The following is a 56,602-nucleotide window of genomic DNA, read 5'->3' as shown; positions in this document are numbered from 1 at the left end:
ATCCCGCGCGTCTTTGCGGCGCTGCTGATGATCTCGCTCTCGGGCATCGCCATCTTCCTGGCGACCAGCCTGATCTCGCATCTCCTGCTGCGGCGCTGGCATGAGAGCGCGCTGAGGCGCGAGAACTGAGGCGGGACGAATTCAGCCGAAGAAATGCAGTCGGTCCTCGACCGGCAGCGAGGCGATCGCCCGCAGGTCGGCCTCGGAATAGCTGAGCTCGAGCCGCGCCGAACTGGCCGTGTCCGGCAGCAGGATCGATTCTGGCGGTGCACCGACATCGGCGAAGGCGATATCGTCCTCGGCCACCTGGGTGCTGCTGCGCCGGCGATAGGGCTGCGTCTGCTGGTGCAGCCCGGTCTCGTTCAACGGCACGCGCTGCTTCGTTCCGGCATCGACCACATCGATGTCGCCGAGATCCGTCATCGGCTCGATGATGGCCGGTTGCGCGGGCGCGGGGGGCACGGCCGGCTGCGATTCCTCGGCCGCGACCTCGGCTGCGGTCCGCAAGCTCGCATCGAGCATGGCGACGGTGTCGGAGACCTTCTCGATCTGGTTGGCGCCGGCCTCGATCACGGTGGTCGCGCCATAGATCTCGCTCGCGCGCCGGTCGAGCCGATCGCATAGCTCGGGCTCCACGCCGCTCTCGCGCAGGGTCCAGGCTATCTCCTGGATGGATTCGGCCGCCTCGATGATGCCGGCGGTGGTCTCCTGGATGCGGGCCGACAGGCGGGCCGAGGCGCCGCCCGGGTCGAGATCGTCGCGCAGTTCGGCGATGGTGCGGGCGGTTTCCGAGAATTCCGGCCCCAGCTCCGGCAGCGCAACCGGCACCGTGCAGAGCCGTTCGAGGCGCGCGATCGCCGACAGCACCATCTCGGTGTCGGTCTGCCGGTTGCGCCTGGCATATTCAGACAGGAACCAGCGGCCGCGCGCCGTTTCCATCACGGCGGCGGCAATCGCGTCATAGTCGGCCGCGCTCAGCGGAGATAGCGAACGCGCGTCGCTCATGGCCAGGCTGCACTCCATGGGCTGGTCGAATCGTGTTTCGCCGACCGAAGATGCCCATCGGCAAAATTGCTGCTGATTCTTTAAGAAATCGCTGCCAAAGGCATGTCACCGCCGCTCCGGACCGGATTCTCGCGCGTGTTGGCTCTGCGCCTCTCGCTCATGCACGCGCTGAACTTCCTCGGCGTGGGCTTCTATCTGCCATTCTTTCCCGTCTGGCTCGCCTCCACGGGACTGGGCGATGTCGACATCGGCTATGTGCTGGCGATTCCGATCCTGGTGCGCGTCTTCGTGGCATCGTCGGTGACGGGGCTCGGTGACCGCCTGCGCCCGAATATCCTGCTGGCGCTGCTCAATGCGTTGGCAGCACTTGCTTATTTCGCCCTGGCGCAGCAGGCGGACCTCCTGCCGATCGCCGTCCTGACGGCGCTCAGCGCCATCGCCCTGTCGGGTGTGGTGCCGCTTGCCGACGTCCTGACCACCGCGCAGGTCAAGGCCGGGGCACTGAAGGATTATGGCCGGGTCAGACTCTGGGGCTCGGTGACCTTCGTGCTCTCCAATCTCGCCGGCGGCTACCTGATCGCGCAGCACGGCGCCTGGCTGATCCCCTTCGTCCTCGCCGGGAGCAGTGCGCTCGCTGCGCTTGCCGCGCTGCAGGCTCCGTCGCCGCCAGCGGGGATTTCGCCGGCCGCTCCGCGAGGAGCGTCTGCGGCTGGCTTCGGGGTGTCGTTCTGGCTCGCTGTCGGGGCGGCTGCTTGCGTCAACGCCACACATGCCGCGGTCTATGCCTTCAGCTCCCTGCACTGGCGCAGCATCGGCTTCAGCGGCGAGGCGGTCGGCTGGCTCTGGGCAGTTGCAGTCCTTGCCGAGATCGCCGTCTTCCTCGTCGGGGGCAGCATTGCCGCCAGCGGTCTCATCGGCCTGCGCTGGATCGCGATCGCGGCGGTCGCCGCCGTCCTGCGCTTCGCGGCGATGAGCGTCGATCCCGGCCTTGCCATCACCGCTGTCTTGCAGCTGCTGCACGGCATAACCTTCGGCTGCATGCATCTGGGCACGCTCGCGGCGCTGTCGGCGCTGTCCCCAGAGGCGCGCCGCGCGGCAGCGCAGGGGCGCCTCGTCGCGGTGAGTGCGCTGGTGATGGGGCTTGCTACCGTGCTGTCCGGCTATCTCTATCGCCTGTTCGGGCCGGGCGTGTTCCTCGCCATGGTGCCGGTCGCGCTGCTCGGGCTGGTCTTGGCGGCCCTTGCCTTCCTCAACTCCCGCAGCAATACAGGTCTCGGGGGCCGAATCTAAGCGCGGGAGCAGGCGAGCCGGCATGGCTGTCGTCGACGACGTTGAGCCGCAGGCGGTCTATCGCGACGATGGCGGCGTCCTCGTTGTGTCTCTGGCCGGTCGCTGGAGCGTTGGGCGGGCGCCGCGCCTGGAAGCCCTGACCAGCGAATTGTCCGAGCGCGTCGGCGGCGTCCGCCAGGCGCGCCTCGACCTATCGGAGATCGAGCGCCTCGACACGCTCGGCGCCTATCTGCTCGACCAGGTGAAGCAGGCAGGCGAGGCGAAGGGCGTAGCCATCGAGTTGGTGAGCCGCCGTCCGGAGCATGCGGTGCTCCTGCGCGAGGTCGAGCGCAATGTCACCGACTACGAGCCGCCGATCCGACCGATCGGGCTCGTCACGATCCTCGTCGACATCGGCCAGGCCGTCATCCGCTTCGGCCGTGACCTTGCCGGTGGCGCCGTCTTCCTCGGCGAGGTGATGGCGGGCTGCGTCAGCGCCCTGTTCGGGCCGCGGCGCTTCCGCGGGCCTTCGCTGATCAACCAGATCGAGCTGATCGCCTTCAACGGCGCGCCGATCATCATCCTGATCTCGTTTCTCGTCGGCTGCATCGTCGCGCAGCAGGGCATCTTCCAGCTCCAGCGCTTCGGCGCCACAGCCTTCGTCGTCAACTTGACCGGCATCCTCGTCTTGCGCGAGCTCTCGGTACTGCTGACCTCGATCATGGTCGCCGGCCGCTCCGGCTCCGCCTTCACGGCCGAGATCGGCTCGATGAAGATGCGCGAGGAGATCGACGCGCTGAGGGTGATGGGGCTCGACCCGATCGAAGTGCTGGTGGTGCCGCGCATCCTGGCGCTCATCATCTCGCTGCCGATCCTGACCTTCATCTCGGCGATGTCCGGGCTTATCGGCGCTGGCCTGGTGAGCTGGCTCTATGGCGGCATCGGCCTCGACACCTATCTCGAACGCCTGAAATCCGTGATCACCTGGCAGCATTTCGCTGTCGGCCTCATCAAAGCCCCGTTCATGGCATTCGTGATCGGATTGATCGCCTCGATCGAGGGATTGGCGGTCAAGGGCTCGGCCGAATCGCTCGGCCATCAGGTGACGGCCTCGGTGGTGAAGGCGATCTTCATGGTGATCGTGGTCGACGGGCTGTTCGCGATGTTCTTCGCCTCGATCAGGATGTGAGGGGAGCTGAACGTGCTCGACAGACCCTCTCAGGCCGGCCCGCGCGAACCACAAGCGTCGGGCGGTGAGGAACCCGAGGCGGTGATTCGCGTTCGTGATCTGAAGGTCGCCTTCGGCGATAAGGTGATCATGGACGGGCTCGATCTCGATGTGATGCGTGGTGAAATTCTCGGCTTCGTCGGGGGATCCGGCCAGGGCAAGTCGGTGCTGACCCGCACCATCCTCGGTCTCGTGCGCAAGCAGCGTGGCTCGATCGAGGTCTTCGGCGAGAACGTCGACAAGCTCGATCCGCGCGGCAGGCGGCGGCTCGAGCGTCGCTTCGGCGTGATGTTCCAGCAGGGCGCGCTGTTCTCGGCGCTGACCGTCAAGCAGAACATCCAGGTACCGATGCGCGAATATCTCCAGCTCTCGCCGGGCCTGCTGGAAGAGCTCGCCATGCTCAAGATCGAGATGGTCGGCTTGAAGCCCGATGCGGCCGACAAGACGCCCTCCGAACTGTCCGGTGGTATGATCAAGCGTGCGGCCCTCGCCCGGGCGCTGGCGCTCGATCCCGAGATCGTTTTCCTGGACGAGCCGACCTCCGGCCTCGATCCGATCGGTGCCGCCGAGTTCGATGAGCTGATTATGACGCTCAAGCAGACTTTGGGCCTGACAGTGTTCATGGTAACCCATGATCTCGATAGTCTTTACGTAGCTTGCGACAGGATAGCCGCCTTGGCGGACAAGCGTGTCATCGCGGTCGGTCCGCTCGCCACCATGCTGGCTTCCGATCATCCCTGGCTCAAGGCGTATTTCGGCGGCGAGCGGGCACGCGCCCGGTTGCCCGCGGATCAAACGAGGACCTGACCGCTCGCGATGGAATCCCGTGCCAACTACGCCCTAGTCGGCCTCTTCACGCTTGCGGTGATCGCGGCGATGTTCGGCTTCGTCTACTGGTTCGGCAGCGGTGGCGGCGGCCGCAAGCAGGACGTTCGCGTGATCTTCACCGGGACGGTCACAGGCCTGGGACGCGGCTCCAGCGTGCTCTTCAACGGCCTGCGGGTCGGCGAGGTCAAGCAGATCGGCCTGCAGCCCGACGATCCGCGCCGCATTTTCGGTGTGATCGAGGTCGACAACACCACGCCGCTGCGGGTCGACACGCGCGCCCGCATCGAGGCGCAGGGGCTTGCCGGCGTGGTCGCGCTGCAGCTGATCGGCGGCGAGCCGGATGCCCCGGTGCTGCAGGCCAAGCCCGGCGAGACGCTGCCGACTATCGTCGCGGAGCGCTCCGAGCTGCAGGACATCATCGAATCGGTCCGCAATGTTTCCAAAAAGGCCGACGAGGTGCTCGGCAATCTCGACGGGCTGATCAAGACAAACGCCGGCTCGATCACCAACACCGTCCGCAATGTCGAGAAATTCTCGCAGGCGCTCGGCGACAATTCCGGCAACATCGACAAGCTGATGTCGAGCTTCGGCCAGATCGCCGATACGATCGCACCGCTATCGCAGAAGCTGGGAACGCTGAGCGAGGAACTGACCTCGGTGGTCCGCTCGATCGATCGCGCGAAGATCACCGGTATCATCGAGAACGTCGACAAGTTCACCGCTGCGCTCGGCGGATCGAGCGCGGATGTGTCGAAGGCGGTCAGCGACGTCGCCTCGATCACCGACAAGCTGAACCGCGCCGCCGATCAGGTCGAGGGCGTACTCAAGGCCGCGCAGGCCTTCCTGAATACGCAGGACGGGCAGGGCGCGTTCGCCGAGGTCGCCAATGCCGCGAAATCGATTCGGGTGTTGGCCGACAATCTCGACAAGCGCACTGCGGAGATCACCGTCGGCATCAACCGCTTCACCGGCCCCGGCCTGCGCGATCTCGAAACGCTGGCATCCGACGGCAAGCGTACGCTCGGGGATCTCAACCGTGTCCTGCGCAATGTCGAGCGCAATCCCCAGCAGTTCATCTTCGGCGGCCGTCCGCCGCTTCCCCAATACAGCGGATCGCGCTAGCCGATATGATCATGCCGATTCTGCCCTCGCTGCTTCGTCGTCGTCTGCGCGCCCTGTCTCTGGCGGCGGCAGGCTCTTTGCTGCTGGCCGGCTGCGGCGGCGGATCGGCGCCGACGACCTATGACCTCTCGGCACCACGCGATTTCGGCCGCATCGGCGGCGGTGGCGGCGTGTTGATCGTCGCCCAGCCCACGGCGGTGCAGGCGCTCGATTCCGACCGGCTGATCGTCAAGGATTCGAGCGGCGCGCTTTCCTTCCTCGGCGGTGCACAATGGGCCGACCGGGTGCCCAATCTGGTGCAGACCCGCCTGATCCAGACCTTCGAGAACGGCAGCCGCATCGCTGCCGTTGGACGGCCGGGCGAACGCATCGTGCCCGATTTCCAGCTCAACACCGATATCCGCGCCTTCAACATCGACGCCGCTAGCGGCCAGGCCGTGGTCGAGATCACCGCCAAGCTGATCGGCGACCGCACCGGCAAGGTCCAGCGCGCCAGGCTGTTCTCGGCCCGCGTTCCCGCTGGCGCCGAGGGGGCGGGGGCGGCGCAGGCCCTCGACCAGGCACTGTCCCAGGTGCTGATCCAGATCGCCCGCTGGGCGCGCTGAAGGCCTGCGCCTACGGCATCGTGGCGCAGCGCGTCCGCAGACCTCGCCCACCCGATCCCTGCTGGACAGCAATCTTCAGGCTCAGCAACTGACGATGGCGCGATGGCGCGATGGCGCGATGGGGCGGTGCTGTCTCCTCGATGGCATCTCGCCCGGAAGCCCCCATCCAGAGGAGCCGCGTCGGCGGCGTCCCGAAGGATGGCCCATGAGGCTCCGGAACCTGCTGGAGCATCCTGCGGGACGCAATTTGCAGCGAAATAGCTCCTCAGTATGAGCGCTCACACGATCAGACATTGCCTCGCATCGGAGCGGGGGCACGCAGAAGCAAAAGAGGCCGCCTCCCGGGCGGCCTCTTCTGGTTTGCGCGCAAGGGCTGTTCTTACTCGAAGCGCCCGCTGGCATGGGCCAGCATGGTGTAGACCTTGCCGGTTTCCGAGGTCAGGTAGGTCTTCGCTACCATCGAGTCGCGGTCGTCCTTGGCCGCTTCGCCGAGCAGGCGCTCGAACTCCTCGATATAGCGGTCGACCGTCTCCTTGAACTCGGTGTCGCGGCGGTATTTGCGCCGGATCTCGTCGAAGGTCTGCTGGCCCTGCAGCGTATAGAGCCGGCGGGTGAAGACGTTGCGCTCGCCGCGCTTGTAGCGCTCCCAGAGCTCGACGGCCGCGTCATGGTCGATCATCCGGGCGATGTCGACCGAGAGCGAATCGAGCTTCTCGATGCTATGCGCCGTCGGCTTGGCCGCTTCCGGCGCCCGGTCGTCGCGTGAGGCGCGGCTGAGCAGGTCCGAGAGCCAACCCGACTTGGCGGGGGCAGGCTGCTCGACGGCGGCGCGGCGAGCCGGCTCGGCGCGCTGAACCTCAGGCCGTACCGGCTCGGGGGCAGGGGCCGGGCGCACTGGCGCCGCCTGCGTCTCGGCCCGGGCCGGCTCCGGCGTCGGATCGATCGAGGCGCGTAGCGGCTCGGTCAGCACCGGCGCGCTCTGCACCGCGATCGAGGACGCGGCGCTGACGACCGGGACCGGCTGCTGATAGCTCGTCGTCGGCCGCCGCTCGCCCTGTGGGCGCGCGACATCGCTGCTGCGGCCCGAGCGCGAGACGATCTCGGTCAGCTCGTTGAGCGCCTTGATCTGGTCGGCGACGACGCGGCGCATGGCGGCGGTCGATTCCTGCGTCTCGCGCGGCAGCTCGAGCACGCCCTTCTTGAGCTCGGTCCGGGTCGACTCGAGCTCGCGATGGATCTCCGCAGACATGGCCCGCATGTCCTCGGCGGCGCTCTGGAAGCGCTCGGTGACCTTGGCGAACTCGCCGGAGATCTCGTTGACCACCTCCTCATAGGCGGCGCGCAGGGCCAGCGCCGTCGCTTCGCGCTCGCGGCCGCTGGCGGCGCGGATCGAGTCGAATTGCTGGGCGATGGCGCTGCTGGTGGACTCGGCTGCGTCGCCGAGCACGGTGCTGAGCTGGCGGGTGCGCGTCTCGGCGTTGCTGAGCGAATCGTCGAGCGCCGAGGAGAAGGAGCGAGTGATCTGCTCGATGTCGTCGGTGCGCGTCGAGATCAGCTCGTGCAGGTGCTCCAGCGCCTCCTTGCGGTCGGCCAGGACGTTGCCGACGCGGGCCTCGACCTGCTCCAGCCGCTGCGCGACGGCGTTGAGCGCCGCGGCGTTGGCCTGCGTGGTCTCGGTCATCGACGAGCCCTGCGCGTCGATCCGGGAGATCAGTGCTGCGGTGTCGCGCAGCGTTCCTTCCGAATAGCCCTTCAGCGTCGCGATCTGGCTCGCGACCTGCTCGGAGGTCCGGTTGGTCTCCTGCACCACCGTCGAGAGCACGTTCTGCAACTCCTCGACCCGGCCCGACAGGCTGCCTTCGACCGCCGCGAGATTCTTGTTCGCGCCGGTGACGATCTGCTGCATCAGCTTGTTGGCCTCGCCGAGGCGGCCCAGCATGCTGCCGAGCTCGCTGCGCAGTTGCTCGTTGGTCTTGAGCAGCGCTTCGACGGAGTGGTTGGTGCCGCTCTCGATCGTCTCGCGCAGCGCGCCCGAAGCAAGCTCGAGCGCCTGGCTGATCTCGGCGCTGCGCTCCTGCAGGCCGGCGACCATGCTGTTGCCGCGGGTCTCGATATTGTTGACCAGGGCCTCGCCGAGGTTGGCGAACTGGTTGGCGAGCGTCACGCCCTTGCGGCCGATCGCATCGACCACACCGTTGCCGCGCTCGTCGAACAGGGCGCGGAGTTCCTCGGTGCGCGTGATGAGCGCCGAGCTCATCCCGTTCGACTGCTCCGCCAGGGTCCGGGTCAGGTTGCGGCTGTGCTGGTCGAGCGTGTTCAGCATGTCGCCGCCACGCTCGTCGAACACGGCGCGCAATTCCTCGGTGCGGCCTGAGAGGGCGGTGGCGATGCCCTCCGAGCGCTCCTGCAGGATCTGGGCAATCTGGCTGCCGCGATGGCCGAGCGCATTGAGGATACCGCCGCCGCGCTCGTCGAACACGGCGCGCAGCTCGTTCGAACGGTCGGAGAGCGCGGCCGCGATGCCGTCCGACTTCTCCTGCAGCGTCTGCGCGATCTGGTTGCCGTGCTGGTCGAGCAGGGTGACCAGGCCGGTGCCCTTGTCGTCGAACAGGGCACGAAGCTCGTCGGTGCGCGCACTGAACGATACCGCGACCGAGGCCGCGGCGCCGTCCAGGGTCTGGACGATCTTGTTGCCCTGCTGATCGAGCAGGGTGATCAGGCCGGTGCCCTTGCCCTCGAACAGGGCACGCAGCTCGTCGGTGCGGGCACTGAGCGAGCCGGTGACCGCATCCGCGGTGCCTTGCAGCGTCTGGACGATCTGGTTGCCGCGCTCGTCGAGCAGGGTGATCAGGCCGGTACCCTTGCCGTCGAACAGGGCGCGCAGTTCCTCGGTGCGGTCGCCGAGCGAGCCGGCGATCGAATCTGCGGTGCCCTGCAGGGTCTGCGCGATCTGGCTGCCGCGCGCGTCGAGCGTGCCGGAGACCGTGTCGAGCCGGTTGACGACGCGCTCCTCGAACCGCGCCACGCTCTGGTCGAGCGTATCGGCGATCTGCAAAGCGCGCCCGCCCAGCGTCGCATTGATGCTGTCGGCCTTCTCGGCGAGCGTCTGCGTGAGCGCCTCGCTCTTCGTGGTGACGATCTCGCCGATCTCGTCGGCCTTGGCGGTGAGGGCACGGGTGACCTCGCGCCCGCCCTCGGCCATGACCCGGGCGATGTCGACCGTGCGCTCGACCAACGCCTCGTTGAGCGCGCTGGCGCGCGAACCGAGATTGCCGTCGATGCGGGCGATGAGCCCGTCGAGCGAAGTCGCGATCTCGGCGCTCTTGGCGCTGGAACGCTCCTCGAAGATCTTGATCTGCGTCTCCATGGCGGCGGCCGCTTCCTGCGTGCGCGCCATCATGGTCTCGGCGGCGTGCTGCGAGCGCTCGCCGATCCGCTCCGCCAGCGCCTGGCCTTCCTCGCCGAGCAGCTTCTCGACCTGGCCGAGGCGCAGCGTCACCTGGTCGGTGAAGGAGCGGGCGTCGTGGCCGAGCTTGGCGGCCAGCGTGCCGCCGCGGGTGACGATGATTTCCTCGAAGGCGCCGAGGCGAGCGCCGATCGTCGCCTCGATCTCGCGACCCTGGACGTCGAAGAGGCGGTTCAGCGCGTCATGCTTGCTGGCGAGCGACTCGTTGAGCGCCTGCGAGCGGGCATCGACCGAACGCAGCAGCGATTCGGCATTGGCGGCGAGCGCCTGGTTGACCCGGCCACCCTGCTGGGTGAGGGCGATGACCACGTCCTTGCCGGTCGCGGCGAGCAGGCTGCTGGCACGCTCGGCCTCGGTCGTGAAGGTACCGCGCAGGGCTGTCGCCGCGTCGGTGACGCGGTCGGCGATCTCGCGCCCGTCGACATTGATCGCGTCGGCGAGGGATTTGGTCGCTTCGTCGAGACGGCTGGCCAAGCTCTGGCTCTGCTCGCCGATGAGGCTATGGACCTCGCGGCCGGTGGCGGTGAGGCCGGCGATGATCGCATCGCGCTGCGTGCCGAGCAGGGCGCCGACCTCGTCCCCGGCCTGGCCGAGGCGGGCAATGAAGCCGCTGTGCTGGTCGTCGATGACCGATTTCGCCGTCTCGCTGGCGGCGAGGATCTTGGCGGCGAGCGCTTCGCCGGTCTCGTCGAGCTGGCGATGCGCGGTCCCGCTCGCTTCGGCCAGCCGGTCGATCAGGGCGTTGCCGCGCTCCGCCAGCAGGCCATGCACCGAGCGGCCGACATCGGCGACGCGGGTGACGAGGGCCTGGCTCTGGCCGGAGAGCAGCTCCTGCATGTCCTGGCCGGTTGCGATGACGCGGCCGCTGAGCGCTTCGCCCTCGGCGATCAGAATGTTGCGCACGCTGGCGCCGGCATCGGTGAGCTGGGTCACCAGCGTCTCGCGCTGGCTGCCGATCGCGGTGTGGACCTCGGTGCCGACATCCGACAGGCGGGCGACGAGGCTGTCGCCGCGCTCGCCGATCGTGGCATGGACCTCGCGCGCGACCTCGGACAGGCGGGCGATCAGCCCGTCGCCACGCTCGCCGATCGCCGATTCGACGTCGCGGCCGGCATGGGCGACGCGGGCGACGATGCCCTCGGCGCGGTCGCCGAGCGTCCGGTGAATCTCCTCGGTGGTCTCCGACAGCTTGGCGACGAGGCCGTCGCCACGCTCGCCGATCACGCTCTCGATGCCGCGGCTGGCATCGGCGATGCGCGCGACGATGCCGTCGGCGCGGCCGCCAAGCGTCTGCTCGATCTCATAGGTGGTCTCGGACAGCCGGGAGACGAGACCGTCGCCGCGCTCGCCGATCATGGCCTCGACGCTGCGGCCGGCATCGGCCACGCGACTGACGATGCTGTCGGCACGCTCGCCGATCGCATGCTCGACTCCCTGGCCGATCTCGGCCATGCGCAGCACCAGCCCGTCACCGCGCTCGCTGATCGCTTCCTGCAGGCGCTGGCCGGTCTCGGCCAGACGGCCGACCAGATGGTCGCCCTGCTCGCCGATCGTGCTGCGGACCTCATGGCCGACGTCGGAAAGGCGGGTGACGAGGCTGCTCGCCTCTTCCGAGAACAGGCTGTGCACGGTCGCGCCGACGGCGGAGATGCGGGCGGTCAGTTCCTCGCCGCGCTCGCCGATCAGGTTGTGCAGACCCTTGCCGGCCTCGTCGAAGCGCAGGGTGATCGAATCGGTCTTCTCGCGCAGCAGGTTGTCGACGGTCTGGACGGTGCCTTCGAGCTTTTCGACCAGCGTCTCGCCCTGGCTGGCGATCAGGCCGTGGACGGTGTCGCCGGCCTCCTGGATGCGGCTGACAACAAGCTCGTTCTGCTTGCCGAGCAGCATGTGCACGCCGCGGCCGACCTCGGCCAGGCGCGTGGTGACGCTCTCGCCCTCGCTGCTGATCGACGTACGCAGGCTCTCGCCGGTCTCGGTCAGGCGCTGGGTCAGGCTGGTGCTCTGCGTGTCGAACAGGTCGACCAGCGTGCGCCCACTTTGCTCGAAGCGCTCGGCGACGGTCGCGCCGCGCTGGCTGATCTCCTCGGCGAGGGTGTCGCCGGTCGAGCGCAGCGTCTCGTTGACGGCCTCGGCGCGACTCGCCAGCGACTCGACGACCTGCGCGCCGGTCTCGCTGATGGCGCGGGTGACGTCGCGGGCGCCGGCGGTCAGGCCCTCGGTGAGGACGGCGCCGGTGCGCTCCAGCGAACCGGCGATCTCCTGGGCGCGGTTGTCGAGCACGGCGGTGACCGACTGGCTGGCGGCGGTCATGCGCTCGCTGACGTCGTGCGACGTCGACTGCAGGCGCTCGACCAGGTCGTTGCCGCGGCCGCTGATCTCGTCGACCATGCGCTCGCCGGCATGGCCCAGGGCCAGCGTGATCTGGTCGCCCTTGTCGGTCAGGCGCGAGGTGACGCGCTCGCCCGCCTCGGCAACAGCCTCGGCGATCGAGCGGCTGGCGGTTTCCAGGTCCTTGGTGATGCTCTCATGCGCGCCTGAGATCGCAAACTTCACCCGCTCGGCATTGCCGACGACGGATTCGCGCTGGGTCACCAGCTCGTCGATGAGGGAGCGCAGCCGGATCTCGTTGTCGGCATAGGCGCGTTCCAGCGTCGCGATCTCGCCGCGAACGATGGTCTCGAGCTCGCCGGCGCGGGCAACCGCGCGCTCGATGCCGTCGCCCATGGCGGCGACCTCGCGACGGATGGTCTGGCTCAGCGACAGGACGGAATCCGTCGCGACGACTTCCGGCTCGGCCAGGCGCAGCGCGACCTCGGTCATTGCGCGCGAGACCAGCCGCATTTCCTGCGTGCGGCGATAGAGCGCCGCCAGCACGAAGAAGAAGACCACCGGCGTGCCGGCGCCGAAGGCGAGCAGGGCCCACTGCCCGGGTCCCCAGGCGGCCATGCCGGCCGGCAGGCCATCGGTGAACGAGCCGTATCGGCTGACGAGCGTGAAGCCGATACCGCCGAGCCAGACGAAAGCGGCCAGGACAGCCAGCCAATAGGGCCTGCCGGAGGGGCGGACGGCGAAGGCCTGGACGAGTGAAGAGGAGTCGCGGCGGTCGTCATTGGCGACGCGGCTGGTGTCCGGCGCGATGGCCGGGCGGGAGGGCGCGGGAAGCGGTTCGGATACGGCGTCGGCACTGGCCGGAGCGCTTTCGACCCGAGGCAGCTCGATCTTGAGCTCGTTCTCCCCGGTCGAGGGCAGCCTCGGTTCGGCCGGAGACTGGCCCTCGGTCTTCGACGGATCGAGCCTCAGCGCCTCCTCGATCGCCGACATTGCCGCTTCGGTCGGATCCTGGAGCTTGTTCTGCCGGGTCATGAATGCCGCCTCGCTACGCCACTTGCGACGGGCGCCACTGTCCGCCGCAGAGCAGCAACCGGCAGCCTCCAGCCGGCTCCTACTAGCGACACGACGCCCATCGTTTACTGTCTCGAAGGGTAGTTGAGGCAAGCAGGGATTGAAACCCGTTTGACCGTCTGATTCACAAACGTCGTTAACGCCTCATTCACCATAACGGCGCTTCATGAGGGGTCAGAAGGCTGCGCGAGTTCCGCGGCTTAGACAAGAACCGAGTTCCCCATGCCCCAGACTGCCATCGATCTCGTGCATCTCGCCCGCCAGAGCGGCGGCGATGCCGAGCTGGAGCGCGAGCTGCTGACGCTGTTCGCCCAGCAATGCGCCCGCCAGCTGCGCGCCATCCATGCCGGAGACGCCAGTGTCGGCCGCGATGCCGCCCATACCTTGAAGGGAGCTGCCCGCGCCATCGGCGCCTGGCAGGTGGCCGAGGCCGCCGACCTGATCGAGCAGCAACTGACAAAGGCCGATGCCGCGCCGCGCGAGGATGCGCTGGACGCGCTGACGCTCGCCGCGGCCGAGGCGCGCGCCGTGATCTCCCGGCTCGACTGCGCGGCCTGACGCCGCAGGACGGCAGGGGCGGCACGGCGGAGATCGCCGTTTCGCGCGCTTTCGAAATCTTCTAGAGATGCGATGTCGGCGGGCTCCCCGCTCGCGGACGATGTCCCTTTCGCGAACCTGCCCGTGGCCCGCCAGGAAGCCCGGCCGGTTCCTCCCGACCGCGCCAGCCGCGCAGCCGTCGCCAGGCGGCCGGAGTTCACGATGCCGAAGATCACTTACATCGACGCCCAGGGCACCAGCCGCACGGTCGAGGGCGAGACGGGCTCGACCGTGATGGAGGTCGCAGTCCGCAACGGCGTGCCGGGCATCGAGGCCGAATGCGGCGGCGCCTGCGCCTGTGCCACCTGTCATGTCTATGTCGACGAGGCCTGGGCCGAGAAGGCCGGCCACGCCGAGCCGATGGAGGAGGACATGCTCGACTTCGCCTTCGACGTGCGCCCGACTTCGCGCCTGTCTTGCCAGATCAGGGTGCGGGACGATCTCGACGGCCTCGTGGTGCGCACACCGGCGCGTCAGGGCTGAATTTTCACGAAGCACGCCGTCTTTCCTGACCATCGCAGCGATGGACACGGAATCGCGACAGGCTCTCGCCCGGAACGGGGAGAGAGAGGGGGTCTACGCCCCATCCGGCCAGCCTGAGCGCTGCCCCTCGCAGATCCTCCCCCGTTCCCGGAGAGGGCTCGCGCGCGCTCGTCGGCCCATTTGATCGACCGCAAGGACGGCCGCGTTCGCTCCGGCCATGATCGCGCTGTCGGACGCCGGAGCCCATCGCGACGACGCGACGCTCTTCCCTTGCGGGATCGTGCTCCGACATAGTGTGCAGGCGTCGGTTCCGATCGTTCGACCATCAGGCCGGGCGGGCCACGCCGGAGGAGGATGCGATGTACAAATCGATTCTGGTCCCGGTCGATCTCGCCGAGGCCGAGCTGGCAGGACCGGCCATCGCCGCGGCCGAGGGGTTCGCCACCCAGTCCGAAGGCTCGATCAGGCTGATCTATGTCCGCTCGCTTGTGCCGATCACCTACATGGAATTCGTGCCGGCCGATTTCGACGCCGGCCAGCAATCCGAATCCGAAGCCAAGCTCGCCGAGATCGCCGCCAAGGTGAATCTGCCGGCCGAGCGCGTCTCGGCCAAGGTCCTGGTCGGCTCGGTCCATGGCGAGGTGCTGGCCGAGGCCGATGCCAGCGGTGCCGACCTGATCGTCATCGGCTCGCACGAGCCCGGCATGCTCGCCTATGTGATCGGCTCGAACGCCTCGACCATCGTGCGCCGGGCGAAGTGCTCCGTGCTGGTGGTCAGGTAGGCAGCTTCAGGCCGCAAGGCGGCCCGGGACGAGATCGTCGGGGACCTCGCCGCTCGCGAGGTCTCTCGGCTGGTTGAGCCGGATCATCGGCCAGACCTGCCAGAACGAGGCCGCCGCGAGCACGAGCCCGAGCCCCGCTGCGGCGGTCGCGCCCTGCTGCAGGGCACGCAGGCTGAAGAAGGTCAGCATCAGCATGGCGCCGCCGCCGGCGATCACCAGTGCCAGCCAGAGCAGATAGGGCTTGCCGCCGAGGAAGCGCGCTTTCGGATTCGCACGCACGATCGCGGTCGACAGCGCCGTGACGAAGGCGTGATAGCGCGCATCGTCGCGGTCGATGTCGGTGAGTGAGCGCCAGGACAGGTTGCCGAAGCTGATCGTCCGGCCATCGCTCAGACGCAACTGGGTCCGGAAGCCTTTCGACGAGACGTTGCTGGGCGCATAGATGAAGCGCACCTGCTCGACGGCCGAGAGCCTGACCTGGTCGACCTTGCGGGTCGAATCGATCTCCAGCATGTCGCCCTTGAGCCGATAGGCGATCTCGAAGCCGATCGGCTTCGGTCGCTGGCGCCAGAAGGGCAGGGTGGTGTCGTCGTCGGCGAGGCTCATGGCGGCAAGCTCTAGCCGTCATTCTCAGGCGGAGCAAAGCGCAGCCTCGAGAATCTGCTGAAAAAGATGCTCCGGTCGAGCCCGAGCATGACGAGCCATGCGTCTAGCGCGTCAGCGCCTTCATCGCCCCATCCAGGCCGTCGAGCGTCAGCGGGAACATCCGCCCGCCCATCAGCCCGGCGATCTGGCGGATCGACTGAGTGTAGCCCCAGAGGTTCTGCTGCACCGGATTGAGCCAGACCGATTTCGGGAAGCGCTCGGTCAGCCGCCGCATCCAGACCTCGCCGGCCTCCTCGTTCCAATGCTCGACCGAGCCGCCTGGCATGGCGATCTCATAGGGGCTCATCGAGGCATCGCCGACGAAGACGAGGCGATAATCGGCCGGGTAGGTGCGCAGCACGTCAAAGGTCGGGATCACCTGGTCGTGCCGGCGCCGGTTCTCCTTCCAGACCCGCTCATAGGGGCAATTGTGGAAGTAGAAATGCTCGAAATGCTTGAATTCGGCCCGCGCTGCCGAGAACAGCTCTTCGGCCAGCTCGATATGCCAGTCCATCGAGCCGCCGACATCGAGGAAGAGCAGGACCTTGACCGCATTGTGCCGCTCCGGCCGAAGCTTGACGTCGAGATAGCCGTGCTTGGCGGTTTCGGTGATGGTCTGGTCGAGGTCGAGCTCCTCGGCCGCGCCGGTGCGGGCGAATTTGCGCAGGCGGCGCAGCGCGATCCGCAAATTGCGCACGCCGAGCTCGCGCGTGTCGTCGAAATCCTTGAACTCGCGCTTGTCCCAGACCTTCACCGCCCGGAAATTGCGGTTCTTGTCCTGGCCGATGCGCACGCCTTCCGGGTTGTAGCCATAGGCGCCATAGGGCGAGGTACCGGCCGTGCCGATCCATTTCGAGCCGCCCTGATGCCGGCCCTTCTGCTCGGCGAGGCGCTGTTTCAGCGTCTCCAGCAGCTTCTCCCAGCCGAGCGCCTCGATCTGGGCCTTCTCCTCGTCGGTGAGGAACTTTTCGGCGAGCTTGCGCAGCCACTCTTCAGGAATGCCGACCTGCTCGAAGGCCTCGCCCAGGGTCTCGACGCCCTTGAAGACCTCGGCGAAGACGCGGTCGAAACGGTCGAGATGGCGCTCGTCCTTCACCAGGCAGGCACGGGCGAGATAGTAGAACTCGTCGACGCGGTATTCGGCGAGTTCTGCCTCGACGCCCTCCAGCAGCGCAAGATACTCGCGCAAGGTGACCGGGACCTTGGCGGCGCGCAGATCGGTGAAGAGGCGGAGGAACATCGCGCTACTGTGGCTAGCAGCGTCTCAAGGTCAAGCTGCGGCGGCTCGTAAGGCCGTTTAACCGATCAGCTTGCAGCGCAGGCTGATCGGTCAAGCGGCCTCCACACGCGGTGTGGGAGCCGCCGCTGTCTAGCAAGGCTCAGGCGACGGCGTCGGCCAGATCCTTGGTGACTTTGAATTTCACGACCGTCTTGGCCGGAACCTTGATGGTCGCGCCGGTCGACGGGTTGCGGGCCTCCCGGGCCTCGCGCTTGGCGGCCGCCAGCTTGCCGATGCCGCCGAGCGTGACGTCGCCGCCCGACTTCAGCGTCTTGGCGACCACGCCGGCGAGCGAGCCGAGAATGGCCGAGACATCGGCCTTGGTCTTGCCCGTCTCGTCCGCGATCGCGGCGATCAGTTCGTTCTTGGTCATGAAAACCTCCTGAGACCAATCTTGTTAAAATTGACGCTGCGCCGAATCCCAACGGGTACGGGCGCAACGCGGCGAATCGACGCGCTCTCGCGCACGAACCCGCCATTTGGCATGCTTGCCGGCGAAACACGACGGCATCGGCCGTACATACGCACAGCAATCGGCTTCGTTCCTGTCAAAAGCCGCGAAATTGGGGCGGTTTTCACCAGCTTTGTGGAGCGATTGACAAATCGCCTCGGGTTATTTGAAGCTTGAAATAATTCGGGGGATCGGAACGCGGCATGAAGGCCATCATCATCGGCGGCGGTATCGGGGGACTGTCATTGGCCCTGATGCTGCACGCGCGCGGCATCGCCGCGACAGTCTACGAGCAGGCGAGCGAGATCCGCGAGGTCGGCGTCGGAATCAACACGCTGCCGCACGCGATTCGAGAGCTGGCCGAGCTCGGCCTGCTCCCGGCCCTCGATGCCGTGGCGATCCGGACGCGCGAACTGGTCTACATGAACCGCTTCGGCCAGACCGTCTGGCGCGAGCTCCGCGGCCTGCACGCGGGCGCTCCGGTGCCGCAGTTCTCGATCCATCGCGGCCGGCTTCAGGGCGTGATCCGGGACGCCGTGGTCGAGCGTCTGGGGCCGGATGCGATCCGTACCGGCCGCCGTCTGCAGGGCTTCCTGCAGGACGAGGGCGGGGTGACCGCGCATTTCGCCGACGCCAGGCTGGGCGAGGGCGGCGAGACGGCGCGCGCCGATATCCTGATCGGCGCCGACGGCATCCATTCGACAGTGCGCGCGCATTACTTCCCGAATCAGGGCGGGCCGCGCTGGAACGGCGTGCAAATGTGGCGCGGCGCCTGCGACTGGCCGGCATTCCTGGATGGCGAGAGCATGATCATCGCCGGCGGCATGGCCGGCAAGCTGGTGCTCTACCCGATTGCCGAGGGCAAGAACCCGGGGACGCGCCTGACCAACTGGGTCGTCAACATCCGTACCGGTGATCCCGCCAAGCCGCCACCGAAGGAGGCCTGGTCGAAGGCAGGCCGGCTCGAGGACGTGCTGCCTTTCGCCCGGCGTTTCACCGTGCCCGGCGTCGATATCCTCGCCTTGATCCAGGCGAGCGGCACCTTCTGGGAATACCCGATGTGCGACCGCGATCCGCTGCCGCGCTGGAGCCATGGCCGGGTGACGCTGCTCGGCGACGCCGCCCATCCGATGTACCCGGTCGGCTCGAACGGCGCCTCGCAGGCGATCCTCGATGCGCGCTGCCTCGCCGACCTGCTGGTCAAGGCCGAGCATCCGCGCCATGCGCTCGCCGCCTATGAGGCGCTGCGCCTGCCGGCGACGGCAGAGATCGTCGCGATGAACCGCGGCGGTGGTCCCGAGCGCGTCATCGATGCGGTCGAGGCGCTCGCGCCCAACGGCTTCGACGATGTCGAGCGCGTCCTGCCCTATGGCAAGCGCGAGCAGATCGTGAAGGCCTATGCCGGCAAGACCGTGCTCCCGGTCGCGCAGCCGGCGAAGGGCTGAAGGAAACTCAGGCGCCTTCCGTCAACTCGACGATGCGTGCCTTCAGCGCCGTGTTTTCCTGCTCGAGCTGGCGCAGGCGCCGCATCAGGTCGAGCGGTACGGGCGCATCGTCCTGCTTCGCGGCAGCGGCGAAGGAGACGCCGATGCGCTCGGCGTCGCGCCAGCGGCTGCGCACCATCCGGCTTTCCCGCTTCACCGGAAAATAGAGCTCGAACAGCTCCGGCAGGGCGATGCTGTCCGGGAACACCAGGAGGGCGCCGTCTTCCGACAGGTTGCGGATCGTGCAATCCAGCGTCGACTGGCGCTGGTTGAAGATGACCTTGCCGCCGATCAGGGTCCGGTTGCGGACCGAGCGGCGGCGTTCGGAGAACGGCGTTGCAGCGGACATTGGCCATGGCCCTGGTTCAAGCTCAGGTTGAGACCATGCCCGCTAATGCTCATGGTTGCAGCAGCAAGTCTTTTTTAACCTTAACTGCGCGGCTGGTCGTTCAGGCGCCGTCGGGCGGAGGCGGCAGGAAGTCGATCTCGTAACGCGCCGACAGGGCGACGACCTCCGCCGGGTTCTGCTCCTTCATCGAATGGATCGCCCAGAACAGGTCGTAGAGGCGCCCCGTGGGTGCGACCCAGAACAGGCATTTCACCGGCGCATCGCTCTTGTTGAACAGCCCGTGCGGGACGTTGCGCGGCAGCTTGATCAGGTCGCCGGGCAGGGCATGCGATTCCTGGCCGTCGAGCACGAGGTCGAGCCTTCCCTCGAGCATATAGATGAACTCGTCCTGGGTCGGATGGATGTGCGGCGGCACGAAGGTGCCGGGCGGGAAGGTTGCGTGCCAGGAGAAGCTGTGCTCGCTCAGCATCTTCGGCACATAGGTCTGGCCGAGGATGTTCCAGGAGATCGCGTCGATCCCCTCATTGGCCCTGGTCACGCCGGCTGTGAGCGGTTTCATCGTCTGCTCTCCTTCAAAGATGCAGGAAGCGGTCCTTGACCGCACTGTCGCTGCGCAGGTCGTCGCTGCTGCCGCGCCAGGCGACGCGGCCCTTTTCCAGCACGACATGCCGGTCGGCGATCCTGGCGAGCGCGTCGACATTCTTGTCGATCACCAGGATCGACTCGCCCTCGGCCTTCAGCGCGGCGAGGCAGGACCAGATCTCCTGGCGGATGATCGGCGCCAGCCCCTCGGTCGCCTCGTCGAGGATGACGAGCTTGGGATTGGTCATCAGGGCGCGACCGATCGCCAGCATCTGCTGCTCGCCGCCGGAGAGCTGGTTGCCGCGATTGGCCTTGCGCTCTTTGAGCCGCGGCAGGAAGGCGTAGACGCGCCCCAATGTCCAGCGGGCCGGGCCGAAGCGGCTTGCGGCGGTGGCGATCAGATTTTCCTCGACCGAGAGCGTCGGGAAAATCTGGCGGCCTTCGGGGACGAGGCCGATTCCGGCCTGCGCCAGGCGGAAGGGGGCACTGCCGGTGAGGTCGACCCCGCCGAAGCTGACACGCCCCGCGCGCGGCCGGATCAGCCCCATGATGGCGCGCACCGTCGTGGTCTTGCCCATGCCGTTGCGGCCGAGCAGGGTGACGACCTCGCCGGCCCCGACCGCAAGGTCGACGCCGAACAGGATCTGCGCCTCGCCATAGCCGGCATCGAGGTTTTCGACGGTGAGCACGGACTAGCCCTCCTCGCCGAGATAGGCTTCGCGCACCGCCGGATCGGCCCTGACGGTCACAGGGTCGCCCGAGGCGATGACGCGGCCATAGACCAGGACGGTGACAGTATCGGCGAGCGCGAACACCGCCTCCATGTCGTGCTCGACCAGCAGCATGGCGTAGCGCCCTTTCAGGCTCTTGAGCAGGGCGATCATGCGCTCGCCTTCCTCCTTGCCGACGCCGGCGAGCGGCTCGTCGAGCAGGATCGCAGCCGGCTCCAGCGCCAGCGCCATGGCGATCTCCAGCGCCCGCTTCTCGCCATGCGACAGGCTGCCGGCCGGGACATGGGCGCGCTCGGAGAGGCCGACCGCATCCAGCGCGGCGCGGGCCGGGCGGTTCAGGCGCTCGTCGATTGCCGCGTTGCGGAAGAAGGAGAGCGGATGGCTCGCCTTGGCCTGCACGCCGAGCGCGACATTCTCCAGCGCCGAGAGCGAGGCGATGGTCGAGGTGATCTGGAAGGTCCGCGCCAGGCCGTGGCGAGCCCGTTTCTCGGCGTTGAACGGCGTGACGTCCTCGCCGCGGAAGCGGATCGTGCCGTCGTCCGGCGTCAGCATGCCGGAGATCTGGTGGACGAGCGTCGTCTTGCCCGCGCCGTTCGGGCCGATCAGCGCGTGCAACTCGCCGGGCGCGACGGCGAGGCTGACGCCATCGGTGACCTTCAGCGCGCCGAAGGATTTGCTCAACGCCTCGAGGACGAGGACCGGCTCAGCCATGGCGCCCACCCAGCTTGCGCAGCATGCCGACGATGCCGCCCCGGGTGAACAGCACGAACAGGATGATCATCGGTCCGAAGATGGCGCGCCAGTGCTCGGTCAGGTGCGAAAGCGCATCCTCGGCGATCAGATAGGCGATGGCGCCGATGATCGCGCCGTGCAGCGAGCCGACGCCGCCGAGCACCGCCATGAAGATCAGTTCGCCCGAACGCTGCCAGGACATGAAGGCCGGGCTGACGAACTCGGTGTGGTTGGCGAGGAAGAAGCCGGAAAGGCCAGCCAGCATGCCGCTGATCACATAGGCGACGAGGCGCACCTTGTTGACATCGAAGCCGGTGACGCTGACGCGGATCGGGTTTTCGCGCGCTGCCCGCAGCACCCTGCCGAAGCGCGATGCGACGAGGCCGCGCACCAGCAGATAGGCGCCGGCGAGCGCGATCAGCACGCTGTAGTAGAACGAGGTCCGGCTCGCGAACGGGTTGAAGCCCAGCAGGGTGCTCTTCTCGTAGAGCGTCAGCCCGTCATCGCCGCCATAGGCCGAGAGCGCCTGCGCCAGGAAATAGACCATCTGGCCGAAGGCGAGGGTGATCATGATGAAGGCGACGCCGCGTGTGCGCAGGCAGATCGCGCCGGTGATCGCGCCGAACAGGGCACAGACGCCTAGGATCACCGGCAGGATCACGAGCGCCTCGCTGCGCCCTTCCGTGATCATGATCCCGGTGACATAGGCGCCGATGCCGAGGAAGGCGGCATGGCCGAAGGAGACGAGGCCGCCGACGCCGAGGATGAGGTCGAGCGAGAGCGCCGCGATGGCGAAGATCAGCGCCCGCGTCAGCAGGGCAAGCCAGCCGGCCGGCATGCCGATGGAGACAGCGAGCGGCGCCAGCGCCAGCAGCAGGAACAATATGGCCGGCAGCAGCACCTTGGCGCGCTCGCGCGGCGGTGCGACGCTGGTGACCTCGGCCGTCGTCGTCGCCGAGCTCATGTCCGGCCTCGCGCCGGCAGCAAGCCTTCCGGCCGCACGAACAGCACCACCGCCATCAGGAGGTAGATCAGCATCGAGGACAGCGCGGCGCCGGTCGCCCGCGCCGAGGGGGCACTCATGAACAGCCGCAGCAGGTCGTTCATGAAGGAGCGGCCGAGCGTGTCGACGAGGCCGACGATCAGCGCCGCGACGAAGGCGCCGCGGATCGAGCCGATGCCGCCGATGACGATGACGACGAAGGCGAGAATCAGGACGGTGTCGCCCATGCCGGGCTCGACCGAGAGGATCGGGGCCGCCATCGCCCCGGCAAAGCCCGCCAGCATGGTGCCGAAGGCGAAGACGATCATGAACAGCTTGCGGATGTCGACGCCGAGCGCCGAGACCATCGGCGCATTCGAGGCGCCGGCGCGCAGCAACATGCCGGTGCGGGTCTTCTCGACGATGAACCAGAGCAGGGCGCCGACCGCCAGCCCTGAGCCGATCAGCGCGAAGCGGTAGGTCGGGTAGAGGATGCCGTCCATCAGCGCGACATTGCCGGTCAGGAAGGCCGGCAGCGGCACGGAGAGGGGGGCGGCGCCCCAGATCATCTTGACGCCCTGGTTCAGCAGGAGGATCAGGCCGAAGGTCGCCAGCACCTGGTCGAGATGGTCGCGCTCGTAGAGGTGGCGGAAGACCAGGAATTCGAGCGCGAGGCCGAAGACCAGCGCCGCCGCCAGCGCCAGCACGAGGCCGAGCACGAAGGAGCCGGTCAGTGCGACGAAGGTCACGGCGAGATAGGCGCCGAGCATGTACTGCACGCCATGCGCCAGGTTGATGAAGTCCATCACGCCGAAGACCAGCGTCAGCCCTGCCGCCACCAGGAACAGCAGGATGCCGAACTGCAGCCCGTTCAGGATCTGGACGATGAGGAGGCCGGTGGTCATGGCAAAGCTATCCCGTCATGCTCGGGCTTGACCCGAGCATCTCGTGGAAGGAGATCCTCGGGTCGAAGCTGTGCTTCGCCCGAGGATGACGCTTCGCGTCACTTCAGCGCGCAATCCTTCGCGTGCGGGTCGGCATAGTCCTCGAACACCTTCTGGGCGATCTCGGTCTGGAACTTGCCGTCCGCCCGCTTGGCAACCTTGACCAGATAGAAGTCCTGGATCGGGTAGCCGTTGGTGTTGAACTTGAACTTGCCGCGCAGCGAGGTGAAGTCGGCCTTCTTGATCGCGGCGCGGAGCTTGTCCTTGTCGGCGGTGCCGCCGGCGGCCTTGACCGCCGAATCGATCAATTGCGCAGCGTCATAGGACTGCTGGGCATAGGAGCCGGGCACGATCTTGTAGGCGGCTTCATAGGCCGAGACGAACTTCTTCGTCTGCGGGTTGTCCATGTTGGGCGCCCAGGTCATGCCGCCGAACATGCCGACCGCCGCATCCTGCTGCGCCGGCAGGGTCGACTCGTCGACCGTGAAGGCGGACAGGAAGGGCACCTTGCCGGTCAGGCCAGCCTGCGACCACTGCTTGACGAAGTTGACGCCGAGGCCGCCGGGCAGGAAGGCGAAGACCACGTCCGGCTTGGCCGAGGCGATCTTGGCGAGCTCGGCCGAGAAGTCGAGCGCGGTCAGCGGCACATAGACCTCGTCGAGGACCTCGCCCTTGAAGTAGCGCTTGAAACCGGCGAGCGAGTCCTTACCCGCCTGGTAGTTCGGCGCGATGATGTAGGCCTTCTTGTAATTCTGGTCCTGCGCGTATTTGCCCAGCACCTCGTGGACCTGGTCGTTCTGGTACGAGGTCACGAAGAAGTTCTGGTGGCAGGCCTTGCCGGCCATGGTCGAGGGGCCGGCATTCGGGCTGATCAGGATCGCGCCGGAATCCAGCACCGGCTTGGCGATCGCGCCAAGAATGTTCGAGAACACCGGGCCGACGACGAAGTCGACCTTGCCGCCTTCGACGAAGCTGCGGACCTTGCCGACCGCGACGTCCGGCTTGAGCTCGTCGTCGATCACGGTGATCTGTACCGGCACGCCGCCGAGCTTGCCGCCGTTCTGGTCGACGGCGAGCTGGAAGCCGTCGCGGACCTGCTGGCCGAGCGCGGCCGCAGGGCCGGTCAGCACGCTGACCACGCCGATCTTCAAGGGCTCCTGCGCCTGGGCGGTAGCGAGCCCGAGTGCGAGCACGCCGGCGCTAAGCGATAGAGTCAATTTGAGCGTCATGTCCGATGTCCTCCCGGGACGTGGCAGATGCGACCGCCGGCGGGGTTCCCCATCCCTGTCCGGTGGTGTCGGCAGCCATATTGTTTCAAGCTTAAAATATCTGCAAGGGGATCCTGCGGGTAATTTTGTTGGCGGCTGGAGAGCGTCATTCTCGGGCGAAGCGAAGCGCAGACCCGAGAATCTCAGGACGAGGAGGCGCTGAGAGGAGCCTCCTCCTGCAAGAGATGCTCGGGTCAAGCCCGAGCATGACGCGTCCTTCGCTTACGCCTGCACGCCGTCGACGTACCAGTCCATCTTCGAGAGGATCTCGTCGCTGGCGGTCTCGCCGGCCTTGAGCCGCAGCGTGCCCTTCTGGTCCTTGAGCTCGCCGGTGAAGGGATGGAGCGTGCCGGCGACGATGCCCTTCTGGACCTCGTCCGCAGCGGCGCGCGCCGCCGGCGTGACGGCGTCGTTATAGGGCGCGAGCTTGACCATGCCGTCCTTGATGCCGCCCCAGACGTCGCCGCTCTTCCAGGTCCCGTCCATCGCCTCCTTGACGCGCTTGACGTAGTAGCCCGACCAGTCGTCGACGATCGCCGAGAGATGGGCCTTGGGAGCGAAGGCCTTCATGTCCGAGGCCTGGCCGAAGGCGAAGACGCCGCGTTGCTCGGCCGCCTGCAGCGCCGCCGCAGAATCGGTGTGCTGGGTGATCACGTCGCAGCCCTGGTCGATCAGCGCCTTGGCGGCATCGGCTTCCTTGGCCGGGTCGTACCAGGTCGAGGCCCAGATCACCTTGGTCTTGAAGTTGGGGTTCACCTTCTTGGCGGCGAGATGGAAGGCGTTGATGCCCATCACCACCTCGGGGATCGGGAAGGAGGCGATGTAGCCGGCCTGTCCGGACTTCGACATGTGCCCGGCGATGGTGCCGATCACGGCCCGGCCCTCGTAGAAGCGGGCATTGTAGGTCGCGACATTCTCGGCGCGCTGATAGCCGGTCGCGTGCTCGAACTTGATTTTCGGGAACTGCTTGGCGACCTGGATAGTCGGGTTCATGAAGCCGAAGGAGGTCGTGAAGATCAGCTGGTCGCCGGCCTGGGCGAGCTGGCGGATGGCGCGCGCCGCATCCGGGCCTTCGGCGACGTTCTCGATGAAGCTGGTCTTGACCTTGTTGCCATAGGCGGCCTCGACCGCCTTGCGGCCCTGGTCATGGGTCCAGGTCCAGCCATGATCGCCGACCGGGCCGACATAGACGAAGCCGACGCCGAACGGCGCCTGGGCACGCGCGCCGGCCAGCGGCAGGGCCGCGCTGGCGGCCGCGCCGGCGAGAAGGGTGCGGCGGGTGATGATGGTCGACATGATGGTGCTCCCCGTTGTCGGTTGCGGCGCAATCAGGGCGCCGGGAAAGGCTTGCCGAGGCAGGCGGGCGCGTCGCGCCCGCCGGTTCTCCGTCCTAGCGACATCATGGTCAGAACCACAATCGTCGCAAGGTAGGGGGTCATCGCCAGCACCTCGGGCGCGATGAAGCTGAGGCCGGCCGCCTTGGCCTGCAATTCGAAGGTCGCGACCGCGCCGAAAAGATAGGCGCCGATCAGCAGCCGGCCCGGCTTCCAGGCGGCGAAGACGACGAGGGCGAGCGCGATCCAGCCACGGCCGGCGGTCAGGCGGTCGGCCCACATCGGCGTCAGCGCCAGCGAGAAATAGGCGCCGCCGAGCCCGGCCAGCGCCCCCCCGAAGGCGGTCGCGGCGGTGCGGATCGCCAGCACGCGATAGCCGATCGCATGGGCGGAATCGGCATTCTCGCCGACGGCCCGCAGGATCAGCCCGGCCTTCGTCCGGCGCAGGAACAGGCTGACGGCAAGGACGAGCGCGAGCGAGAGGTAGACGACCACGTCATGGCCGAAGACGAGCCGCAGCCAGGGATGGGCAGCGTAGTCGGCCGGGAAGAGCGGGCCGAGCCGCGTGATCGTGCGGCCGACGAAGCCGGCCCCGATCAGCGAGGAGGCGCCGATGCCGAAGATCGTCAGTGCGAGGCCGGTCGCGACCTGATTGGAGCCGAGGCCGAGCGTCAGCAGCGCGAAGATCATCGCCGCGGCGACGCCCGCCAGCGTGGCGGCGATGAGGCCGAGTGCGACGCTGCCGGTGGAATAGGCCACCGCAAAGCCCGCGACCGCGCCGCACAGCATCATGCCCTCGACGCCGAGATTGAGCACGCCGGCCTTCTCGGTGACGAGCTCGCCGAGGCTCGCGAGCAGGATCGGCGTCGCAGCGGCGGCGAGCGTCATGAAGATCGAGACGAGGATGGCGGCGGTCATGGCGCGCTCCTCGCCGGGCGCGCCTTCCAGGCGAGCCGGTAGCGCACCAGCACATCGGTCGCGAGCAGGAAGAACAGCAGCAACGCCTGGAACATGCCGGTGGCGGCCGAGGGCAGGCGCACCGTGCTCTGGGCGATCTCGCCGCCGACATAGGTCACCGCCAGCACCAGCGCGCCGAAGACGATGCCGGGAGGCGAGAGCCGGCCGAGGAAGGCGACGATGATCGCGGTGAAGCCGTAGCCGACCGGGAATTGCGGCGTCAGCTGGCCGAACGGACCGGCCGCCTCGAAGATGCCGGCGAGGCCGGCAAGGCCACCGCCGGCGAGCAGCGCCGCCCAGGTGACGCGGTTGGCGTCGAAGCCGCCATGGCGAGCCGCTGCCGGGGCGCGCCCGACGACGCGCACGGCATAGCCGGCGACGGTCTTAGCCATCACGAACCAGGCGACGAGCGCCAGCAGGACGGCGAGCGGCACGCCGAAATGGACGAGCGAGCCTTCCGCGACCGCCGGCAGGGTCTGGCTGGCGCTGAACATCTTGGTCTGCGGGAAATTGAAGCCGTCCGGGTCCTTCCACGGGCCGCGCACGAGGTAATAGAGGAACTGCACCGCGACATAGGTCAGCATCAGGCTGGTCAGGATCTCGCTGACCTGGAGGCGCACCTTGAGCAAGGCGGGGAGCGCCGCATAGGCCGCGCCGCCCACGACGCCGGCGAGCGCCATCGCCGGCAGGATCCACCAGCCAGTCATGTCATGGGTCAGGAGCGCGACGCCGGTGCCGGCGATCGCACCCATGACGTACTGTCCCTCGGCGCCGATGTTCCAGACATTGGCGCGAAAGCCGATGGCGAGGCCGAGCGCGATCATGATGAGCGGCGCCGCCTTGACGCCGAGATCGGCCCAGCGCTGGGGTTCGATCAGTGGTGTCACGAAGATCGCCGTGACCGCGCGCAGGCCGTCATAGCCGATCGCGCCGAAGACCAGCATGCCGGTCAGCATGGTGAGCCCGATCGCGATCAGCGGGCTGAGATACAGCATCGCCTTGCTGGGCTCGCGCCGGCGCCGCCATTCAAGCATGCGCCGGCTCCACCTGATGGCTTTCGCCATGGACGCCGCCCATCAGCAGGCCGATCTCTTCGAGCTTCAGGCCCGCGACCGGCCGCGCCTGCGACAGTCGCCCTTCGTTGATCACACAGAGCCGGTCGGAGAGCTCGAGCAACTCGTCGAGATCCTGCGAGATCACCACGATGGCCGAGCCCTGCGCGGCGAGGTCGACCAGTGCCTGCCGGATTGCGGCGGCAGCGCCGGCATCGACGCCCCAGGTCGGCTGCGCGACCACCAGCACGTCGGGGCGCTGCCCGATTTCGCGGCCCATGATGAATTTCTGCAGGTTGCCGCCGGAGAGCGAGCCGGCGAGCGCCGCCGGGCCGGTTGTCCGGACATCGAAGCGGGCGATGACATCCTTCGCATAAGCCTCGACCGGCCCTTGCCGGATCACGCCCGATGGCGCGAGGGGCAGGCGATGGCGCGCAGTCAGCACGACGTTCTCCGCAAGCGAGAACTCGGGCACGGCGGCGTGGCCGTTGCGCTCTTCGGGCACGCAGGCGAGGCCGGCGGCGCGGCGGGCGCCGGCATCGGCCAGGCCGATCGGCTGGCCGTCGAGCCGGATCGCCTCATTGCGGGAGGCGAGATGCTCGCCCGAAAGCGCCATCAGCAATTCGGCCTGGCCATTGCCGGCGACGCCGGCGATGCCGAGGATCTCGCCGGCCTGGGCGGAGAAGGAGATGGCCTTCAGGTTTGTGCCGAAAGGCGGCTCGCCCGGCATGTCGAGCTTCTCGACCGAAAGCCGGGCCGCACCGGCCTTACCGTCACCAGCCGGCCGCTCGATGCTCTTCAGCTCCGCGCCGATCATCAGTTCGGCCATGCGTCGCGTCGTTTCGACACGCGGATCGCAGGTCGCGACGACCTTGCCGCCGCGCAGGATGGTGGCGGCCTCGCACAGCGCTTTGATCTCGTGCAGCTTGTGGCTGATGTAGAGGATCGAGCAGCCCTCGCTGGCGATCTGGCGCAGCGTCTCGAACAGGCGCTCGACCTCCTGCGGCGTCAGCACCGATGTCGGCTCGTCCATGATCAGCAGCTTCGGCTTCTGCAGCAGGCAGCGCACGATCTCGATGCGCTGGCGCTCGCCGACCGAGAGCGTATGCACCTCGCGGTCCGGGTCGAGCGGCAAAGAATAGCTGTCGAGGATCGCCTTGATCCGCGCCTTCAGCTCCTCGGCCGGGACGGTCTCGTCGAGGCCGAGCGCGATGTTCTCCAGCACGGTCATGCCATCGAACAGCGAGAAATGCTGGAAGACCATGCCGATACCGAGCTTGCGCGCCGCCTTGGGCGAGGCGATCTCGACCGGGCGGCCGTCGAAGCTGATCTGCCCCTCGTCGGCGCGCTGCACGCCATAGATGATCTTGACCAGGGTCGATTTGCCGGCGCCGTTCTCGCCGAGCAAGGCATGGATCTCGCCGGGGCGGACCGAAAGGCTGATGTCCTGATTGGCCTTCACGCCCGGAAAGCTCTTCGAGACATGGGCGAGCGCCAGGCGCGAAGGTGCCGTCTGGTCAGGCGGCTGCGTCATGGCGGTTCCGTGGCCTCGCTCGTTTCATGGCTGTGTCGCCAAGCAAGCAACGCACCAGCTCGGCACTCGTCAAGGCGGCGATCACCTCCGGACGCTTGTCATGCACATCCGATCCGCCGATCGGGCAGGTGAGCCTACCCAGTGCCTTGCTGCCGGGATGGCGGCGGCGGAAGCTTGCCTCGAAGCGGGCGCGCTTCGTGCCCGAGCCGATCATCCCGACATAAGCCGCGTCGCCGCGCAGCAGCGCCGCCTCGGCCAAGCGATAATCGAGCGCATGGCTATGGGTCAGGACGACGAAGGCGGAGCCCGGCCGCGCAGCGGCCAGCGCGGTCTCGGGATCGTCGAGCTGCAGGCAGGCGACGGTCGCGGGCACCTCGTCGAACTGGCCGGGCCGATCGTCGATCAGGCTCGCTGCGACCGGCAGCAAGGCAAGGCTGCGCGCCAGCGCCTTGCCGGTGTGGCCGGCGCCGAAGATCAGCACCTGCGGTCGCTCGGCCGCTGCTTTCGCCTCGGCCTGCCTCAGCGCTTCCAGATGGGCGGCGGCCGCCGGCTCCATCGCCACCCGCACGCGTCCGCCGCAGCACTGGCCCATTTGCGGGCCGAGTGGGATATCGATCAACTGCTGCGGGCCGCCGCTGTCGAGCATGATCCGGGCGAGGTCGATGCAGTGGAACTCGAGCTGGCCGCCGCCGATGGTGCCGGCGCTTGCACGGGCGCTGACGATCATCGTCGCGCCGGCCTCGCGCGGGGTCGAGCCCTGGGCCTCCGTGATGCGGACGATGACGGCGCCGTCGGTGAGGCTAGCGGCGAGGAAGTTGGCGGGGGTCATCGTACCGCCTCCGCCTGCGCTCTTACCCTGTCGACCGCGTCGAGCACGCGCTCCGGCGTGGCTGGCGCGTCGAGCTGCGGGCAGACCCGATGGTCGCCGAGGCTCGCCACCGCATCGGAGAGCGCGTGCAGCACGCTGATCGCCAGCATCAGCGGTGGCTCGCCGACCGCCTTGGAACGATGGACGGTATGCTCGCGATTGGGCGCCTTCTCCAAGAGCGCGACGTTGAAGATGCGCGGTCGGTCGGAGGCGACCGGGATCTTGTAGGTCGAAGGCGCGTGGGTTCGCAGCCGCCCCTTTTCGTCCCAGACCAGCTCCTCGGTGGTCAGCCAGCCCATGCCCTGCACGAAGCCGCCCTCGATCTGGCCCTTGTCGATCGCCGGGTTCAGCGAATTGCCGCAGTCGTGCAGGATGTCGACGCGTTCGACCTTGTACTCGCCCGTCAGGGTGTCGATCGCGACTTCGGCCGCGGCGGCACCATAGGCGAAATAGTAGAAGGGGCGGCCGCGTCCGGCCTTGCGATCCCAATGGATCTTCGGCGTCGCATAGAAACCCGTAGCCGAGAGCTGGACGCGGGCCATGTAGGCCGCTTTGACCAGCTCGACGAACGCGATCTCGCGTGCACCGACCTGCACTCTGCCGGGCAGGAAGGCGATCGCCTCCGGCTTTTCCTGCCAGTGCTCACAGGCGAAGGCGATGAGCCGCTGCTTGATCGTCTCGCAGGCGTCGAGCGCCGCCATGCCGTTGAGATCGGAGCCAGAGGAGGCGGCCGTTGCCGAGGTGTTCGGAACCTTGCCGGTGGTCGTCGCGGTGATCTTGATCTGCTCCAGCCCGATGCCAAAGGCCTGCGCCACCACTTGCGCCACCTTCTGGTAGAGCCCCTGGCCCATTTCGGTGCCGCCATGGTTCAGCGCCACCGTGCCGTCGGTATAGACGTGGACCAGCGCACCGGCCTGATTGTACCAGGTCGCGGTGAAGGAGATCCCGAACTTGACCGGGGTCAGCGCGATGCCGCGCTTGATCACCGGGCTCGTCCGGTTGAAGGCGCGGATCGCGTCCTGGCGGGCGCGGTAGTCGCAGGAATCTTCGAGGTCTTCGATCACCTCGGCGGCGATCATGTCCTCGACCTGCTGGTGATAGGGCGTGATCTCGCGGCCTTCGCCGCCATAGAGGTTGCGTTTTCTGACCTCCAGCGGATCGAGCCCGGTGGCGAAGGCGACTTCCTCGATGAAGCGCTCGGCCCCGACCATGCCCTGCGGCCCGCCGAAGCCGCGGAAGGCGGTGTTCGAAACCGTGTTCGTGCGCAGGGGCTCGGAAAGGGCCCGCACCGCCGGATAGAAATAGCAGTTGTCCATGTGGAACAGCGCGCGGTCCGTGACCGGGCCGGAGAGATCGGCGTTCCAGCCGCAGCGCGCGGCATAGACCGCATCGACCGCATGGATGCGGCCGTCATCGTCGAAGCCGACCTCGTAATCGACGACGAAGTCGTGGCGCTTGCCGGTGATGACCATGTCGTCGTCGCGGTCTGGCCTGAGCTTCACCGGCCGCTTCAGCTTGCGGGCGGCGAGCGCCGCGACGCAGGCGAAGAGATTGGCCTGCGTCTCCTTGCCGCCGAAGCCGCCGCCCATGCGCCTGACCTCGATGGTGACCGCATGCGCGCCCACGCCAAGGACGTTGGCGACCATGTGCTGGACTTCGCTCGGATGCTGGGTCGAGCACAGTACCAGCATGTCCTCGTCCTCGCCGGGGATGGCGAGGGAGATCTGGCTTTCCAGGTAGAAATGGTCCTGCCCGCCGATCGCCATCGAGCCCTTCAGCCGGCGCGGGCTGGCGGCGAGGGCGGAGGCGACATCGCCGCGTTCGAGCTTGAGCGGCTCGGTGACGAGTTCGCCACGGGCGGCGCGGGCGGCGGCGACGTCGAGCAGGGGAGGCGCCTCGTCATAGGTCGCCTTGGCCAGCAGCGCGGCATGGCGGGCCTGCTCGCGCGTCTCGGCAATCACCGCGAAGAGCGGCTGACCGTGATGCAGGATGTCGCTCGTCGCGAAGACAGGTTCGTCATGCCTGTGAGTCGAGGAGATGTCGTTCGCGCCGGGGATGTCGTTGGCGGTCAGGACCGCGAGCACGCCGGGAGCAGCCTCAACGGCCGACAGGTCGAGCGTAAGCAGCTTGCCATGGGCAATGGTCGAGAGGCCGAGGCAGGCATGGGCGAGGCCGGCGGGCTCGGCGATGTCGTCTATATAGAGGGCCTCGCCGGCGACATGCTTCTCGGCGGAATCATGCTTCAGCGGCGAGCCGACGATCGGCCGTGTCGCCATGGCGTCGAGCCGCTTGCGCGCGTCAGCCATGGGCAGCCTCCGCCAGCAGGCCGGCGACGCGGGTCGATGTCTCGGGCGCCGTCGTCTCGATCAGGAAGCGTCGCAGCAGGTTGCCTGCGACCTTGAGCCGGTAGGCGGCCGAGGCGCGCATGTCAGTCAGCGGTGTGAAATCCTCAGCCAGCGCGGCGATTGCGGCGGTGACTGCGGTCTCGTCCCAGGAACGGCCGAGCAGCGCGGCCTCAGCGATTTTCGCTCGCTTCGGGATGCCGGCCATGCCGCCATAGGCGAGCCGCGCCGTGCTGGTGCGGCCGGTGTCATCGAGCTCGAGATAGAAGGCGCCGCAAACGGCTGAGATATCCTCGTCGAAGCGCTTCGAGATCTTGGAGATGTGAAAAAACGCGCCCGCCGGCAATTTCGGCACCAGCACGGCCTCGACGAACTCCCCTTGCTGCCGGTCCTGCTTGCGGTAGTCGAGGAAGAAGGCTTCGAGCGGAAGCTGGCGCCGCTCAATCCTAACAGGGCCCTCATCCTGAGGAGCGATCGCAGATCGCGTCTCGAAGGATGCTCCAGCGCGCTCTGGATCATCCTTCGAGACGCCGCTGCGCGGCTCCTCAGGATGAGGGCTGAGAATGGGGAGGCGGCGCGCGAGCACCAAGGTCGCTCCGAGCGCGATCAGGGCGGGCGGCAGGTCGCCGATCGGCGAGCCGTTGGCGATGTTGCCGCCGATCGTGCCGGCATTGCGCACCTGCTCGCCGCCGAAACGGCGCATCATCTCGTCGAGCTGCGGCGAGATGGCCGCCAGGGCCTCGCGCACCGCGATCTGGTTGGCCATCGCGCCGAAGCGAAGATGATCGCCTTCGTCCGAGATCGCGCGCAACTCGTCGATGCGGCCAAGGTAGATCACCGGATCGAGCCGGCGCATGCCCTTGGTGACCCATAGGCCGACATCGGTCGCTCCGGCGACGAGTGTCGCCTGCGGATGGGCGCTGACGAGTTCGGCCAGCGCCGCGACATTGGCGGGGGCGTAGAAATGGCGCTCACCATCGCCGATCGAGATCGTTTCGTCATCCGCGAGCGCTTCCAGCCGAGCGATGATGGAGGGCATCGCTGCGACGAAGCTGTCCTGCTCGCGCTCGGCACTATCCATGCGCTGCGCGGCAGCGATGATCGGCTCGTAGCCGGTGCAGCGGCAGAGATTGCCGGCGAGCGCATCCTCGATCCGCTGCACCGACGGTGACCGCTCGTTCAGCCAGAGCGCCAGCAGCGACATCACGAAGCCCGGCGTGCAGAAGCCGCATTGCGAGCCATGGCAGTCGACCATCGCCTGCTGCACCGGGTGAAGTGCCCCGTCCGAACCTTTGAGGTGCTCGACGGTCAGGACATGGCATCCGTCGAGGGTCGGCAGGAAGCGGATGCAAGCGTTGATCGCCTCGTAGCGCAGACGGTTGCCATCGAGCCGGCCGACCACGATGGTGCAGGCGCCGCAATCGCCCTCGGCACAGCCTTCCTTGGTGCCGGTGCGGCGGCGGTCAAGTCTCAGCCAGTCGAGCACGGTGCGGGTCGGATCGCAGGATGCGATCTCGACCGGCTCGTCGCCGAGCAGGAAACGCACGGTCTCACGCATGGCGGTTCGGTGCATGGCGGTCCGGCCGCTGGCAAATCGGATTCATGCCCCAAGATTAGGCACGTTCGCGGCTTGGCCGGAAGCTTTGATTTGGTGCAGATATGATCGCGATTTGAGCCGGAGCGGCGAGCCTTGAGCAAAGACGGTGCGATCTCGGCCCTGCGCGGCCGGCTTCTCTGGTTCGTCGACGATCCGCACGCGATCGGCGAATCCGCGCATCGCTATGTCGAGGACGGCCTGCTCGTCATCGAAGGCGGCCTGATCAAGGCTGCTGGCGAGGCGAGCGAGCTGCTGCCGACGCTGCCGGCCGGCGCTCCCATCACCGATCATCGCCCGCATCTGATCATGCCGGGCTTCATCGACGCCCATATCCACATGCCGCAGACTCAAGTTGTCGCCTCCTATGGCGCGCAACTGATGGAGTGGCTGAACAAGTACACCTTCGTCGAGGAGCAGAAGCTCGCCCAGCAGGGCCATGCCGAAAAGCTCTCGGCCTTCCTGCTCGACGAATTGCTGGCGAGCGGCACCACCACGGCGGCGGTCTACTGCTCGGTGCACAAGCAGTCGGCCGACGCCTTCTTCGCCGAATCGCATCGGCGCAACACGCGCATGATCGCCGGCAAGGTGATGATGGATCGTAACGCCCCGCCGGCGCTGACCGACACGGCCGAGAGCGGCTATGCCGACAGCAAGGAGCTGATCGGCCGCTGGCACGGCAAGGGCCGCCAGCTCTATGCGATCACGCCGCGCTTCGCCGTGACCTCGACGCCGGAGCAGATGGCGGCCTCTCAGAAGCTGGTCACGGAGCATCCGGACTGCTTCGTCCAGACCCATATCAACGAGAACCGGGCCGAGATCGCCTTCGCCAGGGAGCTCTATCCCGATGCCGCCGACTATGCCGGCATCTACGAGGATTACGGCCTCTTGGGGAAGAAGAGCCTGCTCGGCCACTGCATCCACATGACCAAGCGCGAATGGCGGGCTTTTGCGCAGCATGGCGCGATCGCAGTGTTCTGCCCGACCTCGAATCTCTTTCTCGGCTCCGGTCTGTTCGATTGGCAGAGAGCGCGGCATGAGAGCGTCAAGGTCGCGGTCGCCACCGATATCGGCGGCGGCACCTCCTATTCGATGCTTCGGACCATGGCCGAGGCCTACAAGATCCTTCAGCTGCAGGGCCAATCGCTCTCGGCCTTCGAGGCGCTGCACGCCATCACGCTCGGCAATGCCGCGGCACTCGGGCTGGATCATCTGATCGGCTCGTTCGAGCCGGGTCGCGAGGCGGATGTCGTCGTGCTCGATCCCGCCGCGACGCGGGTGATGGCCCATCGGCTGGAGACGGTGCGCGATCTAGGCGAGGAGCTCTTCGTGCTGGTCACGCTCGGCGACGAGCGGAATGTAGTGTCGACCTATGTCGCGGGGGAGCGGTTGTCCCATTGTTCAACGAATTGAAATTTCGTTGAACACGAGGTATTGTTCAACGAAAAGCTATTTCGTTGAACACGGATGACGCCCGTAGGCTATCACTCTCCGCTGGTCCATGCGGCATATCACGATCTGCTGCGCTCGCTGCTCGACGAGGCGGTGTCGGCAATTCGTGGGACGCCGACGCGCGTGGAGCGGAACGGAAGGGTCTACTGGTACGACAGTTATCGCATCGGCTCCGAGGTGAAGAAATCCTATATCGGTGAAGACAGTGAGGGGCTTCGGCTGCGCCTCGCGCAGGTTCCAGCGCTTCGCGAGCAGATTGCTGCTGCGCAGGCCAATCGGACCCGGCTGATCAGGATTCTGCGCGCCGAGGGGTTTCTTGGTGTCGATGCCGGGACAGGCAGCCTGCTTGCGGCAATGGCGAAGACCGGTGTCTTCCGCCTGGGTGGCACGTTGGTCGGGACGGTTGCCTTTCGGCTCTATGAAGGCGAACTCGGCGTCCGTTTCGGCCTCGAACAGGCGGCGCAGACCAATGACATCGACATAGCCAGCTTCGAGCGCCTGTCGCTGGCGCTCGATGACGCGGTCGAGGAGGCGCTTCCGCGCCTGCTGGTGGGGTTCTCGTTCGCACCTGCGCCGGTGCTCGACGAGCGTCGTGCCTGGCGCTGGAGGCAGAGCCGTAGCGAAACGCTGGTCGAGTTTCTCACGCCCGCTTTCACCGAGCGGGAGGAGCCGCGGCAACTGCCGGCTCTCGGCGTCCACGCACAGTCCCTGCACTACCTCAATTATCTGATCGCCGAGCCGATCAAGGCCGCCGTCACCTATCGTGGCGGCGTTCTGGTCCAGATTCCGCGCCCCGAGCGCTTCGCCATTCACAAGCTGATCGTCTCGGACCGCCGGCAGGGCGGCCCGGACAGCCTCAAGGCGGTGAAGGATCGCCGCCAGGCCGCCATGCTGATCGACATTCTCGCCCGCGATCGGCCTGACGAGTTGCGGGAGGCTTACACCGATGCGTTGGCGCGCGGACCACGCTGGCGCGAGCGCCTCGCTTCTGCCATTGCGCGCATCGACGGTCTGGAGCAGCAACTGGCGACGCTGTGAGCGCCGCCATTACGGCCTTTCAGCCCAGCACGCCGCCCTTGCGCGCGTGGTCGAGATAGATCTCGCGCAGGCGGATCGTTGCGGGCCCCGGCGCGCCGTTGTGGATGCTGTGGCCGTCGATCGTCGTCACCGGCATGACCAGGCTGGTCGCCGAGGTGATGAAGGCCTCCTCGGCGTCGAGCGCTTCCTCCAGCGTGAATTCGCGCTCCTCGAAGGTGAAGCCGCTTTCGGCCAGGAAGGCGAGCACGGCCGTGCGGGTGATGCCCGGCAGCACCTTGTGCGAGAGCGGGCGCGAGATCAGCGTCTTGCCCTTGACGATCCAGGCGGTCGACGAGGCGCCTTCGGTGACGACGCCGTCCTCGACCATCCAGGCCTCCTGCGCGCCGTTTTCGGCCGCGAACTGCTTGGCCAGCACCGGCGCAAGCAAATTGACGCTCTTGATGTCGCGGCGAGCCCACCGCAGGTCCGGCGTGCTGACGACCTTGATGCCGGTCTTGGCCAGCGGCGTATTGGCAAACTGACGCGCCTGCGTGAACAGGACCAAGGACGCCTTGACGCCCTTGGGGAAGGGAAAGTCGCGATCGGCGGCGCCGCGCGAGACCTGCAGATAGATGCTGCCTTCGTCCAGGCTGTTGCGGGCGATGAGCTCCCGATGGATGGCAATGAGCTCGGCTCGCGAGCAGGGCAGGTCGAGCCCGATCTCGCCGGCCGAGCGTTCGAGCCGCGCCAGATGCGCCTCGCAATCGACCAGCTTGGCGCCGAGCACGGCCGAGACCTCGTAGATGCCGTCGCCGAAGATGAAGCCGCGGTCGAAGATCGAGATCGTCGCCTCTTCCTCGGGAAGATAGGCGCCATTGACGTAGACGGTGCGGCTCATGGGGATGGTCTCATGCGGGAAGGACGGACCTTCCTAGCCGAGCCGGAGGCGCGAGGCGAGATGGCATGCCGGCTTGCCGATGGGCGTCGGATGCAGGGCGACGCTAGCTGACCGTCTTCGCTTCGAAATGGCGCTGGCGGAAGGCGCGGACCTTGGCGCGGTTGCCGCAGACCGACATTTCGCACCAGCGCCGTAGCCGGTTCTTCGTGGTGTCGAAGAACAGCCAGCCGCAATGGTCGCCCTCGCATTGCTTGATGCGGGCGAGGTTCTGCTGGGTCAGCACGGTCAGAGCCGACAGTGCGATCGGCCCGCGGATCGCCTCGCTCAGGGTCTGGCTGGCGTCCCAGCGCCAGACGAAGCCGTCGCCGAACGGAGACAGCCTGGCGCTGGCGAGGCAATGCGCGTGGATGGCTGCGAGTTGCATACGGTCTTCCTCCGCCGGCGGCTGGCGGCGGCTGATCGCGGCGCCGATCCGATAGATCGTGTCGCGCAGATCCAGTGCCTCGGCGAGCAGGCGTGCCGCCAGATCGGCGTCCGCCTCGACCGCGGCCAGTGACGCATCGCGGTCGCTGTCGCTGATCACCTTGGCGTGCCGCGCCCAGAGCACGACGTCGCGCCCCTCGCGCAGATGCTCGAGCTGGCTGGGCCCGCCGCGATCCGAGGTGGTGTTGGTGAAGTCGAAGGCGAGCTCGCTTGCGACGAGCGGCAAGGAGCTGGCGCGGCTGGGGCCGCCGGTGCGATCAGTCGTCATGTAACCAGCTATCTCAGATTTACAGGTTAATGCAAGCGACGTAGCGTCCGGCCACGGCTCGGACCGTGGAGGAGAACGGATATGAGGACCAATCTGATCGCGATGCTCGCCGCAGGCGCATTCGCGATGTCGCATGGCGCAGCGCTGGCGCAGATCAAGCTCGGCGTCGCCGGTCCGATGACCGGCGCCAGCGCCGCCTTCGGTGCGCAATTGAAGAACGGGGCCGAGCAGGCCGTGGCCGACATCAATGCGGCCGGCGGCATCCTTGGCCAGCAGATCGTGATTTCGAGCGGGGATGACGTCGGCGATCCCAAGCAGGGCGTCTCGGTGGCCAACAAGTTCGTCGGCGACGGCGTCAAATGGGTTGTCGGCCACTTCAACTCCGGCGTGACGATGCCGGCATCCGAGGTCTACGCCGAGAACGGCATGCTGATGATCAGCCCGTCGGCCACCAATCCGAAGATCACCGAGCGCGGCCTGTGGAACGTGTTCCGCACCTGCGGCCGCGACGACCAGCAGGGCGTCGTCGCCTCCGGCCATATCGCCAAGACCTTCAAGGGCAAGGTCATCGTCGTCGTCCATGACAAGACGACCTATGGTCAGGGACTCGCCGAAGAGACCCGCAAGGGTCTGCACGCCGCCGGCATCAAGGAAGTGCTCTATGAAGGCGTCAACACCGGCGAGAAGGACTTCTCGGCGCTGGTCTCGAAGATCAAATCGGCCAAGGCCGACCTGCTCTATTGGGGCGGACTACACACCGAGCTCGGCCTGATCGTCCGCCAGATGCGCGACCAGGGCCTGACGACGGTGGCGATGGGCGCCGACGGCATCACGTCCGACGAATACGCCGTGATCGGTGGCCCGGGCACCGAAGGCACGCTGATGACCTTCCCGCCCGATCCGCGCAAACGGCCCGTGGCGGCCGAGGTCGTCAAGCGCTTCGAGGCCAAGGGCATCAACCCGGAGGCCTACACGCTCTACTCCTACGCCGCGGTCCAGATCATGAAGCAGGCGGCCGAGCAGGCGAAATCGCTCGATCCGAAGAAGATCGCCGCCGCGATGCATTCGGGCATGACGTTCAAGACGGTGCTCGGCGATATGTCCTATGACAAGAAGGGCGACCGCACCAATCTCGACTACACCGTCTACACCTGGAAGAAGGGCGCGGACGGCAAGATCAGCTATGTCGAGAATTGATAGCCAGAGCATTTTCGAGCGAAGCGGGTACCGGTTCGCGTGACGAAAATGCGATGAGGATACTCCTCTAGCCGGTGTCGGTGGCCTCCCCTGGCCGGACACCGATAGGGCGCCGCTTCGCTCCAGCGAGGCGGCGTTTTTCGTGTCAGTGCTTCAGCGCTGCCGCGATGAGGCGTCGGGTATAGTCCTGCTGCGGCGCCTCGAAGATCGCCTCCGTCGGCCCGCGCTCGACCACCCTGCCATCCTTCATGACCATGATCTCGTCGGCCATGGCACGGACGACCGCGAGGTCGTGGCTGATGAAGAGATAGGACAGATCGTGCGCCGCTTGGAGCTCCTTGAGGAGGGCGACGATGCTCTGCTGCACCGTGCGGTCGAGCGCCGAGGTCGGCTCGTCCAGCACCACCAGCGCCGGGTGCAGGATCATGGCGCGGGCGATCGCGATGCGCTGGCGCTGGCCGCCGGAGAATTCGTGCGGATAGCGATTGCGCAGGGCAGGGTCGAGACAGACCTCTGTGAGCGCCGCCGCGGCCCGCCGCTCGCGCTCGGCGCGCGACAGAGCGGGCTCGTGCACCAGCAAACCTTCGGTGATGATCTCGCCGACGGTGAGGCGCGGCGACAGCGAGCCGAACGGATCCTGGAAGACGACCTGCAGGCCGCGACGCAGCGGCCGCATCGCGGCGCGGTCGAGCGGGGTCAGCGCCCGATCCTCGAAGCGGACGATCCCGGAGGAGGGCAGCAGCTTGAGCAAGGCGCGGCCGAGCGTCGACTTGCCCGAGCCGGATTCGCCGACGATACCGATCGTCTGGCCGCGCCGCAGCGTCAGGTCGACGCCGTCGACGGCATGCAGCATTGCCTTCTCGCGCCTGAGGAAACCGCGCGACAGGTCGAAAGAGACGCGCACGTCGCGGGCTTCGAGCAGGATCGGCGCATCCTGCGGCGGAGGTGCCTTGCGCCCATGCGGTTCGGCCGCGAGCAGCGCCTTGGTGTAGGGGTGCCGCGGTCGTTCGAAGATCGCCTGCACCGGGCCGCTCTCGACGACTTCGCCGGCCTTCATCACATAGACGCGCTCGGCATAGTTCCGGACGAGGCCGAGATCGTGGCTGATCAGGATCACCGCCATACGCAGCCGCTGCCTGAGCTCGGCGATCAGCGCGAGGATCTCGGCCTCGATGGTGACGTCGAGCGCTGTCGTCGGCTCGTCGGCGATCAGGATGTCGGGATCGTTGGCGAGCGCCATCGCGATCATCACGCGCTGGCGTTGCCCGCCCGAGAGTTCGTGCGGATAGGAATCGAGTCGGCGCTCCGGGTGCGGGATGCGCACCAGCTTCAGCAGTTCGAGGGCCCGCGCCCGCGCCGCCTTGCGCGACAGGCCCTGATGCTTGCGCAGAGGCGCCGTCATCTGCGCTCCGATCCGGAACAGCGGATCGAGCGAGGTCATCGGCTCCTGAAAGATCATCGCGAGCTTGCGGCCGCGATAGCTGTTCAGGACCGACGGCGGTAGCGTGAGAAGATCGACCTCGCGATAGCGGATCGCGCCGGAGACCTCGCCGTTGCTGGCGAGGAGGCCCATCGCCGCCATCACGCTCTGGCTCTTGCCGGAGCCGGATTCGCCGACGACCGCGACGAACTCGCCGGGGCCGATATCGAGGTCGATGCCGCGCACGGCCTCGCAAGGGCCGTCATTGGTGCGGAAGCGGACCTTGAGGTCGCGGATGGCCAGGATCGGTTCGTCCGCCATCTCAGCGATCCCGCGGGTCGAGCGCGTCGCGCAGGCCGTCGCCGAGGAAGTTGAGCGCAAACAGGGTCGTCACCAGGAAGGAGGCAGGGAAGATCAGCATCCATGGCGTCGCCTGGATGGCGCGCGCGCCGTCCGAGATCAGCACGCCCCAACTCGTCATCGGCTCCTGCACGCCAAGGCCGAGGAAGGAGAGGAAGCTCTCCAGCAGGATGACCTTCGGCACCAGCAGCGTAACGTAGACGACGACCGGACCGAGCGTGTTGGGGATGACATGGCGCCTGAGGATGCCGCCGGTCGAGACGCCGAGCGCCTCGGCCGCCAGCACATAGTCCTGCCGCCGGATCGAGAGCGCCTGGCCCCGGACGATGCGCGCCATGTCGAGCCATTCGATCGCGCCGACGGCGAGGAACATCAGGATGAAGTTCCGGCCGAAGAAGACAACGAGGAGGATGACGAAGAAGATGAACGGCAGCGAATAGAGCACGTCGACGATGCGCATCATCACCATGTCGATGCGCCCGCCGAGATAGCCTGCGGTCGCGCCATAGGCGACGCCGATGATCAATGCGACGCCGGTGGCGAGCAGGCCGATCGCGAGCGAGACCCGGCCGGCGATCAGCGTGCGGGTCAGCAGGTCGCGGCCATTGGAGTCGGTACCGAACAGGAAATATTGCCGCTCGATCGGGACTTCGAGGCTGAGCCGGCGGCCTTCCTGCTCATTGGCGGTGATGACCGGCGTGCCGAACTGGTCGGAGCGGTCGAAATAGACCAGCAGGCGCTGGTCGATCGGCCGCTGCGCGGTCAGTACCAGCCTGACGCGATCAGCCTGCGCGACGATCTCGCTCGGCGTCGCCCTGATCCGCGTGGCGATGCGCTGGACAGCGCCGGGCAAGGCCTCCGCCTTGGGATAGGCGGAGAGGCTGCCGGGGACGCGGACATAGTCCTGGTAGACCCGGTCGTAAGAGTGGCCGGTCAGCAGCGGTCCGACGAGGCAGGCCAGCATCATCAGCGCCAGTGCGACGAGGCTCGCCACCGCAGCGCGATTGCGCAACAGGCGGATGCGGGCGTCCTGCCAGAGCGAGCGGCCGATGGGCGGCGGGGCACAGGTGGTCGTGTCGCTCATCGCTCACTCCAGCCTGACGCGCGGGTCGAGCAGCGCATAGAGCACGTCGACGACGAGGTTGAAGAGCAGCACGAAGATCGCGACGACGACCACGGTGCCCATAACCAGCGTGTAGTCGCGATTGAGCGCGCCTTCGACGAAATAGCGCCCGATGCCGGGAATGCCGAAGATGGTCTCGACCACGACCGAGCCGGTGAGCAGGCTTGCCGCCGCCGGGCCGAGATAGGAGACGACCGGCAGCGCCGCGCCGCGCGCCGCATGCAGCGCGATGGTCGTGGTCGAGAGGCCCTGGGCCCGAAGCGTACGGATATGGTTGGCGCGCAAAGTCTCGATCATCGCCGCGCGCGTCATCCGGGCGATGACGGCGATCTGGGGGAGGGCGAGCGTCACGATCGGCAGCACGGTGTTGCGGAAGGCGCCGCCGTTCCAGCCGCCGACCGGCAGCCAGGCGAGGCTCAGGCCGAAGACGATCTGCAGGATGGGCGCGACGACGAAGTTCGGGATGGTAATGCCGGCGGTGGCGAAGCCGATCACCGCATGGTCAGCCGCGCCATTCTGGCGAAAGGCCGCGAGCGCGCCCAGCGGGCCGCCGATCGCCAGCGCGAGCAGCAGCGCACAGGCTCCGAGCCGCATCGAGACCGGCAGACCCTGGGCGAAGAGTTCGGCGATCGAGAAGTCGCGGAAATAGAAGGACGGGCCAAAATCGCCGCGCAGCAGGGCGGCGAGATAGGTCAGGTATTGCTGGAACAGCGGCTGGTCGAGCTTGTAGATGCGCCGCAGGTTCTCCATCACCTTGGCTTCGAGCGGCTGCTCGAGATCGAACGGCCCGCCCGGCGCGACGCGCATCAGGAAGAACGACAGCGTCACGATCACGAACAGGGTCGGGATCGCGGCGGCAAGGCGGCGCAGGATGTAGGTGAGCACAGGGCTGGTCCCTACGTCATGCTCGGGCTCGACCCGAACATCTCATTATCGCTGGCGGTCACCCGCTTCGGCCTGAGATGGCCGGGGCAAGCCCGGCCATGACGCGTCTGGAATCACGGCTTCAGGCTCATGAACCGCGTCGGCAGCGCGCCGCGCAGATTCTGCTGGAAGCCCTGCACCTTCGGCGAGACCAGGTTCTTCGAGGAATAGTAGAGCACCGGAATCCACGGCACGTCGGCCGCGAGGATCGCGTCCGCCTCGCGCAGGATCGCGGCGCGCTTGGCGATGTCGACCTCTTCGGCGCCCTGCTTCATCAGCGCGTCGAATGTCGGGTTGTTGTACTTCCCGGAGTTGAAGCCGGTATTGTCGCTCTGGAACAGGAACAGGAAGTTCTGCGGATCGGAATAATCGCCGATCCAGCCATAGCGGGCGATGTCGAAGTCGCCGCCGTCGCGAAGCAGGGCGAAGTGGGTCTTGCCGTCGGTGTTGATGAAGCTGGTCTCGACGCCGATCGCTTTCCACTGCTCGGCGATGGCGATGACGGTGCGGCGGTTGTTGTCGGTGGTGTTGTAGCGCAGCTGGACCTTGAGCGGCACGCCGGGCCCGAAGCCGGCAGCGGCAAGCAGCTTCTTCGCCTCGTCCTCTCGGTCGAGCGGGGAGGCGCCCTTGAAGTCGGCTTCGGCGCGCTCGCCGTAGTTGCCGATATTCGGCGGGATCACACCATAGGCCGGCAGCATGGTGCCGCCCCAGATCTCCTCGGCGATGAATTCGCGATCGATCACCAGCGACAGCGCGCGCCGAACCCGGATGTCGTCGAACGGCTTCTTGGCGGTGTTGATGATCAGGAAATAGGTGCCGAGATAGGGCGAAATCCGGACCTGCTCCTTGCCGAGCTTCTCGCGAAGCTGCTGGACCTGATCGGCCGGAATGTCGGATGTCATCTGCAATTCGCCGGCCTGGAAGCGGCGGGCGGCGGCGGAGAAGTCGGGCGTCGGATAGTAGATCACCGTGTCGATCTTCACGTTCGCCGCGTCGTGGAAGGCCTTGTTCTTCTCCAGCCGGATATGCGAGTTCGGCACGAATTCCTTCAGCGTGTAGGCGCCGTTCGAGACCCAGTTCTCCGACTTGACGAAGTCCTTGCCGAATTTCTGGACGGACGGCACATGGACCGGCAGGCCGGTCTGGTGCGTCAGCAATTCCAGGAAATAGGGGGTGGGCCGCTCCAGCGAAATCTCGAGCGTGCGCTCGTCGACCGCCTTGACGCCGAGATCCTCGAGCTTGGCGCCTTCGCTTGCCTTGTTGATCTTCTCGGCGTTGAGGATGGGGTAGAGGATATTGGCGTATTTCGCACCGGTCTCCGGATTGACCATGCGCCGGAACGAGAAGACGAAATCGTTCGCCGTGACCGGGTCGCCATTCGACCATTTGGCGTTCGCGCGCAGCTTGAAGCTGTAGCTCTTGCCGTCCGGCGCCATCGTCCAGCTCTCGGCGACGCCGGGAACGACCTCGCCGTTGATGTGGTGGATCACCAGGCCTTCGGAGAGATCGCGCAGGAGATGGGCTTCGCTGACCGTCGAGGTCTTGTGCGAATCGAGCGTCTCGGGATCGCCGTCATTGCCGCGATGGAACACGACCTGCGCCATGGCGGCGCCGGCAAAGCCTGCGAGCGCAAGAAAAAGGCCGCTCGCCAGCGCGAGCGGCCGGATGGCGCGCCTGAAACCGGACTGACGGTGGATCTCACACATGAGCGCTCTCCGAACGATTCGGACGGGCCCCTTTCCCGCTCCTGGAGCGAAGTATGAGCCTATCGCGCGCCGCCCGCCAAGAGCGAAAAGCCGGTATCAACCGTTCGGCTTAAGTCTCTGAGCCGCTTTCGAAAGCTGGCTCAGAAACAGCTTCAACGGGAACTGGCGCAAGGTTAGCCTGCGGCGGCCCGTCCTTGCGCCTCGGCGACGGCGACGGCGGTCATGTTGACGACGCCGCGTGCCGTGACCGAGCCGGTGAGGATGTGCACCGGCTTGGCGGCGCCGATCAGGATCGGGCCGACGGGCAGCGCGTCCGCCAGCACCTTGGCGAACTGGTAGGCGATGTTGGCCGCGTCGAGATTGGGGAAGATCAGGACGTTGGCAACGCCCTTCAGCTTCGAGGACGGCAGCACCCGGTCGCGGATCGTGGCGAGGAGGGCCGTGTCGGCCTCCATCTCGCCATCGCATTCCAGCTCCGGCGCGCGCTCCTGGATCAGCTTCACCGCCTTGCGCATCTTGATCGAGGACGGCGTGTCGGCCGCCCCGAAATCCGAATGCGAGAGCAGGGCGATCTTCGGGGCGATGCCGAAGCGCTCGACATGGCCGGCCGCAAGAATCGTCATGTCGGCGATCTCTTCGGCCGTGGGATCGTGCTTCACATGGGTGTCGGCGAGGAAGAACGCGCCCTTGCTGGTGATGATCAGCGTCATCGCCGCGATGTCGCAGACGCCTGGCTCGAGCCCGATGATGTCGCGGATATGGCGCAGCCGCGAGAGGAAGCGCCCCTCCAGCCCGGTGATCATCGCATCGGCCTCGCCCCGCGCCACGGCGAGCGCCGCGATCACGGTGTTGTTGGTACGCACCAGCGCGCGGGCCGCCTCTGGTGTGATGCCGCGCCGGCCGGCGATGTCGAGATAGGTCTGGACGTAGTCGCGATAGCGCGGGTCGTCCTCGGGGTTGACCAGCTCGCAATCGATGCCCGGCCGGATCGTCAGGCCGAAGCGCTTGACGCGGGTCTCGATCACCGAGGGGCGGCCGATCAGGATCGGGATCGCCATGCCTTCCTCGATCGCGATCTGGGCGGCGCGCAGCACGCGCTCGTCCTCGCCCTCGGCATAGATCACGCGCTTGGGGTCGGCCTTCGCCTTGGCGAAGAGCGGCTTCATCAGGAAGCCGGAACGGAAGACGAAGCGCGACAGGTCCTCGCGATAGGCTTCGAGGTCGATCAGCGGCTTCTTGGCGACGCCGGTCGCCATCGCCGCCTCGGCCACCGCAGGCGCGATGCGCAGGATCAGGCGCGGATCGAACGGGTTGGGGATCAGCGAGTTCGCGCCGAAGGTCGAGGCCTCGCCGCCATAAGCGCGTGCCGCCACGTCCGAGGTCGCCTCGCGGGCGAGTGCAGCGATGGCACGCACCGCCGCGAGCTTCATCGGCTCGTTGATCGTCGTCGCCTGCACGTCGAGTGCGCCGCGGAAGATGTAGGGGAAGCACAGGACGTTGTTGACTTGGTTCGGATAATCCGAGCGGCCGGTACAGATCATCGCGTCCGGCCGGACGGCCAGCGCCTCCTCCGGCATGATCTCCGGATAGGGGTTGGCGAGCGCCAGGATCAGCGGCTTTTGTGCCATCTCCTTGGCCATCTCCGGCTTCAGCACGCCGGCGGCGGACAGACCGAGGAAGATGTCGGCACCGGGGATGACTTCGGCGAGCGTGCGCGCCTGCGTCTCCTGCGCGTAGACCTCCTTCCAGCGGTCCATCAGGGTATTGCGGCCCTTATAGACCACGCCGTCGAGGTCGGTGACCCAGATGTTCTGGGTGCGGGCGCCGAGCGAGACGAGCAGGTTGAGGCAGGCCAGCGCGGCCGCGCCGGCGCCGGACACGACGATCTTGACGTCGCCGATCTTCTTGCCGGCTAGGTCGAGCCCGTTCAGGACGGCGGCGCTGACGATGATCGCGGTGCCATGCTGGTCGTCATGGAAGACCGGAATGTTCATCCGGGCCTTGAGCTGCTCCTCGATCTCGAAGCATTCGGGGCCCTTGATGTCCTCGAGATTGATACCGCCGAAGGTCGGCTCAAGCGCGGCGACGACCTCGACGAATTTCTCGATGTTCTTCTGCTCGACCTCGATGTCGAAGCAGTCGATCCCGGCGAATTTCTTGAAGAGGACGGCCTTGCCCTCCATCACGGGCTTCGAGGCGAGCGGCCCGATGTCGCCGAGGCCGAGCACGGCAGTGCCGTTGGTGATGACGGCGACGAGGTTCTGGCGCGAGGTGAGTTCGGCAGCCTCAGCCGGATCCTCGACGATCGCCTCGCAGGCGGCGGCGACGCCGGGCGAATAGGCCAGCGCCAGGTCGCGCTGGTTGCCCAGCGGCTTGGTCGCCTGGATCTCCAGCTTACCCGGCTTGGGAAGGCGGTGGTAGACGAGCGCGCCCGAACGAAGGTCCGCCGACAAGGTGCTCTTAGCCATCCCACGCTTCCTCTGCGCTACCGTTGCGAGTTGAGGAGGTCGCGCGGAAACGGGTGGGCGTCAAGCCGGAGCGGGTGGCGAAAGACTTGTGCCGTCGGGAAAACAGGGCCGCGCCTCGCCGGCAAGTGCGGCAGGAGCGCCAGAATCACGGAAGCTTGTGGTCCGTGAAACAGCCGTGAAACAAAACTAAACATTACAAAGAAATAATGATTTCAACGGCCTCGGCTGTTGCAGACTACCTCTCGCCGGACCCGTGGATCCGATCCTTACGGGGCGCTTTTGGGAGGGGTTGATGGAAGCGACGCGTTCCGCCTTCGAGGAAGTCGTCTCGCTGCGACAGGCCAAGCAGCTGATCCAGTGCATGGCGCATGAGCAGAGCTTCCTGCTGCTCTCGCCGCCCGGACTCGGCAAGTCCGAGCTGGTCTATGAAGCGGCGCGCGAGGCGGGTCTGCCCTGTCGCTCGCTGCTCGGCACCCAGATCGCCCCGGAGGACGTCAGCGGCATCCCGCGCATCGTCGGCGAGCGCTCGGTGTTCTGCCCGCCGCGCGTGCTCTTGCCGGAGAAGCCCGAGCCGTTCTGCCTGTTCCTCGACGAATTGCCGGCCTGCTCGCCCGATGTCCAGAAGGCGTTTTATTCGCTGCTGCTGGAGCGGCGGCTCGGCGAGCATGCCCTGCCGAAAGGCACCTGGGTCGTCGCCGCCGGCAACCGGCTGCAGGACCGCGCATTGGTGCGGGCGATGAGCTCGGCGCTGGTCAACCGTGTCACCATTCTGCAATTGCGCGTCGATACCGCCGATTGGCTGGCCTGGGCCCAGCGTGCCGGCGTGCGCGCCGAGATCCGCAGCTTCATCGCGACGATCCCCGACGCGCTGATGCGGCCAGTGCCGGCCGAGCCCGTGCCGTTCTCGACACCGCGCGCCTGGACGCTGCTGTCTCGGGCGCTCGACATGGCGCAGAATGCCGGCTTCCTCAGCAATGAGTTGCGGCGCGCGCTCGCCTTCGGCCGGCTCTCGCCGGAGGACGCGGTGGTGTTCTGCGCGCTCGCCGAGGATTCGATCGGGGCCGTGCGTCCGCTCGAAGACTATCTGCGCAAGCCCGAGCTGCTGCCCAAGGGGGATTCCGCCCGCTGGTTCATCCTCGACTGCATCCGCCAGTTCGTCCGGGACGGGCGCGCGGAAGGCATGAAGCCGGCGGTGATCAACCGCTTCCTGCGGAGCCTGTCGCACGAGCACCAGCTCCTCATCCTCAACGACATGGTGGAGGTCTGGGGGGCGCTCGGCGCGGACCGGGCGATGTACGACCTCCTGCGCAAGGTTGCGGCATGAGCACGGCGCCCGATCTTTCGGTTGCCGACCGCGCCATCCATGGCCGGATCATGCGGGGCCTGCGGCTGGTGACGGTGCCGTTCCCCCATCTGGCCGGGCTTGTCGCCGCCGTGCGCGTCGAGATCGACGAGCGCGTGCCGACCATGGGGGTCTTCGCCTCCGGCCGGCTGCTGGCGAACCCGTCCTTCACCGCCAGGCTCTCCGGCGACGATCTCGTCTTCGTGCTCGCCCACGAACTCCTGCACCTGGCGCTGCGGACCCATGACAGGGCCCGCGGTAGCGCCACGCTCGAGTTCAATTATGCCCACGACTACATCATCAACGACATGCTGCGGCATGCGCTCGGCACCACCAAGATCCCGGCTGGCGGTCTCGATATGCAGGGCGCACGTGAGCGCTCGGCCGAGGACATCGTGCTGGAGATGCGCCGTACCGGCAGCTACATGTCCTCGCGGACTCAAGTTTGGGAGGGGCAGGCCGTCACCGTCGAGCAGGTGCTCGGCGCGGCGCGGCAGGCTCCTGCCGGCGCGATGGGCGATGCGCTCGACGCCCAGCGCGAGCGCGAGCTTTTCCCCGAGGACAGCGCCGACCAGGCTGAGCGGGCGCGGGCGATCCGCGACCTCGCCGGCCGCGGCATGGTGCTGGCGAAGGCCATGGGCGCCTTGCGCGGCAGGGGCGACAGCCCGGGCGGCCAGCAGCAAAGCGTGCTGGCGCAGCGCGGTTTCTTCCACACGCCCTGGCATATCGCGCTGCAGGCCTGGCTCGAAGGCGCGGCGCCCGGCGAGCGCACCTTCAATCGTGCGTCCCGCCGCGGCAACGACTACGGCGACGTCGTGATGCCCGGCCGTAAACGCCATTCCTGGATGCTGAACGTCATCCTCGACACTAGCGCCTCGATGAGCGACGACATTCCGAAGGCACTGGGCGCCATCGCCGATTTCTGCGATGCGGCCGGGGTCGACGAGATCCGCGTCGTTCAGTGCGACACCGTCGTCACCTCCGACGAAGTGCTCTCGCCGGCGGCGCTCGCCGACTATCAGATCAGCGGCTATGGCGGCAGCGACCTGACACCGGCGCTCGCCGCATTGGCGGATGATCCGCGGGTGAGCTCGGCGATCATCATCACCGATGGCGACATCACCTATCCCAACGAGCCCGTGCCCTACGCGGTGCTCTGGGCGTTGCCGAAAGCGTCAGCCTCGTTCCAGCCGTCCTATGGACGCGTGATTGTCATGCAAGAGCATGTTCCGCAAAAGTGGGGACCACTTTTGTGACGAGAACATGCTCAACTTTTCGATTTTGCGCGAATTCTTTTCGTTCGACCGATCCCGGTCGAACGGAACGCGCGCTAGGGAGGTGGATCGTGAAAGTCGTGCAGGATCTCGTCGCCTATTTCGACAAGCGCGGGAAACTCTCGCGCCGGCAGCTCAAGACGCTGCTCGAGCAGAACTCAATCGCCTCGGATGCGCCGACCAACATGCACGGGCTCTGCGAGAAGGTCGGCGCCGTCTACTATTTCCGCGTTACGGGCGTTCTGGAAGGCCAGCTCTGGGGCACGGATGTCTACAGCGGCGATTCGACGATCGGCGCGGCCGCCGTCCATATGGGCCTGCTGAAGCCGGGCAAGACAGGCGTCTTCAGGGTGACGGTGGTGACGCCGCCGGAGGAGTTCCCCGGCACGCAGCGCAACGGCGTCACCAGCACCCAATACGGGCGCTATCAGTATGCCTGGCAGCTCTCACCACTCTAAAGGGAGCCCTCAGGCCGCCAGCGCGCCGACGCCGCCATCGTGCAGATGGCAGGCGGCGACATGGCCCGTCGCGATCTCCTTCAGTGCCGGACGCTCGGCCCTGCAGCGCGGCCCCGCCTGCGGGCAGCGCGGATGGAAATGGCAGCCGGAGGGCGGATGCAGCGGCGAGGGAATCTCGCCCTTCAGCGGAGCGAAGCGCTTCTTGCGGGCGCTGATCGTCGGGACGTTGGCGAGGAGCGCCTGCGCGTAAGGGTGCTGCGGGCCCTTGAACAATTCGCTCGCCGGCGCCGCCTCGACGACGCGGCCGAGATACATGATCACGACGCGGTCGGAGAGGTGGCGGACCACCGAGAGGTCATGGCTAATGAAAAGATAAGTCAGGTTAAGTTCGTCGCGCAGCTTCATGAAAAGATTCAGGACCTGGGCCTGAATCGATACATCAAGTGCGGCGACGCTCTCGTCGCAGACGAGGAACTGCGGCTTGACCGCCAGTGCCCTGGCAATGCCGATGCGGGCGCGCTGGCCGCCGGAGAACTGGTGCGGATAGCGGCGGCGATAGGTCGAGTCGAGGCCGACCCGGTCGAGCATCTCGGCGACATAGGCGTCCTGCTGCGCCTTCGGCACCAGCCCGTGCACGACCGGCGCCTCGCCGACGATGTCGGTGACGCGCAGGCGCGGGTTGAGCGAGGACATCGGGTCCTGGAAGATCATCTGGATCGCGAGCGTCGCCGCCTTGCGCTCCTCCGACGACATCTCGTCGGTATAGCGGCCGCGCCAGGAGACGCGGCCGGAGCTGGCATGATGAACGCCGGCGACGACGCGCCCGAGGGTCGACTTGCCGCAACCGGACTCGCCGACGAGCCCGACGACCTCGCCCTGGCGGATCGAGAGGTCGACGCTGTCGACGGCGTGGACGGTCTGCTCGCTGTAGTTGGCGCCGAGCAGGTTGGCGAATTTCGAGGCGGCGTCGAGTGGCTTGGTGAAGCGCTTCGAGACGCCTTCGAGGGTGAGGATCGGCGTGCTCATGCCGCGACTCCGGCGAGGTTCAGCGGATGGTGGCAGCGCACCCCGCGCTCGCCCGCGAACGGGGTGACGTCGGGCGCGCTGGCGAGGCAATCGGCCTGCGCGTAATCACAGCGGGCTGCGAAGGCACAGCCTTGCGGCAGGCGCGCCAGCGACGGCGTCGAGCCTCTGATCTGGCGCAAGGGCGCGCCGGGCTCGCCCTCGGCCGGCAGCGAACCGAGCAAACCGTTGGTATAGGGGTGGAGGGGTGTGTCGAGCACCGGATCGACAGCGCCGGTCTCGACGATGCGGCCGGCATACATCACCGCGATCCGGTCGGCGAGGCCGGCGACGACGCCGAGGTCATGGGTGATCCAGACCAAAGCCGTGCCGGTATCGGCGCAGAGGCCCTGCATCTCCGCCAGGATCTGGCTCTGGATGGTGACGTCGAGCGCCGTCGTCGGCTCGTCGCAGATGATCAGGGGCGGGCGGTGCAGCAGGGCGATCGCAATCGCGACACGCTGGCGCATGCCGCCGGAGAATTGGTGCGGATAGGCGTTGAGCCGCTCCTCGGGCGAGGGGATGCCGACCTTGGCGAGCGCGTCGCGGGCGCGCTCGCGCGCCGCCTTGTGCGAAACCTTGTCATGGGCGGTGACGGCCTCGATCATCTGCGTATCGACGCGCAGGACCGGGTTCAGCGTCATCATCGGGTCCTGGAAGATCATCGCGACCTCGCGGCCGCGGACCTTGCGGAAGCCCTCCTCGTCGAGCCCGACCAGCTCCTTGCCGTTGAGCTTGATCGAGCCCTCGACGATCTTGCCGGGGGGGTCGATCAGGCCCATCACCGAAAAGCCGGTGACCGATTTGCCCGAGCCGGATTCGCCGACGAGACCGAGCACCTCGCCGCGATCGACATGGAAGGAGACGCCATCGACCGATTTCACCGTGCCGGCACGGGTGAAGAAATGGGTCTTGAGGTTGGTGACTTCGAGAACTGGCGCCATGCTCACTTCTCCAGCCGCGGGTTGAGCACGTCGCGCAGGCGGTCGCCGACCAGGTTGATCGAGACGATCGTCATCAGCAGCGCAAAGCCGGGGAAGACCGAGATCCAGTAGCTGCCCGAGAGCATGTACTGGAAGCCGTTGGCGATCAGCACGCCGAGCGAGGGCTCGGTCTGCGGCAGGCCGACGCCGAGGAAGGACAGCGTCGCCTCCAGCGAGATGGCATGGGCCGTCTGCACGGTGACGATGACGATCACGGGCGCTAGGCAGTTCGGCAGGATGTGCCGGAAGACGGTACGGGCATGCGACAAGCCCAGCGACTGCGCAGCCTCGACATACTCCTTGCGCCGCTCGACCAGGGCCGAGCCGCGCACGGTGCGGGCGTAATAGGCCCACTGCACCATCACCAGCGCGATGATGATCTTGTCGACGCCCTTGCCGAGGCCCGCGACCAGGATCAGTGCGACCAGCACCGAGGGCAGGGAAAGCTGAAGGTCGACCAGGCGCATGATCGCGTTCTCGGTGCGCCCGCCGGCATAGGCGGCGATCAGGCCGATCGCCGCGCCGAGGCTCGCCGCCAGGATGCCGGAGAAGGCGCCGACCATCAGCGAGATGCGCAGGCCGTAGAGGATGCCGGAGAGCAGGTCGCGACCGACGCCGTCCGAGCCGAGCCACATGGTGAAGCCCTCGCCCGAGAGCGAGCCCGGCGGCTGGCGCGAATCCATCACGTCGACGCTGGCGAGATCATAGGGGTTCTGCGGCGCGATCAGCGGGGCGGCGAGGGCGAGCAGCACGATCAGGATGAAGAGGGCGAGCCCGAACAGCGCAAGCCGGTCCTCGATGAAGGAGCGGACGAAGCGCCGGAACGGTGTCTCCTCCTTGGCCTCGACGGGCGGTGCGGCAGCGGGCAAAGCGGCGTCGCTCATGATGTCGCCTCCGTCAGGCGTACGCGTGGGTCGAGCGCCGAATAGACCAGGTCGACCAGGAGGTTGATGGTGACGAACAGCACGACCACGACCATGACATAGGCGACTATCACCGGCCGATCGAGCCGGGTGATCGCCTCCAGCAGCAGGCGGCCCATGCCCGGCCAGGCGAAGATCGTCTCGGTCACCACCGAGAAGGCGACGAGCGAGCCGAACTCCAGACCGAGCACGGTGACGATCGGGATCATGATGTTCTTGAGGATGTGGACGCCGATGATCCGGCTCTGCGACAGGCCCTTGGCCCGGGCGAACTTGACGTAGTCCATCAACGCCGCCTCGCGTGCGCCGGCCCGCGCCAGGCGGATCACCAGCGAGATCTTGAGCAGCGCCAGATTGAACGCCGGCAGGGCGACATGCTTCCAGCCCTGGAGCGACAGCAGCGAGGTCTCGAAGCCGAGGATCGAGACCGTCGGCCCGCGCCCGGTCGCCGGAAGCCAGCCGAGGCCGACCGCGAAAGTCAGGATCAGCATCAGGCCGACCCAGAAGGTCGGCAGCGAGAAGCCGAGGATCGAGACCGCCATGATGAAGCGCGACAGCCGGCTCTCCGGCTTCAGGCCGGCATAGAGGCCGAGCGGCAGGCCGATCACGACCGCCATCACCAGCGCGACGAAGGCGAGCTCCAGCGTCGCCGGCATGCGGCTGAGGATCAGCTTGATCGCGGATTCGCCATGGACGAAGGAGCGGCCGAGATCGCCCTGGACGGCGTTCTTCAGGAAGACCAGGAACTGTTCCCAGATCGGCCGGTCGAGCCCGAGCGCGCGCGCCGTCTCGGCGATCTGCTGCTGGTCCATCTCGGGCGAGATCAGCATGTAGATGGGATCGCCGACGACATTCACGCCGAAGAAGACGATCACGAGCATCGCCGCGATGACGAAGAGAGCTTGCGCCAGGCGGCGCAGGACGAATGCCAGCATGGTCCGGTGCCTTCCGGAGCGGAGTGCGGAACATCACCCCATTCGGCGGGGCCGATGGGGTGACGTCTTCGCATTTCAACAAGAAAAGAGTGTCGCGCGGTCCGGATCGGGCTTCAAGCCGGTCCGGACCGGATCAACGGGCCCGGTCAGTCCTTACGAATGCCGGTCGCGAGCGTGTACTCGTCGGTGCGGGCCTGCACCTTGACGCCCTTGCGCGAGGCCCAGGTGTTCAGCTGGTAATGCGTCGGGATCAGGCCGACATCGTTCATGCTGATCTCCATCGCCTCCGCCAGAGCGGCGTCGCGCTTGGCGTCGTCGACGGTGCGCAGGGCCTCGTCCAGCTTGGCGTCGAAGGCCGGGTTGGAGTAGCGACCGCGATTGGTCGCGCCCATGCCCTTCTTCGGATCGAAGGTGGCGAGCAGCGCCTTCAGCGAATCCGAGGATTCACCGGTGCCGGCGCCCCAGCCGACCAGGATGAAGGAGAACTCGGGCACATTGCCCTGGCCGCCCTGCGAGGCGCGGGTGAAGAAGTTCGCCGACGGCAGCGTCTCGACCTCGGTCTCGATGCCGAGGCGCGAGAACATCTGCGCGACGGCTTCGATGATCTTGGTGTCGTTGAGATAGCGGTTGGTCGGCCCGTGCAGCTTCATCTTGAAGCCGTTCGGGTAACCGGCCTCCGCGAGCAGCTTCTTGGCGCCGTTGAGGTCGAAGGCGACCGGCTTCAGCTTCTTGGAGGTGCCGAAGAAGCCGTCGGGCAGGAGCTGGCCGGCGGGAATCGCCTCCTTCTCCATGATGCGCTCGACGATGCCCGGGCGGTTGATCGCCATCGACAGCGCCTGGCGGACCTTGAGGTTGCGCAGCGGGTTCTTGATCTCCGAGCCGTCCTTGCCCTTGATGAAGGGCGAGACCTCGCGGAAGTGATCCATGTGGAAATAGATCACCCGGTTCGAGACCGTGCTCGAGACGTTGAGCTTGGCGTCGCCCTTGAGGCGGGCGACGTCCGAGGTCGGCACGTTCTCGATCACGTCGAGATCGCCGGCGAGCAGCGCCGCGACGCGGGTCGGCGCCGAGGTGATCATCCGGAAGGTGACCTTCGACCACGGCTCCTTGCCGCCCCAGTAGGTCTCGTTAGGGGTCAGCATGACGCGGTCGCCCGCGACATACTCGGCCTGCTTATACGGGCCGGTGCCGCCGGCGGCGCATTTGCCGAGGTTGAAGTCCTCTGTGGTCGTGTCCTTGCACTTGGCCGAGATGACGCCGAAGGTCGAGAGGTCGGTCGGGACCAGCGGAGCCGGCTCCGTGGTCTTGATCCGGATGGTGTGGTCGTCGACCTTGGTGAATTCCTTGCCGCGGACATAGGCGTTGAAGCTCGACGGGCTCTTCGGCACGTTCGGCGCACGCTGCATGGTGGCGATCACGTCGTCCGCCGTGAACGGCGAGCCGTCATGGAACGTGACGTTCTTGCGGAGCTTGAATTCCCAGGTCGTGTCGTCGATCGCCTTCCAGCTCTCGGCGAGCCCCGGCTTCAGCTGCTGCTTCTCGTCCTGCCCGACCAGCGGCTCGTAGATGTGCCGCGCCAGCATGTTGTTGGGGGTGAGGTTATGGTAGTGCGGGTCGAGCGAGCTGAGCTCGGCCGACAGGCCGATCTTGAGCTCCTGAGCCGATGCGATGCCGGCGATGCCGATGACCGGAGCTGCCACAATGGCGAGCTTGAGAGCTTTCAGCCCCTTGGCGCTGAACGTTTTCATTCCGAACCTCCCGATGGCTGTGGGGCGCCATCTTTAACAACTGAGCCGCGGGTGGCGAGTCGCCGGATTGGCCGGTCTGCCCCTCTTCTCGCCCGGCCGGGTTTGTAGAACGATTTCTTATACCTGTAAATTATACGGCTTGTGGAAATATATAATCTGACTGCATAGATGGATGCGAGGCGCGGATAGGGTGGGCAGGACCATGGCGAGCACGGCAAGATCCGCCCGCCCGCCGGCATCGACCAGCGGGCGCCGTCCTCCGAGCCTGCGCGAACTCGAAGTGCTGCAGGCGATGATCGCCACCCGCAAGACGGTGGCGGCAGCGCAGATGCTCGGGATTTCGCAGCCTGCCGTGTCGCGGGCGCTCGCCGCGCTGGAAGCCCATGTCGGCCGCCCGCTGTTCGCGCGCGAAGGCGGCAGGCTTGTGCCCACTGCAGATGCCTTTGCGCTCGACGCAGAGGCGCAGCCGATCTTCGCGGCGCTCGAAAGGCTGAACAGCTGGCCCGGGCAAGCCGTCCAGGCCAGCGTGTTGCGCATCGCGACCCCGCCGACCCTGGCTCAGTTCGTCCTGCCGCCGGTTCTGGCGGAATTCCGCCGGCAGGAGCCCGATGTCGTGGCGAATGTCGAGATCGACACCAGCTCGACA

Annotated in this window: 48 protein-coding genes (2 of these 48 only partly in view); 17 read left to right on the top strand and 31 right to left on the bottom strand. The window is 67.1% G+C overall.

The window, feature by feature from the left end:
• A protein-coding gene (locus BMZ21_RS06775; protein WP_091831172.1) for an ABC transporter permease crosses the window boundary here: on the top strand, positions 1-129 show its 3' portion. The gene continues 753 nt to the left of window position 1, outside the view; the window shows 129 of its 882 coding nt (coding positions 754-882); the start codon falls outside the window, past its left edge; the stop codon is at positions 127-129.
• A 12-nt stretch (positions 130-141) separates the two neighbouring features.
• Here the strand turns inward: BMZ21_RS06775 and BMZ21_RS06770 are convergent, their stop codons facing one another.
• Entirely contained in the window at positions 142-1,005 is an 864-nt protein-coding gene (locus BMZ21_RS06770; protein ID WP_143079662.1) for a hypothetical protein, read from the bottom strand.
• Positions 1,006-1,140: 135 nt separating this feature from the next.
• Here BMZ21_RS06770 and BMZ21_RS06765 point away from each other — a divergent pair, with 135 nt between their 5' ends.
• From BMZ21_RS06765 to BMZ21_RS06745, 5 genes are all read left to right on the top strand, one after another.
• On the top strand, positions 1,141-2,295 hold the full coding sequence (locus tag BMZ21_RS06765; protein WP_167561561.1) for an MFS transporter: 1,155 nt from the start codon (positions 1,141-1,143) through the stop codon (positions 2,293-2,295).
• Positions 2,296-2,317: 22 nt separating this feature from the next.
• Entirely contained in the window at positions 2,318-3,463 is a 1,146-nt protein-coding gene (locus tag BMZ21_RS06760; protein WP_091831165.1) for an MlaE family lipid ABC transporter permease subunit, read from the top strand.
• Between the two features lie 129 nt (positions 3,464-3,592).
• The gene (locus BMZ21_RS06755) at positions 3,593-4,309 is read left to right on the top strand and encodes an ABC transporter ATP-binding protein (RefSeq protein ID WP_091832346.1); all 717 of its coding nucleotides are present in this window, start codon (positions 3,593-3,595) and stop codon (positions 4,307-4,309) included.
• A 9-nt stretch (positions 4,310-4,318) separates the two neighbouring features.
• Positions 4,319-5,452 carry an MlaD family protein gene (locus BMZ21_RS06750; RefSeq protein ID WP_091831163.1) on the top strand — a complete coding sequence of 378 codons (1,134 nt, stop codon included), beginning with the start codon at positions 4,319-4,321 and terminating at the stop codon, positions 5,450-5,452.
• Positions 5,453-5,463: 11 nt separating this feature from the next.
• The gene (locus tag BMZ21_RS06745; RefSeq protein WP_091832343.1) at positions 5,464-6,057 is read left to right on the top strand and encodes an ABC-type transport auxiliary lipoprotein family protein; all 594 of its coding nucleotides are present in this window, start codon (positions 5,464-5,466) and stop codon (positions 6,055-6,057) included.
• 379 nt (positions 6,058-6,436) lie between these two features.
• Here the strand turns inward: BMZ21_RS06745 and BMZ21_RS06740 are convergent, their stop codons facing one another.
• Positions 6,437-12,886, bottom strand: coding sequence for an apolipoprotein A-IV repeat region-like domain-containing protein (locus tag BMZ21_RS06740; RefSeq protein WP_091831161.1), 6,450 nt, complete (start codon positions 12,884-12,886; stop codon positions 6,437-6,439).
• 261 nt (positions 12,887-13,147) lie between these two features.
• On the opposite strand from BMZ21_RS06740, the gene BMZ21_RS06735 reads away from it, so the two are divergent.
• From BMZ21_RS06735 to BMZ21_RS06725, 3 genes are all read left to right on the top strand, one after another.
• Positions 13,148-13,483: an Hpt domain-containing protein gene (locus BMZ21_RS06735; protein ID WP_091831159.1), complete on the top strand. Its 336-nt coding sequence runs from the start codon at positions 13,148-13,150 to the stop codon at positions 13,481-13,483.
• A 201-nt stretch (positions 13,484-13,684) separates the two neighbouring features.
• Entirely contained in the window at positions 13,685-14,005 is a 321-nt protein-coding gene (locus BMZ21_RS06730; protein WP_091832340.1) for a 2Fe-2S iron-sulfur cluster-binding protein, read from the top strand.
• A 359-nt stretch (positions 14,006-14,364) separates the two neighbouring features.
• Positions 14,365-14,787, top strand: coding sequence for a universal stress protein (locus tag BMZ21_RS06725; protein WP_091831157.1), 423 nt, complete (start codon positions 14,365-14,367; stop codon positions 14,785-14,787).
• Between the two features lie 6 nt (positions 14,788-14,793).
• Here the strand turns inward: BMZ21_RS06725 and BMZ21_RS06720 are convergent, their stop codons facing one another.
• The 3 genes from BMZ21_RS06720 to BMZ21_RS06710 all read right to left on the bottom strand — a co-directional run bounded on the left by BMZ21_RS06720 (position 14,794) and on the right by BMZ21_RS06710 (position 17,084).
• On the bottom strand, positions 14,794-15,393 hold the full coding sequence (locus BMZ21_RS06720) for a hypothetical protein (RefSeq protein WP_091831155.1): 600 nt from the start codon (positions 15,391-15,393) through the stop codon (positions 14,794-14,796).
• Positions 15,394-15,496: 103 nt separating this feature from the next.
• Complete coding sequence (locus tag BMZ21_RS06715; RefSeq protein WP_091831153.1) at positions 15,497-16,672, bottom strand: vWA domain-containing protein; 1,176 nt, start codon at positions 16,670-16,672, stop codon at positions 15,497-15,499.
• Between the two features lie 139 nt (positions 16,673-16,811).
• Positions 16,812-17,084, bottom strand: a complete 273-nt coding sequence (locus BMZ21_RS06710) for an HU family DNA-binding protein (protein ID WP_066468590.1) — start codon at positions 17,082-17,084, stop codon at positions 16,812-16,814.
• Positions 17,085-17,365: 281 nt separating this feature from the next.
• Here BMZ21_RS06710 and BMZ21_RS06705 point away from each other — a divergent pair, with 281 nt between their 5' ends.
• Positions 17,366-18,607: a flavin-dependent oxidoreductase gene (locus tag BMZ21_RS06705; RefSeq protein WP_091831151.1), complete on the top strand. Its 1,242-nt coding sequence runs from the start codon at positions 17,366-17,368 to the stop codon at positions 18,605-18,607.
• A 7-nt stretch (positions 18,608-18,614) separates the two neighbouring features.
• On the opposite strand, the gene BMZ21_RS06700 is transcribed toward BMZ21_RS06705, so the two are convergent.
• The 14 genes from BMZ21_RS06700 to BMZ21_RS06635 form a co-directional block, all read right to left on the bottom strand.
• A complete protein-coding gene (locus tag BMZ21_RS06700) occupies positions 18,615-18,995 on the bottom strand; it encodes a PilZ domain-containing protein (protein WP_091831149.1) in 381 nt (126 codons plus the stop codon).
• Between the two features lie 100 nt (positions 18,996-19,095).
• Positions 19,096-19,554 (bottom strand): cupin domain-containing protein, encoded by a 459-nt coding sequence (locus tag BMZ21_RS06695; RefSeq protein WP_091831147.1) that lies wholly within the window; start codon positions 19,552-19,554, stop codon positions 19,096-19,098.
• Positions 19,555-19,567: 13 nt separating this feature from the next.
• Entirely contained in the window at positions 19,568-20,266 is a 699-nt protein-coding gene (locus BMZ21_RS06690; RefSeq protein ID WP_091831145.1) for an ABC transporter ATP-binding protein, read from the bottom strand.
• A gap of 3 nt (positions 20,267-20,269) precedes the next feature.
• Positions 20,270-21,019 (bottom strand): ABC transporter ATP-binding protein, encoded by a 750-nt coding sequence (locus BMZ21_RS06685; protein ID WP_091832336.1) that lies wholly within the window; start codon positions 21,017-21,019, stop codon positions 20,270-20,272.
• Positions 21,012-22,004, bottom strand: a complete 993-nt coding sequence (locus tag BMZ21_RS06680; RefSeq protein WP_091831144.1) for a branched-chain amino acid ABC transporter permease — start codon at positions 22,002-22,004, stop codon at positions 21,012-21,014. Before BMZ21_RS06680 ends, BMZ21_RS06685 begins: the two co-directional genes overlap by 8 nt.
• On the bottom strand, positions 22,001-22,927 hold the full coding sequence (locus BMZ21_RS06675) for a branched-chain amino acid ABC transporter permease (RefSeq protein ID WP_091831142.1): 927 nt from the start codon (positions 22,925-22,927) through the stop codon (positions 22,001-22,003). The genes BMZ21_RS06680 and BMZ21_RS06675 overlap by 4 nt, the downstream gene beginning before the upstream one ends.
• Before the next feature lie 98 nt (positions 22,928-23,025).
• Positions 23,026-24,195, bottom strand: a complete 1,170-nt coding sequence (locus tag BMZ21_RS06670) for an ABC transporter substrate-binding protein (RefSeq protein WP_091831140.1) — start codon at positions 24,193-24,195, stop codon at positions 23,026-23,028.
• 261 nt (positions 24,196-24,456) lie between these two features.
• Positions 24,457-25,530, bottom strand: coding sequence for a BMP family ABC transporter substrate-binding protein (locus BMZ21_RS06665; protein WP_091831138.1), 1,074 nt, complete (start codon positions 25,528-25,530; stop codon positions 24,457-24,459).
• Between the two features lie 32 nt (positions 25,531-25,562).
• Entirely contained in the window at positions 25,563-26,486 is a 924-nt protein-coding gene (locus BMZ21_RS06660; protein WP_091831136.1) for an ABC transporter permease, read from the bottom strand.
• A complete protein-coding gene (locus tag BMZ21_RS06655; protein ID WP_091831134.1) occupies positions 26,483-27,559 on the bottom strand; it encodes an ABC transporter permease in 1,077 nt (358 codons plus the stop codon). Before BMZ21_RS06655 ends, BMZ21_RS06660 begins: the two co-directional genes overlap by 4 nt.
• Positions 27,552-29,111: an ABC transporter ATP-binding protein gene (locus BMZ21_RS06650; protein ID WP_091831131.1), complete on the bottom strand. Its 1,560-nt coding sequence runs from the start codon at positions 29,109-29,111 to the stop codon at positions 27,552-27,554. The genes BMZ21_RS06655 and BMZ21_RS06650 overlap by 8 nt, the downstream gene beginning before the upstream one ends.
• Complete coding sequence (xdhC, locus tag BMZ21_RS06645; protein ID WP_091831129.1) at positions 29,095-29,940, bottom strand: xanthine dehydrogenase accessory protein XdhC; 846 nt, start codon at positions 29,938-29,940, stop codon at positions 29,095-29,097. The genes BMZ21_RS06650 and xdhC overlap by 17 nt, the downstream gene beginning before the upstream one ends.
• Positions 29,937-32,285 carry a xanthine dehydrogenase molybdopterin binding subunit gene (gene xdhB, locus BMZ21_RS06640; RefSeq protein ID WP_091831127.1) on the bottom strand — a complete coding sequence of 783 codons (2,349 nt, stop codon included), beginning with the start codon at positions 32,283-32,285 and terminating at the stop codon, positions 29,937-29,939. Before xdhB ends, xdhC begins: the two co-directional genes overlap by 4 nt.
• Entirely contained in the window at positions 32,278-33,879 is a 1,602-nt protein-coding gene (locus BMZ21_RS06635; protein WP_091831125.1) for a xanthine dehydrogenase small subunit, read from the bottom strand. Before BMZ21_RS06635 ends, xdhB begins: the two co-directional genes overlap by 8 nt.
• Before the next feature lie 132 nt (positions 33,880-34,011).
• On the opposite strand from BMZ21_RS06635, the gene guaD reads away from it, so the two are divergent.
• Positions 34,012-35,328 carry a guanine deaminase gene (gene guaD, locus BMZ21_RS06630; protein ID WP_244543730.1) on the top strand — a complete coding sequence of 439 codons (1,317 nt, stop codon included), beginning with the start codon at positions 34,012-34,014 and terminating at the stop codon, positions 35,326-35,328.
• A gap of 54 nt (positions 35,329-35,382) precedes the next feature.
• On the top strand, positions 35,383-36,405 hold the full coding sequence (locus tag BMZ21_RS06625; protein ID WP_091831123.1) for a nucleotidyltransferase family protein: 1,023 nt from the start codon (positions 35,383-35,385) through the stop codon (positions 36,403-36,405).
• A gap of 19 nt (positions 36,406-36,424) precedes the next feature.
• On the opposite strand, the gene BMZ21_RS06620 is transcribed toward BMZ21_RS06625, so the two are convergent.
• On the bottom strand, positions 36,425-37,282 hold the full coding sequence (locus BMZ21_RS06620) for a D-amino-acid transaminase (RefSeq protein WP_091831120.1): 858 nt from the start codon (positions 37,280-37,282) through the stop codon (positions 36,425-36,427).
• Positions 37,283-37,385: 103 nt separating this feature from the next.
• Entirely contained in the window at positions 37,386-38,033 is a 648-nt protein-coding gene (locus BMZ21_RS06615; protein ID WP_167561560.1) for a CGNR zinc finger domain-containing protein, read from the bottom strand.
• Positions 38,034-38,114: 81 nt separating this feature from the next.
• On the opposite strand from BMZ21_RS06615, the gene BMZ21_RS06610 reads away from it, so the two are divergent.
• Positions 38,115-39,230 carry a branched-chain amino acid ABC transporter substrate-binding protein gene (locus BMZ21_RS06610; RefSeq protein WP_091831116.1) on the top strand — a complete coding sequence of 372 codons (1,116 nt, stop codon included), beginning with the start codon at positions 38,115-38,117 and terminating at the stop codon, positions 39,228-39,230.
• Positions 39,231-39,375: 145 nt separating this feature from the next.
• On the opposite strand, the gene BMZ21_RS06605 is transcribed toward BMZ21_RS06610, so the two are convergent.
• The 5 genes from BMZ21_RS06605 to BMZ21_RS06585 all read right to left on the bottom strand — a co-directional run bounded on the left by BMZ21_RS06605 (position 39,376) and on the right by BMZ21_RS06585 (position 47,231).
• Positions 39,376-40,971 carry an ABC transporter ATP-binding protein gene (locus tag BMZ21_RS06605; RefSeq protein ID WP_091831113.1) on the bottom strand — a complete coding sequence of 532 codons (1,596 nt, stop codon included), beginning with the start codon at positions 40,969-40,971 and terminating at the stop codon, positions 39,376-39,378.
• Position 40,972: 1 nt separating this feature from the next.
• Positions 40,973-42,094: an ABC transporter permease subunit gene (locus BMZ21_RS06600; RefSeq protein ID WP_091831111.1), complete on the bottom strand. Its 1,122-nt coding sequence runs from the start codon at positions 42,092-42,094 to the stop codon at positions 40,973-40,975.
• A 3-nt stretch (positions 42,095-42,097) separates the two neighbouring features.
• Positions 42,098-43,018 carry an ABC transporter permease subunit gene (locus tag BMZ21_RS06595; RefSeq protein WP_091831109.1) on the bottom strand — a complete coding sequence of 307 codons (921 nt, stop codon included), beginning with the start codon at positions 43,016-43,018 and terminating at the stop codon, positions 42,098-42,100.
• Between the two features lie 113 nt (positions 43,019-43,131).
• The gene (locus BMZ21_RS06590) at positions 43,132-44,763 is read right to left on the bottom strand and encodes a peptide ABC transporter substrate-binding protein (RefSeq protein ID WP_091831107.1); all 1,632 of its coding nucleotides are present in this window, start codon (positions 44,761-44,763) and stop codon (positions 43,132-43,134) included.
• Positions 44,764-44,936: 173 nt separating this feature from the next.
• Entirely contained in the window at positions 44,937-47,231 is a 2,295-nt protein-coding gene (locus tag BMZ21_RS06585; RefSeq protein WP_091831105.1) for an NADP-dependent malic enzyme, read from the bottom strand.
• A gap of 292 nt (positions 47,232-47,523) precedes the next feature.
• Between BMZ21_RS06585 and BMZ21_RS06580 the strand changes: the two genes are divergently transcribed.
• From BMZ21_RS06580 to BMZ21_RS06570, 3 genes are all read left to right on the top strand, one after another.
• Complete coding sequence (locus BMZ21_RS06580) at positions 47,524-48,555, top strand: AAA family ATPase (protein ID WP_091831103.1); 1,032 nt, start codon at positions 47,524-47,526, stop codon at positions 48,553-48,555.
• Positions 48,552-49,829, top strand: a complete 1,278-nt coding sequence (locus BMZ21_RS06575) for a vWA domain-containing protein (RefSeq protein WP_091831101.1) — start codon at positions 48,552-48,554, stop codon at positions 49,827-49,829. The genes BMZ21_RS06580 and BMZ21_RS06575 overlap by 4 nt, the downstream gene beginning before the upstream one ends.
• An 89-nt stretch (positions 49,830-49,918) precedes the next feature.
• On the top strand, positions 49,919-50,305 hold the full coding sequence (locus BMZ21_RS06570; protein ID WP_091831099.1) for an LCCL domain-containing protein: 387 nt from the start codon (positions 49,919-49,921) through the stop codon (positions 50,303-50,305).
• A 9-nt stretch (positions 50,306-50,314) separates the two neighbouring features.
• On the opposite strand, the gene BMZ21_RS06565 is transcribed toward BMZ21_RS06570, so the two are convergent.
• The 5 genes from BMZ21_RS06565 to BMZ21_RS06545 all read right to left on the bottom strand — a co-directional run bounded on the left by BMZ21_RS06565 (position 50,315) and on the right by BMZ21_RS06545 (position 55,956).
• Positions 50,315-51,331, bottom strand: coding sequence for an ABC transporter ATP-binding protein (locus tag BMZ21_RS06565; RefSeq protein ID WP_091831097.1), 1,017 nt, complete (start codon positions 51,329-51,331; stop codon positions 50,315-50,317).
• Positions 51,328-52,311: an ABC transporter ATP-binding protein gene (locus tag BMZ21_RS06560; protein WP_091831095.1), complete on the bottom strand. Its 984-nt coding sequence runs from the start codon at positions 52,309-52,311 to the stop codon at positions 51,328-51,330. The genes BMZ21_RS06565 and BMZ21_RS06560 overlap by 4 nt, the downstream gene beginning before the upstream one ends.
• Before the next feature lie 2 nt (positions 52,312-52,313).
• Positions 52,314-53,234: an ABC transporter permease gene (locus BMZ21_RS06555; RefSeq protein WP_091831093.1), complete on the bottom strand. Its 921-nt coding sequence runs from the start codon at positions 53,232-53,234 to the stop codon at positions 52,314-52,316.
• Entirely contained in the window at positions 53,231-54,208 is a 978-nt protein-coding gene (locus BMZ21_RS06550; RefSeq protein WP_091831091.1) for an ABC transporter permease, read from the bottom strand. Before BMZ21_RS06550 ends, BMZ21_RS06555 begins: the two co-directional genes overlap by 4 nt.
• Before the next feature lie 146 nt (positions 54,209-54,354).
• On the bottom strand, positions 54,355-55,956 hold the full coding sequence (locus BMZ21_RS06545) for an ABC transporter substrate-binding protein (protein ID WP_091831089.1): 1,602 nt from the start codon (positions 55,954-55,956) through the stop codon (positions 54,355-54,357).
• A gap of 202 nt (positions 55,957-56,158) precedes the next feature.
• Here BMZ21_RS06545 and BMZ21_RS06540 point away from each other — a divergent pair, with 202 nt between their 5' ends.
• On the top strand, positions 56,159-56,602 hold the beginning of the coding sequence (locus BMZ21_RS06540; protein ID WP_167561559.1) for a LysR substrate-binding domain-containing protein. It continues 513 nt past the right edge of the window; only the first 444 of its 957 coding nucleotides appear in the window; its start codon is at positions 56,159-56,161; its stop codon lies off the right edge, out of view.

The organism is Allobosea lupini, assembly GCF_900109525.1.
Classification (GTDB): Bacteria; Pseudomonadota; Alphaproteobacteria; order Rhizobiales; family Beijerinckiaceae; genus Allobosea; species Allobosea lupini.
The sequence above is the reverse complement of the archived record's forward strand: the minus strand, read 5'-3'. Positions and strand labels throughout refer to the sequence as shown.

What these genes read in the sequence shown, in the direction of transcription:
- BMZ21_RS06770 (WP_143079662.1), bottom strand. Translation starts at nt 1,005, where the DNA reads ATGAGCGACGCGCGTTCGCTATCTCCGCTGAGCGCGGCCGACTATGAC.
- BMZ21_RS06760 (WP_091831165.1), top strand. Translation starts at nt 2,318, where the DNA reads ATGGCTGTCGTCGACGACGTTGAGCCGCAGGCGGTCTATCGCGACGAT.
- BMZ21_RS06755 (WP_091832346.1), top strand. Translation starts at nt 3,593, where the DNA reads ATGGACGGGCTCGATCTCGATGTGATGCGTGGTGAAATTCTCGGCTTC.
- BMZ21_RS06750 (WP_091831163.1), top strand. Translation starts at nt 4,319, where the DNA reads ATGGAATCCCGTGCCAACTACGCCCTAGTCGGCCTCTTCACGCTTGCG.
- BMZ21_RS06745 (WP_091832343.1), top strand. Translation starts at nt 5,464, where the DNA reads ATGCCGATTCTGCCCTCGCTGCTTCGTCGTCGTCTGCGCGCCCTGTCT.
- BMZ21_RS06740 (WP_091831161.1), bottom strand. Translation starts at nt 12,886, where the DNA reads ATGACCCGGCAGAACAAGCTCCAGGATCCGACCGAAGCGGCAATGTCG.
- BMZ21_RS06735 (WP_091831159.1), top strand. Translation starts at nt 13,148, where the DNA reads ATGCCCCAGACTGCCATCGATCTCGTGCATCTCGCCCGCCAGAGCGGC.
- BMZ21_RS06730 (WP_091832340.1), top strand. Translation starts at nt 13,685, where the DNA reads ATGCCGAAGATCACTTACATCGACGCCCAGGGCACCAGCCGCACGGTC.
- BMZ21_RS06725 (WP_091831157.1), top strand. Translation starts at nt 14,365, where the DNA reads ATGTACAAATCGATTCTGGTCCCGGTCGATCTCGCCGAGGCCGAGCTG.
- BMZ21_RS06720 (WP_091831155.1), bottom strand. Translation starts at nt 15,393, where the DNA reads ATGAGCCTCGCCGACGACGACACCACCCTGCCCTTCTGGCGCCAGCGA.
- BMZ21_RS06715 (WP_091831153.1), bottom strand. Translation starts at nt 16,672, where the DNA reads ATGTTCCTCCGCCTCTTCACCGATCTGCGCGCCGCCAAGGTCCCGGTC.
- BMZ21_RS06710 (WP_066468590.1), bottom strand. Translation starts at nt 17,084, where the DNA reads ATGACCAAGAACGAACTGATCGCCGCGATCGCGGACGAGACGGGCAAG.
- BMZ21_RS06705 (WP_091831151.1), top strand. Translation starts at nt 17,366, where the DNA reads ATGAAGGCCATCATCATCGGCGGCGGTATCGGGGGACTGTCATTGGCC.
- BMZ21_RS06700 (WP_091831149.1), bottom strand. Translation starts at nt 18,995, where the DNA reads ATGTCCGCTGCAACGCCGTTCTCCGAACGCCGCCGCTCGGTCCGCAAC.
- BMZ21_RS06695 (WP_091831147.1), bottom strand. Translation starts at nt 19,554, where the DNA reads ATGAAACCGCTCACAGCCGGCGTGACCAGGGCCAATGAGGGGATCGAC.
- BMZ21_RS06685 (WP_091832336.1), bottom strand. Translation starts at nt 21,019, where the DNA reads ATGGCTGAGCCGGTCCTCGTCCTCGAGGCGTTGAGCAAATCCTTCGGC.
- BMZ21_RS06680 (WP_091831144.1), bottom strand. Translation starts at nt 22,004, where the DNA reads ATGAGCTCGGCGACGACGACGGCCGAGGTCACCAGCGTCGCACCGCCG.
- BMZ21_RS06675 (WP_091831142.1), bottom strand. Translation starts at nt 22,927, where the DNA reads ATGACCACCGGCCTCCTCATCGTCCAGATCCTGAACGGGCTGCAGTTC.
- BMZ21_RS06670 (WP_091831140.1), bottom strand. Translation starts at nt 24,195, where the DNA reads ATGACGCTCAAATTGACTCTATCGCTTAGCGCCGGCGTGCTCGCACTC.
- BMZ21_RS06665 (WP_091831138.1), bottom strand. Translation starts at nt 25,530, where the DNA reads ATGTCGACCATCATCACCCGCCGCACCCTTCTCGCCGGCGCGGCCGCC.
- BMZ21_RS06660 (WP_091831136.1), bottom strand. Translation starts at nt 26,486, where the DNA reads ATGACCGCCGCCATCCTCGTCTCGATCTTCATGACGCTCGCCGCCGCT.
- BMZ21_RS06655 (WP_091831134.1), bottom strand. Translation starts at nt 27,559, where the DNA reads ATGCTTGAATGGCGGCGCCGGCGCGAGCCCAGCAAGGCGATGCTGTAT.
- BMZ21_RS06650 (WP_091831131.1), bottom strand. Translation starts at nt 29,111, where the DNA reads ATGACGCAGCCGCCTGACCAGACGGCACCTTCGCGCCTGGCGCTCGCC.
- xdhC (WP_091831129.1), bottom strand. Translation starts at nt 29,940, where the DNA reads ATGACCCCCGCCAACTTCCTCGCCGCTAGCCTCACCGACGGCGCCGTC.
- xdhB (WP_091831127.1), bottom strand. Translation starts at nt 32,285, where the DNA reads ATGGCTGACGCGCGCAAGCGGCTCGACGCCATGGCGACACGGCCGATC.
- BMZ21_RS06635 (WP_091831125.1), bottom strand. Translation starts at nt 33,879, where the DNA reads ATGCGTGAGACCGTGCGTTTCCTGCTCGGCGACGAGCCGGTCGAGATC.
- BMZ21_RS06625 (WP_091831123.1), top strand. Translation starts at nt 35,383, where the DNA reads ATGACGCCCGTAGGCTATCACTCTCCGCTGGTCCATGCGGCATATCAC.
- BMZ21_RS06620 (WP_091831120.1), bottom strand. Translation starts at nt 37,282, where the DNA reads ATGAGCCGCACCGTCTACGTCAATGGCGCCTATCTTCCCGAGGAAGAG.
- BMZ21_RS06615 (WP_167561560.1), bottom strand. Translation starts at nt 38,033, where the DNA reads ATGACGACTGATCGCACCGGCGGCCCCAGCCGCGCCAGCTCCTTGCCG.
- BMZ21_RS06610 (WP_091831116.1), top strand. Translation starts at nt 38,115, where the DNA reads ATGAGGACCAATCTGATCGCGATGCTCGCCGCAGGCGCATTCGCGATG.
- BMZ21_RS06605 (WP_091831113.1), bottom strand. Translation starts at nt 40,971, where the DNA reads ATGGCGGACGAACCGATCCTGGCCATCCGCGACCTCAAGGTCCGCTTC.
- BMZ21_RS06600 (WP_091831111.1), bottom strand. Translation starts at nt 42,094, where the DNA reads ATGAGCGACACGACCACCTGTGCCCCGCCGCCCATCGGCCGCTCGCTC.
- BMZ21_RS06590 (WP_091831107.1), bottom strand. Translation starts at nt 44,763, where the DNA reads ATGTGTGAGATCCACCGTCAGTCCGGTTTCAGGCGCGCCATCCGGCCG.
- BMZ21_RS06585 (WP_091831105.1), bottom strand. Translation starts at nt 47,231, where the DNA reads ATGGCTAAGAGCACCTTGTCGGCGGACCTTCGTTCGGGCGCGCTCGTC.
- BMZ21_RS06580 (WP_091831103.1), top strand. Translation starts at nt 47,524, where the DNA reads ATGGAAGCGACGCGTTCCGCCTTCGAGGAAGTCGTCTCGCTGCGACAG.
- BMZ21_RS06575 (WP_091831101.1), top strand. Translation starts at nt 48,552, where the DNA reads ATGAGCACGGCGCCCGATCTTTCGGTTGCCGACCGCGCCATCCATGGC.
- BMZ21_RS06565 (WP_091831097.1), bottom strand. Translation starts at nt 51,331, where the DNA reads ATGAGCACGCCGATCCTCACCCTCGAAGGCGTCTCGAAGCGCTTCACC.
- BMZ21_RS06560 (WP_091831095.1), bottom strand. Translation starts at nt 52,311, where the DNA reads ATGGCGCCAGTTCTCGAAGTCACCAACCTCAAGACCCATTTCTTCACC.
- BMZ21_RS06555 (WP_091831093.1), bottom strand. Translation starts at nt 53,234, where the DNA reads ATGAGCGACGCCGCTTTGCCCGCTGCCGCACCGCCCGTCGAGGCCAAG.
- BMZ21_RS06550 (WP_091831091.1), bottom strand. Translation starts at nt 54,208, where the DNA reads ATGCTGGCATTCGTCCTGCGCCGCCTGGCGCAAGCTCTCTTCGTCATC.
- BMZ21_RS06545 (WP_091831089.1), bottom strand. Translation starts at nt 55,956, where the DNA reads ATGAAAACGTTCAGCGCCAAGGGGCTGAAAGCTCTCAAGCTCGCCATT.